The 56,216-nt window shown below is 67.6% G+C and carries 58 protein-coding genes and 1 pseudogene (2 of these 59 running past the window's edge); 32 read left to right on the forward strand and 27 right to left on the reverse strand.

Annotation, left to right across the window (positions count from 1 at the left end):
* Both AC6CID_RS07745 and AC6CID_RS07750 read right to left on the reverse strand, forming a co-directional pair.
* Positions 1–392 carry the 5' end (the start) of a site-specific integrase gene (locus tag AC6CID_RS07745; protein ID WP_498353795.1) on the reverse strand. Its footprint begins 622 nt before the window's first position, so the window shows 392 of its 1,014 coding nt (coding positions 1–392); its start codon is at positions 390–392; its stop codon lies beyond the left edge, outside the window.
* Positions 393–397: 5 nt separating this feature from the next.
* A complete protein-coding gene (locus tag AC6CID_RS07750) occupies positions 398–1,576 on the reverse strand; it encodes a tyrosine-type recombinase/integrase (RefSeq protein ID WP_498353796.1) in 1,179 nt (392 codons plus the stop codon).
* Positions 1,577–2,269: 693 nt separating this feature from the next.
* Here AC6CID_RS07750 and AC6CID_RS07755 point away from each other — a divergent pair.
* A complete protein-coding gene (locus AC6CID_RS07755; RefSeq protein ID WP_498353797.1) occupies positions 2,270–3,061 on the forward strand; it encodes a nucleotidyltransferase domain-containing protein in 792 nt (263 codons plus the stop codon).
* A gap of 21 nt (positions 3,062–3,082) precedes the next feature.
* Here the strand turns inward: AC6CID_RS07755 and AC6CID_RS07760 are convergent, their stop codons facing one another.
* The 3 genes from AC6CID_RS07760 to AC6CID_RS07770 are packed head-to-tail and all read right to left on the reverse strand — an operon-like array spanning position 3,083 to position 5,149.
* Positions 3,083–3,340 carry an Atu4866 domain-containing protein gene (locus tag AC6CID_RS07760; RefSeq protein WP_498353798.1) on the reverse strand — a complete coding sequence of 86 codons (258 nt, stop codon included), beginning with the start codon at positions 3,338–3,340 and terminating at the stop codon, positions 3,083–3,085.
* 23 nt (positions 3,341–3,363) lie between these two features.
* Positions 3,364–4,764, reverse strand: a complete 1,401-nt coding sequence (locus AC6CID_RS07765; RefSeq protein WP_498353799.1) for an amidohydrolase family protein — start codon at positions 4,762–4,764, stop codon at positions 3,364–3,366.
* A 22-nt stretch (positions 4,765–4,786) separates the two neighbouring features.
* Complete coding sequence (locus tag AC6CID_RS07770) at positions 4,787–5,149, reverse strand: Atu4866 domain-containing protein (RefSeq protein ID WP_498353800.1); 363 nt, start codon at positions 5,147–5,149, stop codon at positions 4,787–4,789.
* 44 nt (positions 5,150–5,193) lie between these two features.
* On the opposite strand from AC6CID_RS07770, the gene AC6CID_RS07775 reads away from it, so the two are divergent.
* From AC6CID_RS07775 to AC6CID_RS07785, 3 genes and pseudogenes are all read left to right on the forward strand, one after another.
* Positions 5,194–5,370: a hypothetical protein gene (locus AC6CID_RS07775; protein WP_235367013.1), complete on the forward strand. Its 177-nt coding sequence runs from the start codon at positions 5,194–5,196 to the stop codon at positions 5,368–5,370.
* Between the two features lie 126 nt (positions 5,371–5,496).
* Complete coding sequence (locus AC6CID_RS07780; protein ID WP_498353801.1) at positions 5,497–6,321, forward strand: MmyB family transcriptional regulator; 825 nt, start codon at positions 5,497–5,499, stop codon at positions 6,319–6,321.
* A gap of 80 nt (positions 6,322–6,401) precedes the next feature.
* Positions 6,402–6,539 (forward strand): annotated as a pseudogene (locus tag AC6CID_RS07785) (nitroreductase/quinone reductase family protein); the annotation flags it as partial.
* A 154-nt stretch (positions 6,540–6,693) separates the two neighbouring features.
* Here the strand turns inward: AC6CID_RS07785 and AC6CID_RS07790 are convergent.
* From AC6CID_RS07790 to AC6CID_RS07800, 3 genes are all read right to left on the reverse strand, one after another.
* Positions 6,694–7,353, reverse strand: a complete 660-nt coding sequence (locus AC6CID_RS07790) for a TerD family protein (protein ID WP_006550708.1) — start codon at positions 7,351–7,353, stop codon at positions 6,694–6,696.
* 121 nt (positions 7,354–7,474) lie between these two features.
* Positions 7,475–8,581 carry a DUF475 domain-containing protein gene (locus AC6CID_RS07795; protein ID WP_033097514.1) on the reverse strand — a complete coding sequence of 369 codons (1,107 nt, stop codon included), beginning with the start codon at positions 8,579–8,581 and terminating at the stop codon, positions 7,475–7,477.
* 104 nt (positions 8,582–8,685) lie between these two features.
* Positions 8,686–9,261: a TerD family protein gene (locus AC6CID_RS07800; protein ID WP_006550710.1), complete on the reverse strand. Its 576-nt coding sequence runs from the start codon at positions 9,259–9,261 to the stop codon at positions 8,686–8,688.
* Between the two features lie 292 nt (positions 9,262–9,553).
* Between AC6CID_RS07800 and AC6CID_RS07805 the strand changes: the two genes are divergently transcribed.
* The 7 genes from AC6CID_RS07805 to AC6CID_RS07835 all read left to right on the forward strand — a co-directional run bounded on the left by AC6CID_RS07805 (position 9,554) and on the right by AC6CID_RS07835 (position 17,850).
* Entirely contained in the window at positions 9,554–10,675 is a 1,122-nt protein-coding gene (locus AC6CID_RS07805; protein ID WP_498353846.1) for a hypothetical protein, read from the forward strand.
* 29 nt (positions 10,676–10,704) lie between these two features.
* Positions 10,705–11,862 carry an HpcH/HpaI aldolase/citrate lyase family protein gene (locus tag AC6CID_RS07810; RefSeq protein WP_064060030.1) on the forward strand — a complete coding sequence of 386 codons (1,158 nt, stop codon included), beginning with the start codon at positions 10,705–10,707 and terminating at the stop codon, positions 11,860–11,862.
* Positions 11,859–13,154, forward strand: coding sequence for a phosphoribosyltransferase family protein (locus tag AC6CID_RS07815; protein WP_064060031.1), 1,296 nt, complete (start codon positions 11,859–11,861; stop codon positions 13,152–13,154). Before AC6CID_RS07810 ends, AC6CID_RS07815 begins: the two co-directional genes overlap by 4 nt.
* On the forward strand, positions 13,151–14,257 hold the full coding sequence (locus tag AC6CID_RS07820) for a cysteine protease StiP family protein (RefSeq protein ID WP_006550714.1): 1,107 nt from the start codon (positions 13,151–13,153) through the stop codon (positions 14,255–14,257). Before AC6CID_RS07815 ends, AC6CID_RS07820 begins: the two co-directional genes overlap by 4 nt.
* 65 nt (positions 14,258–14,322) lie before the next feature.
* Positions 14,323–15,099, forward strand: a complete 777-nt coding sequence (locus AC6CID_RS07825) for an HAD family hydrolase (RefSeq protein ID WP_064060053.1) — start codon at positions 14,323–14,325, stop codon at positions 15,097–15,099.
* 42 nt (positions 15,100–15,141) lie between these two features.
* Positions 15,142–16,359, forward strand: coding sequence for a TerD family protein (locus AC6CID_RS07830; protein WP_064060032.1), 1,218 nt, complete (start codon positions 15,142–15,144; stop codon positions 16,357–16,359).
* Between the two features lie 3 nt (positions 16,360–16,362).
* Complete coding sequence (locus AC6CID_RS07835) at positions 16,363–17,850, forward strand: TerD family protein (RefSeq protein WP_064060033.1); 1,488 nt, start codon at positions 16,363–16,365, stop codon at positions 17,848–17,850.
* Positions 17,851–17,871: 21 nt separating this feature from the next.
* Here the strand turns inward: AC6CID_RS07835 and AC6CID_RS07840 are convergent, their stop codons facing one another.
* Entirely contained in the window at positions 17,872–18,396 is a 525-nt protein-coding gene (locus AC6CID_RS07840) for a pyridoxamine 5'-phosphate oxidase family protein (RefSeq protein WP_033097520.1), read from the reverse strand.
* 172 nt (positions 18,397–18,568) lie between these two features.
* Here AC6CID_RS07840 and AC6CID_RS07845 point away from each other — a divergent pair, with 172 nt between their 5' ends.
* From AC6CID_RS07845 to AC6CID_RS07885, 9 genes are all read left to right on the forward strand, one after another.
* A complete protein-coding gene (locus AC6CID_RS07845) occupies positions 18,569–19,696 on the forward strand; it encodes a DUF418 domain-containing protein (protein ID WP_482127476.1) in 1,128 nt (375 codons plus the stop codon).
* Positions 19,697–19,821: 125 nt separating this feature from the next.
* Positions 19,822–20,145, forward strand: a complete 324-nt coding sequence (locus tag AC6CID_RS07850; protein ID WP_006550720.1) for a putative quinol monooxygenase — start codon at positions 19,822–19,824, stop codon at positions 20,143–20,145.
* Between the two features lie 198 nt (positions 20,146–20,343).
* Positions 20,344–21,909, forward strand: coding sequence for a long-chain-fatty-acid--CoA ligase (locus AC6CID_RS07855; protein ID WP_498353802.1), 1,566 nt, complete (start codon positions 20,344–20,346; stop codon positions 21,907–21,909).
* A complete protein-coding gene (locus AC6CID_RS07860; RefSeq protein ID WP_006550722.1) occupies positions 21,906–22,970 on the forward strand; it encodes an MBL fold metallo-hydrolase in 1,065 nt (354 codons plus the stop codon). The genes AC6CID_RS07855 and AC6CID_RS07860 overlap by 4 nt, the downstream gene beginning before the upstream one ends.
* A 1-nt stretch (position 22,971) precedes the next feature.
* A complete protein-coding gene (locus AC6CID_RS07865) occupies positions 22,972–23,733 on the forward strand; it encodes a crotonase/enoyl-CoA hydratase family protein (RefSeq protein ID WP_006550723.1) in 762 nt (253 codons plus the stop codon).
* Between the two features lie 2 nt (positions 23,734–23,735).
* A complete protein-coding gene (locus AC6CID_RS07870; protein WP_019290613.1) occupies positions 23,736–24,530 on the forward strand; it encodes an enoyl-CoA hydratase/isomerase family protein in 795 nt (264 codons plus the stop codon).
* A 44-nt stretch (positions 24,531–24,574) separates the two neighbouring features.
* Positions 24,575–25,444: a LysR family transcriptional regulator gene (locus AC6CID_RS07875; RefSeq protein WP_006550724.1), complete on the forward strand. Its 870-nt coding sequence runs from the start codon at positions 24,575–24,577 to the stop codon at positions 25,442–25,444.
* Positions 25,445–25,448: 4 nt separating this feature from the next.
* The gene (locus AC6CID_RS07880; RefSeq protein WP_064060036.1) at positions 25,449–26,360 is read left to right on the forward strand and encodes a LysR family transcriptional regulator; all 912 of its coding nucleotides are present in this window, start codon (positions 25,449–25,451) and stop codon (positions 26,358–26,360) included.
* A 56-nt stretch (positions 26,361–26,416) separates the two neighbouring features.
* Positions 26,417–27,517 carry a class I SAM-dependent methyltransferase gene (locus AC6CID_RS07885; RefSeq protein ID WP_200359022.1) on the forward strand — a complete coding sequence of 367 codons (1,101 nt, stop codon included), beginning with the start codon at positions 26,417–26,419 and terminating at the stop codon, positions 27,515–27,517.
* A gap of 77 nt (positions 27,518–27,594) precedes the next feature.
* Here the strand turns inward: AC6CID_RS07885 and AC6CID_RS07890 are convergent, their stop codons facing one another.
* From AC6CID_RS07890 to fabG, 3 genes are all read right to left on the reverse strand, one after another.
* Positions 27,595–28,455: an endonuclease domain-containing protein gene (locus AC6CID_RS07890; RefSeq protein WP_094979720.1), complete on the reverse strand. Its 861-nt coding sequence runs from the start codon at positions 28,453–28,455 to the stop codon at positions 27,595–27,597.
* Between the two features lie 173 nt (positions 28,456–28,628).
* Positions 28,629–29,840, reverse strand: coding sequence for an acetyl-CoA C-acetyltransferase (locus AC6CID_RS07895; protein ID WP_039584365.1), 1,212 nt, complete (start codon positions 29,838–29,840; stop codon positions 28,629–28,631).
* 40 nt (positions 29,841–29,880) lie between these two features.
* On the reverse strand, positions 29,881–30,621 hold the full coding sequence (gene fabG, locus AC6CID_RS07900; protein ID WP_498353803.1) for a 3-oxoacyl-ACP reductase FabG: 741 nt from the start codon (positions 30,619–30,621) through the stop codon (positions 29,881–29,883).
* Between the two features lie 165 nt (positions 30,622–30,786).
* Here fabG and AC6CID_RS07905 point away from each other — a divergent pair, with 165 nt between their 5' ends.
* Positions 30,787–31,971, forward strand: coding sequence for an acyl-CoA dehydrogenase family protein (locus AC6CID_RS07905; RefSeq protein WP_498353804.1), 1,185 nt, complete (start codon positions 30,787–30,789; stop codon positions 31,969–31,971).
* Between the two features lie 126 nt (positions 31,972–32,097).
* Here the strand turns inward: AC6CID_RS07905 and AC6CID_RS07910 are convergent, their stop codons facing one another.
* The 4 genes from AC6CID_RS07910 to AC6CID_RS07925 form a co-directional block, all read right to left on the reverse strand.
* Positions 32,098–33,753: an AMP-binding protein gene (locus AC6CID_RS07910; protein WP_064060055.1), complete on the reverse strand. Its 1,656-nt coding sequence runs from the start codon at positions 33,751–33,753 to the stop codon at positions 32,098–32,100.
* Positions 33,754–33,767: 14 nt separating this feature from the next.
* A complete protein-coding gene (locus tag AC6CID_RS07915) occupies positions 33,768–34,532 on the reverse strand; it encodes an SDR family NAD(P)-dependent oxidoreductase (RefSeq protein ID WP_024102416.1) in 765 nt (254 codons plus the stop codon).
* A gap of 40 nt (positions 34,533–34,572) precedes the next feature.
* Positions 34,573–35,703, reverse strand: a complete 1,131-nt coding sequence (locus AC6CID_RS07920) for a thiolase family protein (RefSeq protein WP_033097525.1) — start codon at positions 35,701–35,703, stop codon at positions 34,573–34,575.
* Between the two features lie 166 nt (positions 35,704–35,869).
* Entirely contained in the window at positions 35,870–37,216 is a 1,347-nt protein-coding gene (locus tag AC6CID_RS07925) for an MFS transporter (RefSeq protein ID WP_064060038.1), read from the reverse strand.
* A gap of 304 nt (positions 37,217–37,520) precedes the next feature.
* Between AC6CID_RS07925 and AC6CID_RS07930 the strand changes: the two genes are divergently transcribed.
* The 9 genes from AC6CID_RS07930 (at position 37,521) to AC6CID_RS07970 (ending at position 44,592) form a co-directional block, all read left to right on the forward strand.
* The gene (locus AC6CID_RS07930; protein ID WP_033097526.1) at positions 37,521–38,765 is read left to right on the forward strand and encodes a CoA transferase; all 1,245 of its coding nucleotides are present in this window, start codon (positions 37,521–37,523) and stop codon (positions 38,763–38,765) included.
* A complete protein-coding gene (locus AC6CID_RS07935) occupies positions 38,762–39,955 on the forward strand; it encodes an acyl-CoA dehydrogenase family protein (RefSeq protein ID WP_064060039.1) in 1,194 nt (397 codons plus the stop codon). Before AC6CID_RS07930 ends, AC6CID_RS07935 begins: the two co-directional genes overlap by 4 nt.
* Positions 39,956–39,997: 42 nt before the next feature.
* Complete coding sequence (locus AC6CID_RS07940; RefSeq protein WP_019290603.1) at positions 39,998–41,155, forward strand: acyl-CoA dehydrogenase family protein; 1,158 nt, start codon at positions 39,998–40,000, stop codon at positions 41,153–41,155.
* Between the two features lie 83 nt (positions 41,156–41,238).
* Positions 41,239–41,859 (forward strand): AIM24 family protein, encoded by a 621-nt coding sequence (locus tag AC6CID_RS07945; protein ID WP_064060041.1) that lies wholly within the window; start codon positions 41,239–41,241, stop codon positions 41,857–41,859.
* A 6-nt stretch (positions 41,860–41,865) separates the two neighbouring features.
* Positions 41,866–42,570 carry an AIM24 family protein gene (locus AC6CID_RS07950; RefSeq protein ID WP_498353805.1) on the forward strand — a complete coding sequence of 235 codons (705 nt, stop codon included), beginning with the start codon at positions 41,866–41,868 and terminating at the stop codon, positions 42,568–42,570.
* On the forward strand, positions 42,567–43,316 hold the full coding sequence (locus AC6CID_RS07955) for an AIM24 family protein (RefSeq protein ID WP_016693090.1): 750 nt from the start codon (positions 42,567–42,569) through the stop codon (positions 43,314–43,316). The genes AC6CID_RS07950 and AC6CID_RS07955 overlap by 4 nt, the downstream gene beginning before the upstream one ends.
* A 151-nt stretch (positions 43,317–43,467) precedes the next feature.
* Entirely contained in the window at positions 43,468–43,665 is a 198-nt protein-coding gene (locus AC6CID_RS07960; RefSeq protein WP_033097528.1) for a (2Fe-2S)-binding protein, read from the forward strand.
* A 48-nt stretch (positions 43,666–43,713) separates the two neighbouring features.
* Positions 43,714–44,190, forward strand: a complete 477-nt coding sequence (gene bfr / locus AC6CID_RS07965; RefSeq protein ID WP_016693088.1) for a bacterioferritin — start codon at positions 43,714–43,716, stop codon at positions 44,188–44,190.
* Positions 44,191–44,301: 111 nt separating this feature from the next.
* Positions 44,302–44,592 carry a GNAT family N-acetyltransferase gene (locus tag AC6CID_RS07970; RefSeq protein WP_024102424.1) on the forward strand — a complete coding sequence of 97 codons (291 nt, stop codon included), beginning with the start codon at positions 44,302–44,304 and terminating at the stop codon, positions 44,590–44,592.
* A 19-nt stretch (positions 44,593–44,611) separates the two neighbouring features.
* On the opposite strand, the gene dmpG is transcribed toward AC6CID_RS07970, so the two are convergent.
* The 4 genes from dmpG to AC6CID_RS07990 all read right to left on the reverse strand — a co-directional run bounded on the left by dmpG (position 44,612) and on the right by AC6CID_RS07990 (position 48,285).
* Entirely contained in the window at positions 44,612–45,667 is a 1,056-nt protein-coding gene (gene dmpG, locus AC6CID_RS07975) for a 4-hydroxy-2-oxovalerate aldolase (RefSeq protein WP_498353806.1), read from the reverse strand.
* A complete protein-coding gene (locus AC6CID_RS07980; RefSeq protein ID WP_220666285.1) occupies positions 45,664–46,596 on the reverse strand; it encodes an acetaldehyde dehydrogenase (acetylating) in 933 nt (310 codons plus the stop codon). The genes dmpG and AC6CID_RS07980 overlap by 4 nt, the downstream gene beginning before the upstream one ends.
* Entirely contained in the window at positions 46,593–47,438 is an 846-nt protein-coding gene (locus AC6CID_RS07985) for a 2-keto-4-pentenoate hydratase (RefSeq protein ID WP_059384406.1), read from the reverse strand. The genes AC6CID_RS07980 and AC6CID_RS07985 overlap by 4 nt, the downstream gene beginning before the upstream one ends.
* Positions 47,439–47,529: 91 nt before the next feature.
* Positions 47,530–48,285: an IclR family transcriptional regulator gene (locus AC6CID_RS07990; RefSeq protein WP_094980961.1), complete on the reverse strand. Its 756-nt coding sequence runs from the start codon at positions 48,283–48,285 to the stop codon at positions 47,530–47,532.
* 138 nt (positions 48,286–48,423) lie between these two features.
* Here AC6CID_RS07990 and AC6CID_RS07995 point away from each other — a divergent pair, with 138 nt between their 5' ends.
* Positions 48,424–48,960 (forward strand): DnaJ family domain-containing protein, encoded by a 537-nt coding sequence (locus tag AC6CID_RS07995; RefSeq protein ID WP_217579398.1) that lies wholly within the window; start codon positions 48,424–48,426, stop codon positions 48,958–48,960.
* On the opposite strand, the gene AC6CID_RS08000 is transcribed toward AC6CID_RS07995, so the two are convergent.
* Positions 48,947–49,600, reverse strand: a complete 654-nt coding sequence (locus AC6CID_RS08000) for a CoA transferase subunit B (RefSeq protein ID WP_498353807.1) — start codon at positions 49,598–49,600, stop codon at positions 48,947–48,949. The genes AC6CID_RS07995 and AC6CID_RS08000 overlap by 14 nt on opposite strands.
* A gap of 3 nt (positions 49,601–49,603) precedes the next feature.
* Entirely contained in the window at positions 49,604–50,365 is a 762-nt protein-coding gene (locus AC6CID_RS08005; RefSeq protein ID WP_071935901.1) for a CoA transferase subunit A, read from the reverse strand.
* A gap of 202 nt (positions 50,366–50,567) precedes the next feature.
* Between AC6CID_RS08005 and AC6CID_RS08010 the strand changes: the two genes are divergently transcribed.
* On the forward strand, positions 50,568–51,341 hold the full coding sequence (locus tag AC6CID_RS08010; RefSeq protein WP_019290591.1) for an IclR family transcriptional regulator: 774 nt from the start codon (positions 50,568–50,570) through the stop codon (positions 51,339–51,341).
* 7 nt (positions 51,342–51,348) lie between these two features.
* Here AC6CID_RS08010 and AC6CID_RS08015 read toward each other — a convergent pair whose 3' ends face one another.
* The 5 genes in view from AC6CID_RS08015 to AC6CID_RS08035 are tightly spaced (at most 8 nt apart) and all read right to left on the reverse strand, a layout consistent with a single transcriptional unit that may run on beyond the window.
* Positions 51,349–52,170 (reverse strand): HpcH/HpaI aldolase/citrate lyase family protein, encoded by an 822-nt coding sequence (locus AC6CID_RS08015; RefSeq protein WP_498353808.1) that lies wholly within the window; start codon positions 52,168–52,170, stop codon positions 51,349–51,351.
* Positions 52,167–52,661 (reverse strand): MaoC family dehydratase, encoded by a 495-nt coding sequence (locus AC6CID_RS08020; protein ID WP_019290589.1) that lies wholly within the window; start codon positions 52,659–52,661, stop codon positions 52,167–52,169. The genes AC6CID_RS08015 and AC6CID_RS08020 overlap by 4 nt, the downstream gene beginning before the upstream one ends.
* Positions 52,658–53,821 carry an acyl-CoA dehydrogenase family protein gene (locus AC6CID_RS08025; RefSeq protein WP_094979710.1) on the reverse strand — a complete coding sequence of 388 codons (1,164 nt, stop codon included), beginning with the start codon at positions 53,819–53,821 and terminating at the stop codon, positions 52,658–52,660. Before AC6CID_RS08025 ends, AC6CID_RS08020 begins: the two co-directional genes overlap by 4 nt.
* Positions 53,821–55,854: an acetyl/propionyl/methylcrotonyl-CoA carboxylase subunit alpha gene (locus AC6CID_RS08030; RefSeq protein WP_498353809.1), complete on the reverse strand. Its 2,034-nt coding sequence runs from the start codon at positions 55,852–55,854 to the stop codon at positions 53,821–53,823. The genes AC6CID_RS08025 and AC6CID_RS08030 overlap by 1 nt, the downstream gene beginning before the upstream one ends.
* Before the next feature lie 8 nt (positions 55,855–55,862).
* Positions 55,863–56,216, reverse strand: the final stretch of a protein-coding gene (locus tag AC6CID_RS08035; protein ID WP_019290586.1) for a carboxyl transferase domain-containing protein. 1,266 nt of this gene lie beyond the right edge of the window; only the last 354 of its 1,620 coding nucleotides appear in the window; the start codon falls outside the window, past its right edge; it ends in the stop codon at positions 55,863–55,865.

Genomic DNA, 56,216 nt, shown 5'->3' on the forward strand with positions numbered 1-56,216 from the left:
CGGCGGCCGAACAGCCCGCTCGGCCATCCGGTGGTGGGCAGCTCGGTGGCGCGCTGCACCAGCACGCGGCCGAGCCGGTCGAGACGCGAAGCGCGGGTGGTGTCGAGGTGCCGGCGCACCGTCTCGCTCCGCCCCGGCGGCGGGTAGCCGTGTCCGGTGTGGACGGCGTTGATCGCTGAGAGTCGGCGCCGCTGCGTCGCGGGCGCGGCCGGGTGCTCACCCAGGAACAGCGCCAGGGTCTCCGGTGCGGCAGGGATCGGCCGACGGTCGGCAGCGGTACACCAGTCGGCGAACAGTGCCCAGTCGTGCCGGTAGCGACTCGGGATGCGTAAGCCGAGGTCGGCATGGTGAACATCGTTGCGGCGATTAGCTTCTCGTTCGGTGCTGGTCATCGCGCTCAAAGTCCCAGGTGGGTGACGGCGTTGCCGATGAGGGGTGCGTGTTCGCGGGCGTAGGTTTCGAGCATGGCGGGGGTGCTGTGCCCGGTCTGGCGCATGATCGCATGCGCGGAGGCGCCGTTGCGGAAGGCCTGGGTGACGAACCCGGCCCGCAGTGAATGCCCACCGAGCTGCTGGACGATCTCGGGGTCGTAGCCGGCCTGGGCGGCGCGGCGCCGGATCGCCTTGTGCACCGCCGCTCCCGACAAGGGCGTGTCGGAGAGGTTGCCGTTCTTGCGGATCGACCGCAACAGCGGTGATGCCGGGACCATGCGGGGCCGCACGCCGCGGCACACGTGCGCCTCGAACGGCTCGGCGGTGCGCAGCAGGCGGATGACGGCGGGGCGGCCCCCGGCGTCGAAGGCGGCGACGACCTGCGTCCACCGCATCCACGCACACGGCGGACAACTCGTGTGGGAGTGGGTGAACGGCAGGGCCCGGATATTCCCCCGCCCCTCCTGATCGGTCTTGGACTTGCGCAGACGGATGTGCAGGCCGTCGAGCCGATGCAAGGACACGTCGCTGCAGGTGAGGGCGACGAGTTCGCTGCGGCGGAACGCCCCGGCGAAGCCGAGCAGCAGGATCGCACTGTCGCGGCGTTCGAGGACCTCGTCCGCCCACCCCTCGCAACGTGCCCGTGCTGTGTCGACGATGGTGACGATGTCGGCGGTGAGCAGCGGCGCCCGCGGACTGCGAGGCCGCTCCCCTGCCGCGGCGTAGTCGCGGCGGATCCCGGACAAGGTCGCGGTGACCAACTCGTCCGCCCCGGGGGCGGGATGACCGGCGCGGCGGTGGTGGAAGCCGATCCCGGCGACCCAGCGGGCCAACGTCGAGGGTGAGTAGGCCCGCTCCCCCACTTCCGTGACCGTGGCGGCCGCGTCGTGGAGGTAGGCGGCGACGGTGAGCGGATGCGCCGGCAACGCCGCGTGCCCTTCGCGCGCGCACCAGGCGGTGAAGCGGTGCCAGTCGGCGGCGTAGTTACGCCGGGTCGACTCCGACCGCGACCGCGCCGCCGTCCCGGCCACCTGCGTGAGGGTCTCGGGCGGTAACACCGGCACGGACGGCGCAGCTGGGTCCGACGAGGTCGGGACAGGCGCGGAAACGTCGTCCGGACGGCGGCTGATCAGGTCATCGGGCACGAAATGGGAGCCTACCGTCCCGTTCGGACAGGTTCTCACCGGAAAACGCGCTCAGCAGGGGTTTCGATCGAGATGGTGCGCTAATGTCAATTAGCGCACCACCACACGTGTTTGACATAAGCAGCCAAACTCCAGCGCTCATCCCCGACCCAGTCCTTCCCTCCGGAAGTAGAGCGTCTCAACTCTTCAGCCCCATCCGAACCGATCGGGCCACATCAGATACACCAAGTCATAGCCTTATGATTAAACCGATTTTCCCACAATAGTTTTCGGCACACGTGCCCTGTCATTCCTTACCAAAACGTGCGACCGAGATCAGACTGTCGATGTACTGTGCCAGATACCAAGAACTTGTTGTGTCAACCAGTAATTTTGGTCGCCTCTCGGTTGCGGATCGAGGCGCTTCGGTGGCATGCTCGCGCGGCCTGTCGACACGAACCACGGTTACCGGGGTAATCCACGATCCATGGCGGTAATGAGCCGATGGAGTCTGCATACCGGTGGTGAGGTCGAGCACGGGCCGTGGATCGATCACATCGCTTCCGACCTGGCCTGCACAGGTCTGCGGACGTGGGCCATCACGGAGGAGACCGGAAAGCTCAGTGACCATACTTGGGTGGCCTGCATCGTGCGCCTCACTACGTAGAGGCATGCATCGTGTGCACGGCACGGTGTGCCGCGCATGATGGGGTGGTGCCGAATATCGATGTAGAGCCATACCTCGAAGCCGTCGTGGACACTGCCCGGGAGGTGCTCGGTGCGGAGTTCGTCGGGGCGTACGCGGCCGGGTCGCTCGCCCTGAACGCCTTCCATCCCGGCCGCAGCGACATCGACATCGCCCTGCTCTGTCGCGACCCCCTGAGCAAAACGGTGAAGCGGGAGTTGATCGCTCGGCTGCGGCACAGCGCCCTGCCATGTCCGGCCCGAGGCCTGGAACTGGTGGTCTACACCATGGCTACGGCGCAGTCGGGCACCGGAGAACCGGGCTTCGAGCTCGAGTTGAACGACGGGCCGGACATGGCCTTCCGGCAGACACTTCAGCCCACAGACCGCTCGGCAGCCGACGGGACGTTCTGGTACGGACTGGACCGCAGCATCCTGCACCAGAGCGGCCGGGTGTTGGCGGGACCGCCGGCCCCGGAGACATTCGCCGAGCTGGCACCGGAGGAACTACAGAGCCTATTGGTCGACTCGCTGCGCTGGTGGATGGCGCTGCCCGGCCCAGCCGATGACCGGCCCGCACCCGGAGCCGACGACGCGGTCCTCGGAGCCTGTCGCGCGCTGGTTCGACATCGCTACGGGAAGTGGCTGTCCAAAATCGATGCCGGCCGACGGTTACTCGGGACCGGCTACCAGCCGGTCGAGGCGATCGAACAGTCCATCGCAGCACGCTCCGGTGAGCTTCCGCCTTCAGGTCGGCAAGCACGGACTTTTCAGGAAGGCGTGCTGCACGAGCTCCTGACTGCGACCGAACGGCCCGCATGACCATCGTCCGGATCGGCACTCCTATTGCCGCGCTCTCAGGTGCCGATACATGACCATTCCCGCGTGGTACAGCACGTCGTCGCGGAACTCACCGTCGGCGGAAAAGCCGGCGTCGTCACGGTAGTAGATCATCGTTCCTTCGATCCGGTAGTCACCGGTGTAGGCAGCTTCCCGGCTGCCGCGGGCCTCGACGTATCGCCTCTCCGGCAGGAGACGCTGGCGGATGTTACCGTCGGCGGTCGCCCACAGTCCGACGAACGGGTGCTCGGCTTGTTTCATGTCCTTCACTTCCCTGGAGGTCGTCACAGTGTCGCCGCCACCCGCCCGATGATGGCGTTGCGGGAACGGATCACGGCGTCGCGTAGGGCGTCGATGTCCTCGTCGACCAGCGAACCCGCCCACTTGCGCGGGTTGCCGGCGACGAGGACCGTGTCGATGTTGCGTGCGTCGGAGCCGAGCACGAGGGTGCCGACGGCGTCGTTGAGCGGCATGTTGTTGATGTCGTCGGCGCGGACGATGAGCAGGTCGGCCTCCTTGCCCGGTGTCAGCGAACCGGTGACGTGCCCGAGCGCGTTGGCCTGCGCGCCTCGCAGGGTGGCGAAGTCGAGGACGTCGCGGGTGGTGATCCGGTTGCGGGTCTCCTCCGTTCCGTATGCAGCATTGGTGGCGCGCATGCGTTGGATGGCATGCAGGGTCCGCATCTGGGTGAACATGTCGCTCGCGAGCGCGACCTCCACGTCGATGCTCAGACCCGGCCGGATCCCGACGGCGAGAGCCTCGTCCACAGCGGGCACCGCCGATTCGAGGCCGATCTGGGCGTCGGAGGTCGGGGCAAGGGAAACCGTGACACCGGCATCCCCCATCGCCGTCCACGCCTCGGGGGTCAGGCCGGTCGCGTGGATCAAGGTGAGGGTCGGATCGAGGATCCCCATCCGTGCCCAGCGCAGGATCGCCTCCGACGACGGTATCCCGAAAACCGCGTCGATGCTCGTCCACACACCGAGATCACGTGCGAAAGCAGCGAGTTCGGGCCCGTAGGCGATCGCAGGTCCGGCGATCTCGTCGGTCGCCAGGGCGGCCAGCCGCACCGTGACGAGACCGTCTGCGGCGCCGTGGAAGTCGCTCACCAACCGGTTCATATCCTTGGGCCATTGACGATCCCACTCACCGAAGTGAGGACCCATCGAGGCATGCACGCCCCGAATTCCGGTGTCGATGAGCGCATTCAGTGCAGCATCGGAGTGCGCGGAAGTGCGGGAGTTGTGCGAGAAGTCGAGCATGGTGGTGATGCCCGAGTCGAGCGCGGTCAGCGCGGCGAGACGGGTACCGATGTACATGTCCTCCGGTGCGTAGTTCGGGGCGACGCCGGCCAGGGTCGACATGACATATTCGCCGAGGTCGGAAACGTCGGGAATGCTCCGGCGCAGTTGCGCTTCCCAGGCGTGACGGTGGGTGTCGACGAAACCGGGGCCGACGATCGCACCGCGGGTGTCGACCACGAGTGCCGAGGCTGCTGCGGCACCGTGCCCGGGATCGGAGCGTAGGTCGGCGCCGATCGCGATGATCTGCGGGCCGACGAGCAGGACGTCGCCGGCGTCGAGGTCCGGGATCGAGGGGTCCATGGTGACGACGGCGCCACCGGTCAGCAGGATCGGACGGTCGCTGTCGTGGGCCGCGGTGAAATCGGCGAGAGTTGTCTTCATTGTGGTGGCTTTCCGATGAGTGTCAGGCGCGGCGGAAGGTGTAACCGGCGTGCTGCAGGGTGCCGTCGACGAATTCGCCGAAGGCCCAGAATCCGAGGTCGTCGCGGTAGTCGATGCGGTCGCCGGTGATCCGATAGGAGCCCTGATATGCATGCGGGCGTCCACCGCGGGTCTCGTCGTAGCGACCGTCCGCGGTCAGGTGCTGGTGCACGAAATCCGTTTCGCCGATACAAGTTCCGAGATGACGGTCCGATGCCACGTCCGTGGCGGCCGGGGTCTCCGTCGGGTCGTCGGCGTGGACCGATCGACCGCCCCAGAGGGTTATCTCACCGTCGACGACGACCGTATGCGCGGCGTCGGCATCATCGATGAATCGTTGCAGCACATCTGTTTCCGAGTCGTCGCGAGAAACGGGCAGGATTGCGAAGGTTGCCGGACACGAGCGCCACCGAGCAGGACGTCGCCGCGGTCGAAATCGCCGATCAGGGCGTCGCCGGTGATGATCCGGGCATTGCCGAACAGGAGCGGACGATGCCCGCCGGCGTTCTCGCGGATGAGTTCGAACAATTCGGGAGTGAAGGGGATGGTCATGTGTACTCCAGATGAGGATCGGGGTGCCGGGAGATCCGGCGAGTTCCACTGTCGGGGCGGATGGGCGGCCGGAACAGGCCGGTGTGTGCCTGGGTGCACCAGGGCCTGTCTGTACCGCATCCGGGGAGCTAGCGTCGTCTCATGGTCTCCACCGAACTCGGAACCTTCCTCAAGGCGCGACGCGGACACGTGCAGCCGTCGGATGTCGGTATCACGGCGCAGTCGGGGCGGCGGGTCTCCGGTCTGCGTCGCGAGGAAGTTGCCATGCTCGCCGGTGTCAGCGTCGACTACTACACGCGACTCGAACAGGGTCGCGAACGGAACCCGTCTCCGGCGGTTCTCAACGCCCTCGCCGGCGCACTGGCTCTCGACACCGACCTGCGCGAGCACCTGTTCCGTCTCGCCGGACTGGCTCCGACACCGCCCACTCCGGTGCGGAAGACCGTGGACGATTCACTGCGGGAGCTTCTCTCATCCTGGTCGCACACACCCGCGCTCATCATCGACCGCCGGTTGGATGCTCTCGCGTACAACGAGCTCGCCGGTGCGCTCTACAGCGGCTTCGAGCGCATCGACAATCTCGTGCGCATGACCTTCCTCGATCCCTTCGGGCGCCGCTTCTTCACCGATTGGGAGCGCGCCACGACGTCGTGCGTCGCGAATCTCCGGCTCGCTCTGGGCCACACCGGCTCGGTCGACGACGTTCGTGCCCTCGTTCTCGAGGTGCACGATGCGAGCGCGGAGTTCCGCGAACTGTGGAATCGGCACGATGTGCGGGGCAAAACACACGAGGCCAAGGAGTTCCGGCATCCTGCCGTCGGCGATCTCGTCCTCGAATACAACGCATTCGACGTTCGCAGCGCACCTGGACATCAGTTGATCGTGTACCGGGCCTCTGCCGGCTCGCCCAGTGACGACAAACTTCGGCTATTGGGATCCTTGGCGGCGACCACCGACCGCTCGTGATTCCTCGTTCCGGACCCCGTGGTCCTCTGCATGATTATGGTGGTTCGTAGCCGACTGCAGTAGCCAGGAGGATTTCTCCCATGAGTTCGTCCGACGACTGGAATGCGCAGGTGATCGCCGAGTTCCGGGCCGACGGAGGCCGGGTCGGCGGCAACTTCGAGGGTGCGCCCATGGCGCTCGTGCATCATCGTGGCCGCAAGACCGGTCGAGCAGAGGTCGAGGAGAAGACGCGCGGGAAACGCACCATTGCGGTCCTCGCTCTCCGACGACGCTGACCTGCTTGCACCCCTGGAACCACCGAGATCCCGCCGACATGCGCCGGCGGGATCTCCCGTGACCGGCCACCAGGCCGGAAAGAATTCGCACTAGGGGCTACTTACGCCCCGCCTGCCACTGCATGCCCCACCCGAACGCGCGGTCGAGGTCGGACTGGCTGCCGTCGATGTACTGCACGAGACGCTCGACGGTGATGCCCTGCCCGGTGTTCTGCAGCATCGCGATCGCGCAGATGCGCGCGCCGTTGTTCGGCGAGTCCAGGCGCACCTCGATCTGCGGACCCGACGGCGGGGTCAGCGTCACGACGCCGTCCACGGCAGCCCAGTTCGGCGCTCCTTCGTAGATCATCGCGAAGATCAGCACACGCTTGAACAGTTCGGGGCGCTCGAGGTTGACGTGCATGTTCTCGCCGCCGGTGTTCGAGCCGGTGCGGTCGTCGCCGTCGAGGTGGATGTACGGCGGGGTGTTCAGCGCGCCGAAGCTGTTCCCGAGCGCCTGAATGACTCCCTTGGAACCATCGGCGAGTTCGAACAGGCAGCCGAGGTCGAGGTCCACGCCGCCGCTCGCGCCCGTGAGCTTCGCGAGGAAGCCCTTCTTCTGCTCACCACGCGACCAGTTGAGGTTCACCCGCGTGACGCCCTGCCCGGACCCGGCCTTCGACAGGCTCACGGTCGGGGATTCCTTGGTGAGGTTGATCTTGCTCAGGTTGACGCCGCCGGCGTTCTGTTCGGGCTTCTTGTTGTAGTCGATGGCCATGTCGAGCCTTTCGTCGGAGTGCTGCGCGGATGCGCACGGGGTACGGAAAAGCGATGGGAGCCCTCGATCCGAGATGTCGGATCGAGGGCTCCCATCGGCATGTGGTTCGAACTGTCGAGGATCAGGGGATGCTGGTCTTCACAGCATCTTCGCCTTCTCTCGCCGCGATCTTGCGGTTGCGGTAGATGCTCGAGGCGAATGCCGCACCGATCAGGGCGACACCGACGAGGCCGGTGATGACCTCCGGCACGTGGGTGCCGATCGAGTACAGCAGGATCAGTGCCAGCGCACCGATGGCCCAGTGAGCACCGTGCTCGAGGTACACGTAGTCGGACAGCGTGCCCTTGCGCACCAGGAAGATGGTGATCGAGCGGACGAACATCGCGCCGATGAAGCCGAGGCCCAGGGCGATGATGATCGGGTCGGACGTGATGGCGAAGGCTCCGATGACACCGTCGAACGAGAACGACGCGTCGAGCACCTCGAGGTAGAGGAACAGGAAGAAGCCGGCCTTACCGGTGGCCTTCGCGAGGCCGCTCGGTCCGCCGCTGGGCTCTTCGCCTTCCTCGGGGATGTGGAACATCTCGCCGAGTCCGTTGACCGCGATGTAGGTGATCATGCCGAGCGCGCCGGCGATCATGACGGTCGAGACCTTGTCCTCGGGTGCGATCACGGTGGCCGTGATGAGCAGCAGCGCGGTGGCGACGACGACCTCGAGCTGCTCGAGCTTGCCGGCCTTCGCGAGGGGACGCTCGAGCCATTCGAGCCACTTGATCTCGCGATCTTCGAGGATGAAGTGCAGGAAGAGCATCAGCAGGAACATGCCGCCGAACGCCGCGATCTGCGGATGCGCATCGGTGATCAGGGTCTCGTAGCTGGGGCTGCCGTCCGGGAAGTAGGCGGCTCCGTCCGGCGGCGGATTCAACGCGAGGTCGAGTGCCGCGATGGGGCCGAGTCCGGACGCCACCCACACGATCGCGAGGGGGAACACCAGACGCATACCGAAGACGGCGATGAGGATGCCGACGGTGAGGAAGATCTTCTGCCAGAACTCGCTCATCCGCCGCAGCACGGTCGCGTTGATGACCGCGTTGTCGAACGACAGCGAGACCTCGAGGATGCCGAGGATCACGCAGAGGAACAGAGCCTGCGGGCCGCCGTAGAGGAAGGCGACCACGAGGGAGACGACGGTGACCGCGAAGGATGCACCGAATATTCGCAGAACCACGAAGCGTGGCCTTTCTAATCGGAATCAGGGCGTTGCAGGGTGGTTACTGCACGTCGGCTCCGGCTTCGGTACTGCGACCGAAGCCGGAACCCGGAAGAAACGAACTAGACGTTGACGCCGTAGTCGCGGGCGATACCCGCGAGACCGGACGCGTAGCCCTGGCCGATGGCGCGGAACTTCCACTCCGCACCGTTGCGGTACAGCTCGCCGAAGACCATGGCGGTCTCGGTCGAGGCGTCCTCGGACAGGTCGTAACGAGCGAGTTCGTTGCCGTTCGCGCGGTCGACGACGCGGATGTAAGCGTTGCGGACCTGGCCGAACGACTGGCTGCGGGAATCGGCATCGTAGATCGAGACCGGGAAGAAGATGCTCTCGATGTTCGCCGGGGTGGCGGCGAGGTCGACGTTGATGACCTCGTCGTCGCCTTCGCCCTCACCCGTGCGGTTGTCACCGGCGTGCTCGATGGCACCGTCGGGCGACTTGAGGTTGTTGAAGAAGACGAAGTGCTGGTCGGAGACGACCTTCTTGTCGGCCCCGGTAGCGATGGCACTGGCATCGAGGTCGAAGTCGGTGCCGGTGGTGGTGCGAACGTCCCAGCCCAGGCCGACGGCCACTGCCGTCAGGTTCGGAGCTTCCTTGGTGAGGGAGACGTTTCCGCCCTTGGTCAAGCTGACGCCCATGCGGGGTCCTTTCGATCGTTCCAACGGTCGACGTACCGGTATAGGGCACGCCCGGTGTGCGTTTCTCCCCACACTAGTTGTTGCCGTGGGGTACGCCCATATCCACTATGCCCGGTCCCGCGCCTCACTTCGTGACCCGCACGAACCACAGTTCCGACCGGCGGAAAGGTGACGGATCGGCCCGGTGGACGTGCGCCCAGTACCATTCGGTTCTGTGGCGAGCCGATGGACGCGCCGCCTGTTCGGCGGGGGAAACACGGAAGATCCCGCGGCTCGTCGTGCACACGATGCGATGGTCGCGGCGTTCCTCGACATGGACAAGCGCCAGTCCGTCATCGAGGCCGGTGTGGCCGCGTCCTACGAGCTCGAACCCGAACGGCACCTGCTCCGTCAGTGGGATCCCATCCGTCAGGCGTGTTATCGCGCCGGTGAGACGTATCTTCAACTGGCAGTTACGGATCCGGAACAACCGCTCGAACCTGCTCCGGCCTACGAGCAGGCACTGCGGCAGATAACCGAAGCAACACGAACACTTGATGAATTCTTCGGAAACAACCGGGGACACCTCGAGCACATGACGACCGTGGCGAACACGGTGCCCGAGCTGGCACACCGGATGCGTACCGAAGCGCGCAACACCCTCGCCGCGACGCAGACCCCGGATTTTGTTTCCTTTGCGAACTATCCGTCGGTCCGATCCGCCACCGAAACGCTCGAGAAGGCCCTGAACAGCCTCGATGCAGCGCACAGCGTGGGCGCGACCCGCACAGCGGCCCTCCGAGTCCAAGAGGCGACCACTGCTCTGCTCGACGCCCTCGCCGCAGCACCGGGGCGCCGCGACGAAGCCGTTCGCACCCTCGCCTCGGTCACCACCAGGATCGGAGCGGTCCGGACCCGTGCGGAAGGTCTCGCCCCGGCCTTCTCCGCGCTGTTGCGCGAGTTCAATGCGGCCAGCTCCGCCGACCTGTCCGGGAACGAGAAACAGGCCGCCGAACTGCTCGCTCGCGCCGAGGACCAGCTCGGACGCGCACGGGCGGCGGCGAAGGACGGCCGCCCCGAGGAAGCGCTCGAGCTGGTCGCGGCGATCCGCGCCGAGCTGTCACGCGCCGAGGAACTCGTCGACGCCGTGACCGCACGACTCGCCACGCTGCGCTCCGTCCGGCAGAATCCGGGGGCCAAGGTCGACGAGGTACGGTTCCGCCTCCGTGACGCACAACACCTGGCCGTGCAACGCGGTCTCACCGCAGAATGGGGTTCCGTTCTCGACTCGCAGTTGAGCCGGATCGACAGGGCCGTCGACGCACTCACCGGTGTGCACCCCGACTACTGGGCCTACGTCAGAGATTTGGATGCGGTGTCTACCTTCATCGCAGGAGTGGTCGATCGGATGAGAGGACGGACCGAGAACGCATGAGGGGGGCCACGCTTACCGAAGTGCGCGCCATGCAGCACTTTCGGCATCTCGACGGCGCGACGATGGAGGAGTTGTTCCTGCACCGTCCCGAGCCGTTCGGGCACAGCGACGATCGCGACCGCCTGGCGACCGCTCTCGGCGCCACGCTCTACGTACCCGCGACGCGCGGAGATCTCGTCACGACCATCTCGAAACGTGCGGCCGAGGGTGTGACGTCGATGGTGCTCGACCTCGAGGACGCCGTCGCCGACGACGAGGTCGAGCAGGGCCTGCAGAACGCCGTCGCGACACTCGATGCGCTCGCCGAACGCGGACCGACGCCGATGATGTTGTTCGTCCGTGTCCGCACCGCCGACGGTGTCGGGCGGATCGCGTCTATGCTCGGCGCCGGCAAGGCCGTGCTGACCGGATTCGTGGTGCCCAAGTTCACCGCACACACCGGCCCCGTCTTCCTCGAGGCGGTGGCCGCGGCGTCGGACCTCCTCGGCCGTCACCTCTACGCGATGCCCGTCATCGAGTCGGCCGAGGTCGTCCACCGCGAGACCCGCGACGGCGAATTGCGTGCGATCTCAAGCATCCTCGCCGAACATCGCCACCGCATCCTCGCCGTCCGGATCGGCGCGACCGACATGTGCGCGACCTTCGGTATCCGGCGCGACCGCGACCTGACGATCTACGACGTCCGGGTCGTCGTCGACGTGATCGCCGACATCGTCAACCACCTCGGGCGAACCGACGGAACGGGTTTCGTCATCACCGGGCCCGTCTGGGAGTACTTTGCCGACCACGAACGCATGTTCCGACCGATGCTGCGCTCGACACCCTTCGAGGAACAGGATGCCGTGCTGTTCCGTCAGCAGCTCGTCAGCCGCGACCTCGACGGTCTGCTGCGCGAGATCGCCCTCGACCGCGCCAACGGCATCCAGGGCAAGACCGTCATCCATCCGTCGCATGTCGCTGCGGTGCATGCCCTGTCGGCCGTGACCCACGAGGAGTTCCACGATGCGACCGACATCCTCGATCGCGACACCGGTGGTGTGCAGGCCTCGGGATACGGGAACAAGATGAACGAACGACGACCCCACCGTACGTGGGCCGAGCAGACCCGGTTGCGCGCGTCGGTGTTCGGTGTCACCCGCAAGGGGATCACCTTCGTCGATCTGCTGACGGCGTTGGTGGACCGATGACCGATATTCTCGACATCCCCTGGGCCACCGCAGAGCTCGGTTTCGCTCTCGAACATGCGGAGTCGTCATGTGGCTTCACGGTTCCCGAGCTCGTCAGGCCCGGGCTGCGACGCAATCCACGGCGTGCGCACCTGCTCGTCTCCACGGTTCTCGGCAAGCACATCCCCACCGAACCGGCCGCGGTGCGCGGCGCCGGTCACCGGCTCGGCCGGCTCGTCACCGACCTCCTCGGCGATGCGGCATCCGACGCCGTCGTCATGGGATTCGCCGAGACCGCAACGGGTCTCGGTCACTGTGTGGCCGACGCCCTCGACGCCGCATGCTGTCTGCATTCGACGCGACGCCAGGTTCCCGGAGCGGAGGTGCTCACCGGATTCGAGGAGGGGCACTCGCACGCGACCTTCCACCTGCTGCAGCCGACCTCCGGCGCACTGTTCGCCAACGCCGCGCCGCTCGTGCTCGTCGACGACGAGATCTCCACGGGAGCAACGGCCCTCGACGCCATCCGCGCGCTGCACCGCGATCATCCGCGTAATCGTTACGTCCTCGCCTCCCTCGTCGACATGCGGTCGGAACAGGATCGCCGCCGGACGGCAGAGGTCGCCGCGGAACTCGGCACGAGCATCGAGCACGTGAGCCTGGCCGCCGGACGATCCGTCGTCCCCGACGATCTCGTCGCGCGGGTCGCGGCGTTACCCGACCCTCTCCTCAATCCGGTGGGGGAGCAACGCGGCGACGTCCGGTTCCTCCACGCGGCGTGGCCGTCCCATGTGCCCGACGGCGGGCGGCACGGGATGTTGCGCACCGACGCGGCGGCCTTCGACGCGGCTCTGTCGACGCTCGCCGACACGATCGCGGACGTACGCGACGCCCGGCGACCCGCCGTCGTCGTCGGACACGAGGAATTGATGTATCTGCCGCTGCGACTCGCCGAGGCACTCGTCGACCGCGGCACTCCCGCGCTGTTCCAGACCACGACCCGCTCCCCCGTCCACGTGATGGACGTCGACGGATATCCGCTGCGCCGCGGATTCCGTTTCACCGCACCCGAACACATCGACAGCGAGTTCGAGAACGAGGTGCCGCGCTTCCTCTACAACGCGCAGTGGTCTACGTCCACCGAGGTCCGCGCCGAGCTGATCCTCGTCATCGATTCGCCCGCCGACACCGACCGCCTGCGCGCACCGGGAGGTGTTCTCGACGTGCTCACTGCTGCCGGTGAGGACGTCCTCGTCGTGATCGTGCCCGCCACCGATCCGACGGTGCTGCGCACCCACAGGGAGACCGTATGACCGTGCCACTGACCGGACCCGAGTTCGGCTCCTACGCGCCCGACGAGGTGACGTGGCTGCTCAAGGATCTCTCCCACGCCGACCTCGAGGGCGACATCGCCGAACGGGAGGCGCGGATCCAGGCGGGTCTCGCGCACTACGCGGAGTCCCTGCCGATCGAGTACCAACCCGACGCCGCCTACCGCGAACTGTTCGACAAGGCACTGGCCGGCACTGCGGGCCGGTTGGCGCACGCGGTGGGCACGGTCACCGAACTGCTTCTCTCCGAACGCGGAACCGACCTGACCCTCGTGTCGCTCGCGCGGGCGGGCACCCCGATCGGCATCCTGATCCGTCGATGGGCGCTGCACCACCACGGTCTGACGCTGCCGCACTACGCCGTGTCGATCGTCCGGGGTCGCGGCATCGACTCCGCCGCTCTCGACCACATCACCGCGCGGCACGCTCCCGCGTCGGTCGTCTTCGTCGACGGCTGGACGGGCAAAGGCGCGATCGCGCGTGAACTGTCCGCTGCGCTCGCCGAATACACCGCGCGAGGCGGTCCCGTCCTGTCCGACGATCTCGCGGTACTCGCCGACCCCGGCCACTGCGTCCGCACCTACGGCACGCGCGACGACTTTCTCATCGCCTCCGCCTGCCTGAACTCCACCGTCTCCGGACTGGTCTCACGAACTGTCCTCAACGACAGCCTGATCGGCCCCGGGGAGTTCCACGGCGCCAAGTTCTACGCCGAGTTGGCCGCGGACGACGTGTCGAATCATCTGCTGGACGCCGTCGCCGCGGAGTTCGACACGTGCGGCGACGTCGCATCGGCCGCGCAGGCAGTGCTCGAATCCGACCGCACCCCCACCTGGGCCGGCTGGGAGTCCGTCGAGCGGGTGCGGGCGCAGTACGGCATCTCGAGCGTCAACTTCGTCAAACCCGGTGTCGGAGAGACCACCCGCGTGCTGTTGCGCCGCGTTCCCTGGAAGGTTCTGGTGCGCGACATCACCGCCGACGAGCACGCCCATATCCGGATGCTCGCGGCCGCTCGCGACGTTCCCGTCGAGGAGGTTCCCGACCTGGCCTACTCCTGCATGGGACTGATCAAGGACCTGCCGTGACCAGCACTGCGACCGCACTGGTCGCCACCGATCTCGACCGCACCCTCATCTATTCGCGCGCCGCGATGACCGGCGACCAGTTCGACACGCAGGATCTACTCTGTGTCGAGTACTACGAGAGCGCACCGCTGTCGTACGTCACCGACATTGCTGCGCAACAGCTTCGGACGCTCGCCGGCGAGGTCGCGATGGTGCCGACGACCACGCGCACACCCGAACAGTTCCGCCGCATCGACCTCCCCGGCGGTCCGTGGCGTTATGCAATCGCGAGCAACGGTGGGTCGATCCTCGAGGACGGGCATCTCGACCCGCACTGGCGCAGGACCGTGGAAGCAGCGGTACGCGCGGGGGGTGCGAGCCTCGACGAGATGACGACCGAACTGCGCCGCCGAATCTCCGAGGACTGGGTGTCGAAGTTCCGCATCGCCGACGAGTTGTTCTGCTACCTCGTCGTCGACGTCGCAGCGCAACCGGCGGGATTTCTCGACGACTGGCACGAGTGGTGTTCGACGCGCGGCTGGAACGCGTCGCAGCAGGGCCGGAAGATCTACACGATGCCGAACAGCGTGTGCAAGAGCCGCGCGGTGGCAGAGGTGCACCGCCGGCTCCGAGCCCGCGGGGTGCTTACCGACGACGCCCCGGTCTTCGCCGCGGGTGACGGTGCGCTCGATGCGGAGATGCTGAAGGCCGCCGACGCCGCGATCCGGCCTCGCCACGGCGAACTCGAACTGATGGACTGGCGCCACCCGACCGTCTCGGTGACCGACGCCGCGGGCGTCACCGCCGGGGAGGAGATCCTCGCCTGGTTCGCCCGATCCGCTCGTCTTCCGGTCGCTTCGTAGAGTAGAAGGTGCCCGGTCACCGACACAGTGAGGACACATCTCTTGCCGACTCCGCTCTCCAAGGGTCAGAACGGACCGCTCACCGCGTCCGACGTCGTCGTCTCGCTCGAGCTGACCACGCCCGCCGATCTGTCCGCACTGCTCGTCAAGGCCGACGGCAAGGTGCGCTCCGACGCCGACTTCGTGTTCTTCAACCAGCCCACCGGGCCGGGTGTGCGTCTCGTATCCGGCGCGCCCGGGCAGGCGGCCTCGCTCGCCGTGTCGCTCGCGCAGGTTCCCGCCGACATCGATCAGGTGCGCGCCGTGATCACCCTCGACGACGCGTCGAGTAGCTTCGGCCGGTTCGCACCGCCCACCGCGCGCGTGTCCGACAGTGCGGGAACGGTGTTGTACGAGTACCGGATCGACGGACTGAGCACCGAGTCCATCGTGATCGCGCTGGAGTTGTACCGGCGCCAGGGCGCGTGGAAGGTCCGCGCCGTGGGCCAGGGATATGCGGGCGGTTTCGCGGCGTTGGTGACCGATCACGGGGTCAGCGTCGACGACGCACCCGCCCAGCCTGCTGCCGCACCTCAGCCCGTCGCTCCCACGCCGGCTCCGGCCCCGCCCGTGCAGCAGACACCGCCTCCGGCACAGCAGACACCTCCGGCACAGCCTGCGGAGGTCAGCCTCACGAAGAACCGCCCGGTAAGCCTGGTGAAGGGCCAGAAGGTCACCCTCCGCAAGGACGGCGGCGTCGCGCTGACCTTCCTGCGCATGGGGCTCGGCTGGGATCCAGTGGAGAAGCGTGGCCTGTTCGGCAACCGTTCCGCCGACATCGACCTCGACGCCTCGGCCGTGATGTTCGCCGACAACCAGATCGCCGACGTCGTGTACTACGGCCAGCTGCAGTCGAAGGACGGCTCGATCCAGCACCAGGGCGACAACCTCACCGGTGCCGGTGAGGGCGACGACGAGGTGATGCTCGTCGACCTCACGCGGGTCCCCGCCCATGTCACGACGGTGATGTTCATCGTGACCTCCTACAAGGGCCACACCTTCGAGCAGGTGCAGAACGCGTTCTGCCGTCTCGTCGACGGCACGATCGACACCGAGCTGGCCCGCTACACGCTGCAGGGCGGCATGCCGTTCACGGGCATGGTCATGGCGAAGGTCTACCGCCAGGGCAGCGAATGGAAGCTGCAGGCCATCGGCGAGGGCATGCAGGCGAAGCATCCCGGTGAGGCCGCGCCGCAACTGGGCCGGTTCCTGGCCGTCTGACCGGTGGGCGAACTCTTCACAGCGGGGCGCAACGCCCCGCTGCCGACCCGCACGGCCCGTTTCACGGCGACCGCATCCGTCCCTCTGGACGTGTGCGCGTTCGTCGTGGACGACGGCCTGCAGGTGGCGTCCTCCGACGACGTCGTGTTCTACAACCAACCGACGACGGCGGGCGTTCGGCTCGAGGGCAAGGTGATCGTCGTCGACGTCGACGCGGTCCGTCCCGGCGCACGCGTGCTGTGTGCGGTCGGCTGCGAGCGACCCGCAGCGGTGTCGACCTCGCTGTGCGACGCGGCGGGCACCGTCCTCGCGTCGTTTCACGTGGAACCGGCGGTCGGTACCGAGACGGCGCTGCTGTGCTGGGAGATCTACCGTCGTCACGACGAATGGAAGATCCGCGCCCTCGGCCAGGGATACGCCGGTGGACTCGCCAAGATGTTCACCGCGCACGGGGTGGAGGTCGAGTCACCCTCCGACGCGGAGAAGGTGGCCGCTCCCGGGCCCGGCCCGGTCATCGGCCTCTCACCTCTCGAGGTGCTGTGGCAGATCTTCGAGGACGCCGCCCGATCGGCCGCCGCGTACACGTCGAGTGCGGAGTTCGCCCAGCACCGTTTCGACGACGAACTCTCGACAGCGGTGGCCGATCCCGCCCGGCGCATGGAGCCCGAGGCCGACCGTGCCCGGGCGCGTGCGCAGCAGCGCTACGACGAGCTCGTCGGTGTCGCCGAGGCCCGCTACCGCGACGACAGCGCGGTGCTCGCCGCCGAACTGCTCACCGTCGACGCGACGTTGCCGCCCGCACTCGCATCCTGGATCTCCCCGGCCTGGATGCACATGCACCTGCCGAGCGACGGCGTGCGGGTGGGTGAGGTGACGGCGCCCGATCTGGGTCCGCTGCGCATCCCCCTGTGCCTGCCGGCACCGCTCACGCGACCGTTGTGGATCGACGGCGACCCCGCCGACCTCGGTCCCGTCGTGTCGTCCGTGGTCGTGCGGCTGCTCACGGCCCGGCCCGACACCCTGCTGCACCTCGTCGATCCCGGGCGGACGCTGCCCGCACTCGAACCCCTCACCGCAGCCCGACTTGCCGGACCGCCCGTCCACGACCGGTCGCGGGTCCCCGCCAGACTCCGGGGGCTGGCCGACGCGGCGGACCTCGACGCGCTCGCCCGGCAGGTCGACGCGGAGACCGCCTCACCCGTGTTGCTGGTCCTCGCCGGGTTCCCCTACGGCTACGACCACGACGACCTGCTCGAGATCGTCCGGATCGCGCGTACCGGCAGTGCCGGCCGGGTCTCGGTCGTCCTCGCGGGTGATCCCCCGGACGATCGGGTCGCGGAGATCCTGTGGGACGAGGCGCAGAAGCTTCCAGTCGACGGGGAGCTGGCCGATCCGTGGACGGGAGGCCGATGGACGTTCGTTCCCGACAGCCTGCCCACCGAGACCGAGCATCTGCGCGGCGCGCTGGGTGGTAGTTCGCTTCCGGACTGATCGTCCCCTCGCACAGAGGGATCAGCGCCGATCGACGAGTGTCGTGACATCGGGCGCGTACACGGTCATCCAGTGCGGGTTCAGGCGGTAGTAGACCACCTCCTCGCTCCAGTCGAACGCGTCCCCGCCGTAGAACGACTGAAGGTAGGCGAGCAGTTCGGGCCAGTCGTCGGCCGGCTCACCGCCGCGCGGGTTGAGAATCTCCACGTGGCCGTGTGTGAACACGCCGAGGTCCTCCCCGCGCATGTGCGCCGCGCTGGCCGCGGGACGCGCGGCGAGATGCCGGGCCTTGGCTGCAGTGGGGGCGGTGCCGAAGTACCACTTGCCGTGCAGGAAATGTCCGTCCACAGCACTGATGCGCGGTTCCCCGCCGGCGGTGACCGTCGCCAGCGAGAGGACGCACATGCCCGTGAGCACCTCGACGAGCTGCTCGGCCGTGAGGGTCCGCGACGCGTCGACGATCGACCTCAGGTGGGATGTGGACCGGGACAGCGACGTGTCGAGGAGCACCTGGAGGTCGGCGAGCTCGGTGGGGGTTTCGTGCATGGCTCCATGTTCACATCACCGAGGCTCACGGGACCCGACAGTTCCTGCTCTGTTCTCCTCGCCGATGTCTGCTCTCGGGGAGATCACCGAACGCGGGTCACCCGCATGGAGGACCCGTCATCCCCCGGTCGGCCGACGCGCGCCGACCCCGCCGCATCGCATGGTGAGGATCATGACGGTCACCGGTTCGACGACGCGACAGCAACGTATCCTCGCCCTCGACGTGGCCCGGGGGATCGCCATCCTCGGCACCTTCGCCGCCAATGTCTGGATCTTCACCGACCCCGCCGGGATCGTCGGATATCTCGCCTCGATCGGCACCGATCCGTGGCCGCAACGCATCCTCGTGCAACTCGCGCAGGGAAAGTTCCTCGGGTTGCTCACCCTGATGTTCGGGATCGGCCTGGCCGTGCAGGCGGCGTCCGCTCAGCGAGCGGGGCGGCCGTGGCCCGGCGGTTACCGGGTACGCGCCGCCCTGCTCTTCGTCGACGGGGTGGTGCACTACCTGCTCGTCGCCGAGTTCGACATCCTCATGGGGTATGCGCTGACGTCCATGCTCGTGTGCGGGCTCGTGATCTCCTCCCGTCGTGTGCGGCTGTGGGTCGCGGGTACGGCCGTCGCTGTTCACGCGCTGGCCGTGACCGCGCTCGTCGTGGCGCTCGCCAGTTCACCGCCGAATGCGGAGACCCCCGAGCTGACCACCGCCACCTGGTGGGACATGATCGTCTTCCGCGTGGACAACGCCGCTGCGTTCCGCGCCGAGGTGATCTTCGTGATCCCGATGACGGTCGCGCTGTTCCTGACCGGCGCCGCACTGTATTCCTCCGGGCTGTTCGACAGCAGAGGTGCGGTGCTGCGCCGGCGGCTGATGGTGGTCGGGGCGATCGCAGCACCGCTCGACCTCGCCGTGGGTCTGTTCGGCGGTGCCGCAGGTGTATTCGCAGCGCGCTACGGCATCGCCCCGTTCGTCGCGCTCGGCCTGCTGGCGTGGATCGCCCACTTCTACATCGGCAGGTCCACCACCGGCACGGTCGGCACCGCCTGTGAACGCATCGGGCGGACCGCGCTGAGTTGCTACATCCTGCAGAACATCGTCGCGTCGGTGCTCTGTTACGACTGGGGATTCGGTCTGGCGAAGACCGTGGACCCCGCCATGCGGGTCCCGTTCACGATCGCGGTGTACATCGCGGTGGGAGCGGTGATGGTCGTCGGATCCCGTTGGTGGCTCGGCCGATTCCGCCAGGGACCGGTCGAATGGGTGTGGCGGGTGTCCTACGAGCGGCTGACGGAACGTCGCTGACGTGTCGGGTTGCCTCGTGGGGGTCTGCCGCTCGGTCACGGATTCGACGCCCTCACCGGTGAGTACGGCGATATGTTCGACGAAGGGACGATCCGTCCCTCCAACATCTACCGACCGGAGGCAAGATGATCTTCATCGTGGTCCGTTTCAAGGTGAAGCCCGAGTACCAGGACAGCTGGCTCGAGACCACCGCGGAGTTCACCGAGGCGACTCGCAGCGAACCCGGGAACCTGTGGTTCGACTGGTCCCGCAGCGTGGACGATCCGTCCGAGTTCGTTCTCGTCGAGGCGTTCCGCGACGGGGACGCCGGATCCGAGCACGTGAAGTCCGATCACTTCCGCAGGGGGCTCGACGCAATGCGGCCGGCGCTGGTCGAGACCCCGCGCATCCTCAACACGGAGATTCCGGGCACCGAGTGGGGCCGGATGGGTGAACTGCAGATCGACTGATCGATCGCCTCGAGACCGACGTCGTGTGCGAGACCCGTCGGGGATTTCGCACACGACGTCGGTCTCGATACGCGCCCATAGGTTTGCCCTAACGTTGCGTACGGCTGCGGGTCTTTGTGGCAGCAGTCACGATCGTGATCGACTGGAACGGCGTGGACGGCATGTCCGCGCGTCGGCCGTGTCGATCAGGAGCGTGATGTGAGCGAGTTGCACCTTCCCAACCGAATCCGGCAGCTGGCAGTCGAACATCCGGATCGTGCGGCGGTCAGCTCCGGCGGAACCACACTCACCTACTCCGAGTTCGACGCGCTCACCAACCGGGTCGCCTCGGCGCTCGCGACCGTTCCGGCGACGTCCGAGCGCATCGGCGCACTGCTGCGCATGGGCCTACCCGGCGCGTCCTCGTTCGTCGGCTGCGCCAAGGCCGGACTGGTCTTCACCCCGCTCAACTGGCGCCTGAACCCGGGCGAGATCGCCGACATCGCCGACGACGCGCAGCTCGACGTCCTGATCGTCGAGGACGAGTTCGCCGCATCGGCCCGCGCTGCCGCCACAGTCCTGCCCGCCGTACAGATCGTCGTGGTCGGCGACGCCTCCACCGTTCCCGGTGCACGGTCGTGGGACGACTTCGTCGCCTCCGGTGACGACATCGACCCCGGCTTCGGCGACGACCCGCGGACCGAGGTGCTGCAGCTCTACACCTCGGGCACCACGGGTCGACCCAAAGGTGTTGTGGCGACGCATCACAACCTGTTCAACGAACCGCAGAACTTCGCGCTGTACGAGTTCACCGAGGACTCGGTGTCCCTCGACGCGCTGCCCCTGTTCCACATCGCCGGCGCCGGCTGGATGAGCACGACCCTGTCGGCGGGATTGCACCTGGTGTTGCTCGGTGAGATGCGCCCGAACCTGGTGGCGGCCGCCATCTCCGAGCACGGCATCACCCACGCATTCCTCGTGCCGTCGGTGATCAACATGCTCGTGGAGATGACCGACCTGTCGGACTACGACCTGTCGGCGCTGCGTCTGGTCGCCTACGGCGCCTCTCCCATCACGCCCACGCAACTCGCCCGCGCCATGGACACCCTCGGCTGCCGCTTCGTGCAGCGTTACGGGATGACCGAGACGATGGGCGCCCTCACAGCGCTACGTGCCGAGGACCACGACCCGCACGGTCCGCGCTCCTACCTCCTACGTTCGGCCGGCACCGGGCTGCCGGGGATCGAGGTCCAGATCCGTGACCTCGCCACCGGCGAACCGCTCCCCCGCGGCGAAACCGGTGAGATCGTGAGCCGGTCGCGCAACAACACACAGGGTTACTGGCGACGCGAGGCCGAGAACGCCGCCCTGTTCACCGAGGACGGTTTTCTGCGCACCGGCGATGCCGGGCACATCGACGAGGACGGCTACCTGTTCGTCACCGACCGCGTGAAGGACATGATCATCTCCGGGGGTGAGAACGTCTACCCGATCGAGGTCGAATCGGTCATCTCCGAACATCCTTCCGTCGCCGAGGTCGCAGTGGTGGGAGTTCCGGACGACCGGTGGGGCGAGGCCGTGACCGCCGTCGTGCGGGTCGCGCCCGGAGCCGAGACACCGACCGAGGCCGAACTCCTCGAGTTCACCGTCGAACGTCTGGCTTCCTACAAGAAGCCCCGGCACATCCACTTCGTCGACGAGTTGCCTCGCAACGCCAGCGGCAAGATCCTGAAGCGCACACTGCGCGACGAGTTCGCTCCTGCACGGGAAGGAACGACGTCATGATCGTCACCGAGGATCTCGGTACCGTCCAGCGTGAAGCGTGGGCGGCCGGCGTACTGCCACCGGTCGAAGAGGTGCGGCCAGGACTGTGGTCGATTCCGGTTCCGATGCCGAAGAACCCGCTGCGGTACGTGCTGTCCTATGCGCTCGCCTTCGACGACGGCCTCGCCCTGATCGACCTCGGTATGGACACCGAGGAGTCGTGGGACACTCTCGTGGCCGGTGTCGCCGCGACCGGCCATCACATCACCGAGGTGCGCTACGCGGCGATCACTCACCTGCATCCCGACCATTTCGGTCTGGCACCCCGGTTGAAGGAAACGACCGGCGCTGTGATCGCGATGCACGCCGCCGACGCCGCCGCCCTCGGGCACTTCACCCCGGAGGACGCCGCCGCCGACAAGGAAGCATGGCGCGTAGACCTCACCGGACTCGGCGCACCGCCCGAGGTCGTCGAGGCCGCCCGCTTCGAACTCGTCCGCTTCCCCCGGGGCGAGAGCGCGGATGTCGTTCTCGCTCATGGTGATCGACTCGATCTGCCCGGGTGGAACATCGAAGCGGTGTGGACGCCCGGCCACACGCCCGGTCACCTCGCCTTCGTCGACCGCGACCGCGACTTGCTGTTCAGCGGCGACCACATGCTTCCGCGCATCAGCCCCAACATCTCCTCCGGCCCCGGCGAACTGGGCGACCCGTTGCACCGCTATCTGCTGTCGCTGCATGCGACGACGGCTCTGCCGGACTGCGAGGTGCTGCCCGCCCACGAGTACCGGTTCCGCGGAGTCACCGAACGCGCACGCCAACTCATGGACCACCACGAGGTCCGTCTCGACGAGATCCGCGATGCCGTCGCGTCCAGGCCCGAGTCGACGGCGTGGGAGATCACGACCCGCGTCACGTGGTCGCGTCCTATCGATGTGATGGATCCCCGGCTGCAGCGACTCGCCGTCCGCGAAACCCAGGCCCATCTGCTCGTTCTCGCCGATAGAGGCGACATCCGTTCCGACGGTGGAACTCCCGCCCACTGGACTCTCTCCACTCCGACCCATACGAAGGAAAACTGACATGAGCGTTGTCCTCACCGAATTCGCCGACGGCGTCGCGGTGTTCACCCTCAACCGCCCCGAGGCCAAGAACGCCGTGAACCTGGAGGTCTCGGAGGCGTTGGCCGCGGCCATCGACGAGTTCGAGGCACGCCCCGACCTGACCATCGGCATCCTCACCGGTGCCGGCGGAACGTTCTGCGCCGGAATGGATCTGAAGGCGTTCGCACGCGGGGAGCGCCCGTCGATCCCCGGCCGCGGTTTCGGTGGCCTCACCGAGGCACCGCCGAGCAAGCCGCTCATCGCCGCCGTCGAGGGCTGGGCCCTGGCCGGTGGATGCGAGCTCGCCCTGTCCGCCGACCTGATCGTCGCGTCGCGCGAAGCGAAGTTCGGTATCCCCGAGGTCAAGCGCGGACTCGCGGCGGCGGCCGGCGGCCTGCTGCGCCTGCCGAAGATCCTCCCCTACCCGCTCGCGATGGAACTGGCCATCACCGGTGACCCACTCACCGCCGAGGTCGCCCACCAGCACGGCCTGGTCAACCGCGTCACCGAGCCCGGTGAAGCACTCACCGTGGCAAAGGAACTCGCCGCCCGCGTCGCGGCGAACGGCCCCCTCGCCGTCAAGGCCACCAAGCAGGTCGTCGCGATGGCCGCCAACTACACCGACCCCGACGCCTTCGTCGCGCAGCGCAAGTTCATCGACCCGGTCTTCGCGTCGGCCGACGCCAAGGAAGGCGCCCGGGCGTTCGCCGAGAAGCGCGCACCGGTCTGGAAGGGCGAGTAGGAATGTCGGACGTTCTGGTCGCGCAGGACGGCTCGGTCGCCACGATCACGCTGAGTCGACCGGAGCGCAAGAACGCGATGACGGTCGAGGCGTGGCGGTCGTTGCGTGAGACGTTCGGTGCGCTCCAGCACGACGATTCCGTCCGCGCCGTGATCCTCACCGGCGCCGGTGGTGACTTCTGCACCGGTGCCGACATGGAACGGCGCGACTCCACCCATCCCCTCGACCGTATGCGGGAGATCAACGAGACGGCGCTCGCCGTCGCGGAGTTCTCGAAGCCGTTGATCGCGCAGGTCGAGGGGTATGCGGTGGGCGCGGGATGGAACATGGCGTTGCTGTGCGACGTGGTCGTCGCCTCCCGCACCGCGAAGTTCGGTCAGATCTTCGCGCGGCGCGGACTGTCGATCGACTTCGGCGGGTCGTGGATCCTGCCGCGCCTCGTGGGACTGCACCAGGCGAAGCGTCTGGTCATGCTCGCCGACATCGTGTGCGCCGAGGAAGCATACGACCTGGGCCTGGTGACCGAGCTCGTCGAGCCCGACGCCCTCGCCGGTCGCGCCGCCGAACTGGCCGCGCGGCTGGCCGCCGCCCCGCCGGTCGCGGTGAGCATGTCGGCGCGGATGCTCGAGCAGGGTTCGTCGCTCACGCTCCGCGAAGCACTCGAGAACGAGGCCCGCTCGCAGGCGATCAACCACGCCACCGACGCCCCCGATGCGATGCGTGCATTCGTCGACAAACGCGAGCCGTCGTTCACCGGCGGATGGCGGGTACCGCGCCCGGTAGACACCCCTTCCTGACGGTTGCGTCCGGGACGGTTCCGAGCGTCACCTACGATAATCGGGTGGACTTGCACCTCGTGACCTATTTCGTGGCGGTCGTCGACCACGGCGGGATCACGAAAGCTGCTCAGGCACTTTACATTTCGCAGCCGTCGTTGTCGCAGGCCATCCGCACCCTCGAACGCCGCCTCGACACGACCCTGTTCGACCGCACCGGCCGACGGCTCACCCTCACCGAGGACGGTCGTGTCCTCGAGGGCGCCGCACGCCGCATCCTGGCCGACGTCGAGCGGGCGAAACAGAAGGTCGCGGCGGTGCGCGATCTCCAGGCCGGTCGTGTCGAGATCGTCACCTTCGCGACGTTCTCGATCCACCCCGTCATCGAGTTCGTCCAGCGCTTCCGTCGGCGCTACCCCAACCTGACCGTGCGGGTGAACGACGCCGAAGGCCCTCCCGGAGTCCACGCGGCGCTGCGCCGCGGCGAGGCGGAGATCGGCATCACCGACCTGTCCGTCGATCACGCCGGCATGATCACCGTTCCGGTCCTCGAGCAGGAGATGGTGCTCGCCGTGCACCCCGACCTCGCCGCCGACGTGCCCGACCCCGTCACCCGGGCCCAGGTCCGCGACTTCCCGCTGGTCCTCGACCTCGGCTCCCGCGCGAGCGCCGCACGCACCGGTGAACTGCTCGGCGATCAGAACGTCGTCGTCGACTGCGCCAACCAGGCAGCCCTGTGGCAGTTCGTCGAGCGTGGCACCGCCGGGACGATCGTGCCGCGTCGCGTCGCCGAGAAGCAGATCCCCGGTGCGGTCGTCCGGCCCCTGGACCCACCGTTCCGGCGTCCCGTCGGGTTGGTGATGCGACCCGGCGATCTGTCCCCCGCTGCCGCCGCATTCGTGGCGACCACCACCGGCACCCCCTGGGAAGCGTGACGACATGGAGTTCCGTCAGGTCGAATACTTCCTCGCCGTCGTGGAGAACGACGGCATCAACGGCGCGGCCGCCGAGCTCGGCGTCGCCCAGCCCACCGTCTCCCAGGCACTGCGCAGCCTCGAACGCGAGCTGGGGGTGCAGTTGTTCCACCGCATCGGGCGCGGCATGGTGCTCACCGCGGCGGGCAAGGCACTGATCGGCCCGAGCCGGCAGATCCTCCGCGATGTGAACGCGGTCGAGGAGCTGCTCACCGTGTCGACGACCGAGGTGACGGGCCGACTGGATCTGATGGTCTTCCCCGCTCTCGCAACCGGCCCGATCGTCGACCTGGTCTCCGAGTTCCGCCGTCTCCATCCCAAAGTCACCGCGCGCCTCGGTGATCTGCGTGCGGAGGAGTTCACCGCGTCGGTCATCCACGACGGCTACTGCGAGTTCGTCGTCACCCATCTGCCCGTCGAGGACGAGGTGGGTCTCGAGATCATCGAGCTCGGACAGACCGAGTACTGGCTCGCCTATCCCCCCGGCACCGACCTGCCACCCGGGCCGCTGTCCTTGGCCGAGCTCCCTGACATCCCGATGGTGTTCGTGCCGCGCGGTGGTGGCTCCGTGAGCGACGCGATCGACTACGCAATGCGGCAGGCCGAGGTGCGCCGTCCCATCTCCGTGCTCACCGATCATCGCGAGGCCCGCCTGCCGATGGTGCTCGCCGGTCTGGGTGGGTCGTTCGTCGAACGGTCGCTCGCCGAGTCGGCGCAGGACGTCGCGGTGGTCCGTCCGTGCGAGCCGACCTTCGCGCAGTCGTACGGACTGGTGTTCGACCCGGCCTCGCTGTCGAAGGCCGGTCGCGCCTTCGTCGACTTCGTGCGGTCGTCCGAGGAGTCCGGCGCGGAGGAGCAACTCCCGACGGAACGGTGACATCCGGGGATCCGGGGGCGACGATGGTGGGGACGACATCCACTTCTCCTCGGGAGATGATCCGTATGTCCACCTCGACGACTTCCTCCGTCCACCTCGATTCCGTCGACGCGTACGCGCAGCGCGTCCTCGATTCCGTCCTCGGCACCATGGACACCCTCACGATCCTGATCGGCGACCGTCTCGGCTGGTACCGAAGCCTCGCCGACGACGGACCTGCGACGGCCGGCGAACTGGCCGAACGCACCGGAACCCACCCGCGGTACACCCGCGAGTGGCTCGAGCAGCAGGCTCTGACCGGTCTGCTCGACGTCGACGACGGCGATCCCCCACGCTTCACGCTGTCTGCGGTCGGTCGCGAGGTACTCACCGATCCGCACAGCCTGGCGTACATGGCGCCGCTCGCCCGGATGATCGTCGGCGCGACGATGCAGCTTCCCGGTCTGCTCGAGGCGTACCGCAACGGTGGCGGCGTGAGTTGGAGCCAGTTCGGCCGCGACGTGTGCGAGTCGCAGGCCGACGCGAACAGGCCGCTGTTCGAGAAGGCGCTGCCCGATGCTCTGCGGTCGGTACCGGAGGTCGACCGGGTGCTCGGGCAGCCGGGCGCGCAGATCGCCGACATCGGCTGCGGCGGGGGATGGTCGACGATCACGATCGCGCGCACCTATCCGGATGCGAAGGTTCACGGCTTCGACATCGACGCCCCGTCGGTGGAGATGGCCCGGTCGAACCTCGCGGAGAATGCCGATGTGGCGCAACGCGTCACGTTCACGCAGTGCGACGCGTCCGAACTGCCCGATGGAAACTTCCAGGCGGCCTTCGCATTCGAGTGCGTCCACGACATGCCCCGACCGGTCGAAGTGTTGGCTGCCGTACGGCGGTCGCTCGCACCCGGCGGGTTCATGATCGTCATGGACGAAGCGGTCGCCGACACCTTCACCGCGCCCGGCGACGACGTCGAACGGCTCATGTACGGCTACAGCCTCACCATCTGCCTCCCTGACGGTATGAGCCACACCCCGAGCGCCGCGACGGGCACCGTCATGCGTCCCGCGACCCTGCGCCGCTATGCCCTCGATGCCGGTTTCACCGAGGTCGACGTGCTCCCCATCGAGGACTTCGGCTTCTTCCGCTTCTACCTCCTCCGCACCGAATAGCGTTGCCCGTCGAAAGTTCGGGGAGGTTGTGTTCGCGTTTCTCGAAAAACACGCACACAACCTCCCCGAAGTTCTGCTCAGACGGGCGCACCGGCCGCTCCCAGAGCACGCCGCACCCGTTCGACGAAGACTTCGGGCCGCCGGTAGAGGAGGTCGGCGCCGACCCGGATGACCGTCCACCCCAGTTCGGGCAGCACCGCGTACCGATCGATGTCGCGGGTGCGCTGAGTGGGGTCGGTCCAGTGCTGCACGCCGTCGTACTCCACGAGCACCCGCCACTGCTTCCATCCCATGTCGGCTCGCGCCACGAACACGTCGCCGTCGAAGATCTCGATCTGGGTCTCCGGCGGTGGGAGACCGGCACGGACGAGGAGCAGACGCGTGTGGGTCTCGGGCGGTGACGCAGCCCCACCGTCGACGAGGGCGAGCACCCGCGGCACGGCACCGATACCGTGTGCGCCTTTGCTCCTCGTCGCGAGTTCCTCGATCTCAGGCACCTTCAGGCCGGTCGCGTTGCAGAGCGCGTCGATCGTTTCGACGGCCCGATCGAACGGCATTCGTCGGGCGAGATCGAAGGCCGTCTGCGCCGGTGTGGTCGCGAACATCCCGTCGACCACGCAGGTGTCGAGCTTCGGGGCGCGTCGGACCGAGATGCCCGGCGCCGACCGGACGTGATCGGAGCGGACGAGTTCGGCCGCCGCATCCGGGTCGAGCCATCGAGTGCCGTGCACGGCAGCGGCGGACACTCCCGCGAGGACGCCGCGGCCCTGCGACCACAACCATGCCGCCTTCGCACGCAGCAGCGGGGTGGCCGGGATCCCTCGTCGGATGTAGACGTCGCGGTGGAGGTGGACGAAGTCGCGTGCGAGCCGATGCCGCGTGACGACGCCGGCAGCGAGTGCCGCGCGTCCCGAGAACGGTTCGTCGAAGTCGATCACGCGCCGAGCATGCCGGGCGCGACGCGCCTCCTGACGCCGCGTCGAGGCCCGGTTGTGGACAATCCGGCGTCATCCCCAGCCCGGTCACCTGCGACGAAAGAAGTTCGGGGAGGTTGTGTCCGGGCTTTTCGAGAAAAACCGAACACAACCTCCCCGAACCGGGAGCTGTCTGCTTACGCGACGCGCTCGAAGATCGCTGCCAAGCCCTGGCCGCCGCCGATGCACATGGTCTCGAGGCCGTAGCGGGCCTCGCGACGGTACAGCTCGCGGGCGAGGGTGGCGAGCATGCGTCCGCCGGTCGCGCCGACCGGGTGGCCGAGCGAGATGCCGGAGCCGTGAACGTTGGTGCGCTCGAAGTCGGCCTTGCCGAACTTCCATTCGCGGGTCACCGCGAGGGCCTGCGCGGCGAACGCCTCGTTGAGCTCGATGATGTCGACGTCGGCGAGGGTGATGCCCGCCTTGGCGAGGGCGACCTCGGTGGCCGGCACGGGGCCGATACCCATGACCTTGGGTTGGACACCGGCGACGCCCCACGAGACGAACCGCACCAGCGGGGTCAGGCCCAGCTCGGCGGCCTTCTCCGGGGTGGTGACGATGGCCATGGACGCGGCGTCGTTCTGGCCGCTGGCGTTGCCGGCGGTGACGGTGGCCTCGGGGTCCTGCTTGCCCATGATCGGCTTCAGCTTGGCGAGGGTCTCCAGGCTGATGTCGGGACGCGGGTGCTCGTCGGTGTCGATGACCTCGTCGCCCTTACGGCTGCTCACCGTGACTGGGATGATCTCCTCGGCGAGGATCCCGTTCTTCTGGGCGTGGACTGCACGCAGGTGCGAGTTCAGGGCCAACTCGTCCTGCTCGTCGCGGGAGATCGAGTACTCGCGACGCAGGTTCTCCGCGGTCTCGATCATGCCGCCGGGCACCGGGTAGAAACGGCCACCGGCGGTCGAGCGGGCTCGGACCAGCCCGTCGTGCATCTGCACACCGGTGCGGGCGCCGCCCCAGCGGATATCGGTGGAGTAGAACGCCGCGTTGCTCATCGACTCGGTGCCACCGGCGACAACGAGATCGTGGTCGCCGTTACCGACCTGGAAGGCGGCCTGGATGACGGCCTGCAGGCCCGAACCGCAGCGACGGTCGATGTGCATGCCGGGCACCGTGATCGGCAGACCGGCGTCGAGAGCGACGACGCGGCCGATGGCCGGGGCCTCACTGTTGCCGTTGCAGTGGCCGAGGATGACGTCCTGAACCTGTTCGGGCGCAACACCGGTGCGCTCGAGTAGACCCTTCAGGGCCGCGACACCGAGATCGACTGCGGTGAGGGACTTGAACATTCCGCCGTAGCGGCCGATCGGGGTACGGACCGGCTCGCAGATGACAACTTCACGCATGATGACCTTTCGGGAAGAGAGGGAGGTGACGGATGGACCGTCACATGAAGCGGCCGCCGGTGACCTCGAGGACGGTGCCGGTCATGTAGGAGGACATGTCGGACGCGAGGAACAGTGCGACGGAGGCGATCTCGTCGACCTCGCCGGGGCGGCCCATGGGGATCTCGGCCATCTTCCGGTCCCATGCCTTCTGCGGCATGGCCTCGGTCATCGCCGAACGGATCAGGCCGGGCTGGATCGCGTTGACGCGGACGCCGTGGTGCGCCATCTCCTTGGCGGCGGCCTTGGTGAGGCCGACGATGCCCGCCTTGGCGGCGGAGTAGTTGGTCTGGCCGACCATGCCGACCTTGCCGGACAGCGAGGAGATGTTGACGATCGCGCCGCGCTTGGCCTCACGCATGATCGCGGCGGCCTTGCGGGTGCCGTGCCAGGTGCCCTTGAGGTGCACCGAGATGACGAGGTCGAAGTCCTCTTCGGTCATCGTGCGCATCGTCGCGTCGCGGGTGATACCTGCGTTGTTGACCACCACGTCGAGCGAACCGAAACCGTCGACGGCCTCGGCGAGGAGGGTGTCCCAGTCGGCAGACTCGACGACGTTGGCGCGCACGGCCCGGGCCACGTCGCGCCCTCCGAGCTTCTCGGAGGCGGCGGTGGCGGCATCGAGATCGAGGTCGCCGATCACGACGCGGGCGCCGGCGTCGACGAACTCCTGCGCGATGGCGAAGCCGATTCCCTGAGCGCCACCGGTGATCACGGCAGTGCGGTTCTCCAACAGAGACATCTATGATTCCTTTCGGCGGGGCTCGGACGGCCCCCAGACAAGTCGATGCTCCGAATATAACGGCGAACCGGCCGGTAGAACGGCTCTCATCCATCGACAATGCCTATACGGGAATGGCGCCATTCGTATTGGACACCTCCCCGCGGCCGCACGAAGGTTGTAGACATGACACTCTCCATCCCGGCCCCCGAGGTCGACGAGGACGACTTCCGCGAGATCCTCGCGCAGACCCGCGCGTTCGTGCGCAACGTGGTCGTGCCGCGCGAGCAGGAGATCGCCGAGACCAATGCGATTCCCGAGGACATCCGCCAGGCCGCGAAGGACATGGGCCTGTTCGGATACGCCATCCCGCAGGAGTGGGGCGGCCTCGGCCTGAATCTGCAGCAGGACGCGGAACTCGCGATGGAGCTGGGTTACACGACCCTGTCGCTGCGCTCGATGTTCGGCACCAACAACGGCATCGCCGGCCAGGTGCTCGTCAACTTCGGCACCGACGAGCAGAAGCAGCAGTGGCTCGAGGGCATCGCCTCCGGCGAGGTCGTCGCATCCTTCGCCCTCACCGAGCCGGGCGCCGGCTCGAACCCGTCGGGTCTGCGTACCAAGGCCATGCGCGCCGGTGACGACTGGGTGATCACCGGCGAGAAGCGCTTCATCACCAACGCGCCGCTGGCGAACCTGTTCGTCGTGTTCGCCCGCACCCGTCCGGCAGACGGGAACGGCACCGGAATCGCGGTCTTCCTCGTCCCCGCCGACACCCCCGGCCTGACGGTGGGCAACAAGGACGCCAAGATGGGCCAGGAGGGCGCCTGGACCGCCGACGTGCACTTCGACGACGTGCGTGTGCCGAACTCCGCGCTCGTCGGCGGCAGCGAGGACGTCGGCTACAAGGCCGCCATGGTCTCGCTCGCCCGCGGTCGCGTGCACATCGCCGCACTGTCGGTCGGCCAGGCCCAGCGCGCACTCGACGAGTCTGTCGCCTACGCCGCGACCGCCACGCAGGGCGGCAACCCCATCGGAAACTTCCAGCTCGTACAGGCGATGATCGCCGACCAGCAGACCGGTGTGATGGCCGGCCGCGCCCTCGTCCGCGACGCCGCGAAGGCGTGGGTCGAGGAGACCGACCGCCGCATCGCACCGTCGGTCGCGAAGCTGTTCTGCACCGAGATGGTCGGCAAGGTCGCCGATCTCGCCGTCCAGATCCACGGTGGCACCGGCTATATGCGCGAGGTGCCGGTCGAGCGGATCTACCGCGACGTGCGTCTGCTGCGCCTGTACGAGGGCACCAGCGAGATCCAGCGTCTGATCATCGGCGGCGGACTCGTCAAGCAGGAGCAACAGAAGAACTCCTGACCTTCGGGGCGCGGTTCCGGAACAGGTACGTCCGGAACCGCGCCCGAACCGATTCTTGCGAATCACCTTCCACCGCATACGAAGAAAACCCCGGCATCGGATGCCGGGGGTTTCTCGTGTGCGGGGTCAGGAGACCGTCAGTCGCGATCGCAGATCGGTCTTGAGGATCTTGCCCGCGGCGGAGGTCGGCAATGCGTCGACCACCACCACTTCACGGATCTTCTTGTACGGCAGGACCTGTTCGGCGACGTACGCCTTCAGCTCCTCCGCGGCGGGCTCCTCGCCGTCGACGGGGACGACGAAGGCTACCGGCTCCTGACCGATCGCGCCTGCCTCCCGCCCGACGACCGCCGCAGTGGACACCTTCGGGTGGGTCACCAGGATCTCTTCGAGCTCACGCGGATACACGTTGTAGCCCTTGTAGATCAACATGTCCTTCGCCCGGTCGGCGATGTACACGAATCCGTCGGCATCGCGGTAGGCGATGTCGCCGGTGGCGAGCCAGCCGTCGACGTACTGTTCCGCGGTGATCTCGGGGTGTCCGAGATATCCGTCGGTGACCTGCGGTCCGCGGATCCACAGTTCGCCGAGCTCTCCGTCGGGGAGGACGACGGTCGGATCGATCTGCGAGCGGATCTCGAGTTCGGTGTCGAAGACCGGGAGGCCGACGCTTCCGAGGCGGTACTCCGAGTCGACGACGAGCGGCATCGCCGTGACGACGCAGGTGCCCTCGGTGAGCCCGTAACCCTCCGCGATACGTGCGTTGGGGAACGCACGCTCGAGGTTCCCGAGGGTCACGTGGTCGATCGGAGCGGCACCGGACGACACGACCCGCACGGTGGACAGGTCGCGGGTCTCGACGTCGGGATGCGTAGCGAGGGCGTGCCACATCGCCGGGCTGCCGGTGATGTAGCCGGCCTCGTACCGTTCGATCAGCTCGAGCATCCGGGCCGGATCGAAGCGACCCGCGAGGACCTGGGTCAGGCCGCACGCGAGAAGGAACGACGTGTTGATCAGCGCGTGCGCGTGGAACAGCGGCGACACCACGATCGTCGAACCCTGACCCGGGACCGCACCGGCGATTTTCAGGTCGCCGATCGGTTCGAGCGAGATGCGTCCGTCGACATCGGCGACCAGCTGGTGCCCGGCGCGCCACGCACACATCTGCGTGACGTTGCCGACAACGTTGCGGTGCAGGACGCGCACGCCCTTCGAAATGCCGGTCGTGCCACCGGTGTACGCGATGTGCGCGATATCGTCCGGACTGGTGACGACCGGTTCGAAGGTCTGCGGGCGTCCTTCGAGCGCATCGCCGAAGCGCACGGCACCCGGCGCGGTGACCGCTTCGTCGGAGACGACCGCGATCAACCGGATACTCGTTCCGGACGCAGCCCGGAACAGGGTGTCGGCCTGTGCGGAACCGGTGACCGCCGCGGCTGCGGAAGTCTCCTCGATCTGCCGGCGCAGACCCGGTTCGGGCTGCAGCGGATTCACGAGCGTGACCGCCGCTCCGACGCGGAGCGCACCGTAGTAGGCGATGTGGAACTCGACGCAGTTACCGAGGTGCAGGAGCACCACGTCGCGGGCCCGCACCCCGGCCTCGTGCAGCACGCCGGCGAACTGCGCCGAGCGTGCGTCGAGGTCGTTGTAGGTGAGCACCCGGTCGCCGTCGATCACCGCGGGACGGTCGCCGTAGACGGCGGCGAGGCTCGGTGCCCACACCGCCATCGTCGTCGCCGGGTACGACAGCCTGCGCTGTGCGAGGTCGGAAGCCGAGGTCATGGTCGACGCCCGGTTCACCGCGGTGCCATACGGATGGCGCCGTCGAGGCGAATGGTCTCGCCGTTGATGTAGCCGTTCTCGAGGATGTTCGTGGCCAGCTGCCCGAACTCGTCGGGCCGGCCCAGACGCGACGGGTTGGGCACGGTCGCTTCGAGCGACTTGCGGACGTCCTCGCGCAGGCGGGCGAGCAGCGGGGTGTCCATGATGCCGGGGGCGATGGTGTTGACGCGGATGCCCTTGCTGGCGAGGTCGCGTGCGGCGACGATCGTCATGCCGACGATGCCGGCCTTGGACGCCGAGTAGTTGATCTGGCCGATCTGGCCCTCGAAGGCCGCGACGGAGGCCGTCATGACGACGGCGCCACGCTCGTCCTCGATGAGGTCGAGTTCGGCCATGCGCTCGGCGCCGAGGCGCAGCGCGTTGAACGAGCCGATGAGGTTGAGGCGGATCACGAACTCGAAGTCCTCGAGCGAACCGGCCTTGCCCTCCTTGTCGAGGATGCGCATCTTGCGTCCGGCGCCGGCGCAGTGCACGACACCGCGCAGGCCGCCGCGCTCGTGCGCGACGTCGAGAGCCGCAGCGAACTGCTCCGAATCGGTCACGTCGCCGGGGGCGAAGACGGCGCCGTCGCCGAGCTCCTTGGCGATCTCCTCACCGTTCGAGCCGGGGAGGTCGATGAGGGTGACGTTGCCGCCGGCGGCCAGGACGCGACGTGCCGTGGCGAGACCGAGACCGGACGCTCCGCCGGTGACGGCAACGGACAGACCCTTGAGTTCCATAGTGTTTCCTTCGGATTCGTAGCAGCTGGGTGACGTGAGATCAGAGCAGTTCGAGGATGGTGGCGTTGGCCATGCCGCCGGCCTCGCACATCGACTGCAGGCCGTAGCGGATGCCGTTGTCGCGCATGTGGTGCACGAGGCGGGTCATGAGAATCGCGCCGGAGCCGCCGAGGGGGTGGCCGACACCGATCGCGCCGCCGAGCGGGTTGAGGCGGTCGGGCTTCGCGCCGGTCTCGACCTGCCATGCCAGCGGCACCGGTGCGAAGGCCTCGTTGATCTCGAAGGCGCCGATGTCGTCGATGGACAGACCGGAACGCTCGATGGCCTTCTCGGTGGCGGGGATGGGGCCGGTGAGCATGACGACCGGGTCGTCGGCGGCGACGACGGCGGTGTGGATGCGTGCGAGCGGGGTCCAGCCCTGCGCCGCGGCGTATTCGCTGGTGGTGATGAGCAGGGCGCCGGCACCGTCGGAGATCTGCGAGGAGTTGCCGGCGTGGATCACGCCGTCCTCCTTGAAGACGGTCTCGAGCTTGGCAAGCGACTCGACGGTGCCGCCGCGGCGGATGCCCTCGTCGGTGGCGAACTCGCCGACCACGGCGATCTGGCCGGTGAAGGCGCCCGCGTCGGTGGCGGCTGCGGACAGTTCGTGCGAGCGCAGCGAGAATTCGTCGAGCTGCGTGCGGGAGAAACCCCACTTCTCGGCGATCATCTCGGCGCCGATGCCCTGGCTGAAGCCGCCGACCTCGAAGCGGTCGAGCACGTTCTGCGGGAAGTGCTGACCGTCCTTGCTGGCGCTGCCCATCGGCACACGGCTCATGGACTCGACACCACCGGCGATCACGACGTCGTTCTGGCCGGAGATGACGGTCGCGGCGGCGAAGGACACGGCCTGCTGGCTCGATCCGCACGCCCGGTTGATGGTGGTGGCGGGTACGGTGACCGGCCATCCGGCCGCGAACACGGCGCTGCGCGAGACGATTCCGGCCTGGTCGCCGACCTGGCTCACACAACCCCACTGGACGTCGTCGATCGTGGCGGGATCGAGGCCGGTCCGCTCCGCCAGTGCGGTCAGCACGTGGGCGGACAGGTTGACGGGGTGGATCTCGGACAGTGCACCACCTCGACGTCCGATGGGGGAACGGACGGCGTCGACGATCACGGCATCGCGCATGCGAATCGGTCCTTTGCTGTTGCGGGACACGGTTGCCGGGCAACCGTGGTGGGAAAAGACGACCGGCCGGGTGGTGGTCCTCACATTCGAGGAGACCATGCACCCGGCCGGTAGGGGTAAGTCTTTCGGCGGAAGCTTCCGTTAGGCGGAAGCTATGCCGAACAGGTCAGGCGGCTGCCCGGATGATCTTGCGGTCGCGCTCCGGGTCGGCCAGGAAGAGCACCAGGATCGCGGCGAGCGCACCGAGTGCACCGATGACCTGGAAGGCCGTTGCATAGCCCTCCGCCGCGGTGGCGGCGTTGTCGACGAGGACACCCGTGCCGTAGGGGGCAACGAGACCGCCGACCGCCATCAGCGCGAGGAAGACACCCATCGTGCCGGCGGTCTGCTGCGGCGGGCACAACTCGGAGATCGCGGCGTTGATCAGCGGGAACGCGATGGCGCCGAAGCCGTAGCCGATGGAGACGACCGCGACGGCCAGAGCCGGCGTACCGATGGACGGGAGGAAGACCAGGATGGCACCGCAGATGAGCACACCGACGGCGGGCACGATGATGCGGACGACCCGCGAGCGGTAACCCTTGGCGCTGAGGCGGTCGGTGACCGTGCCCGAGCTGATCATGAGGAACAGACCGATGATGGACGGCAGGGCGAACATCGAGCCGGCCTGCAGAGCGCTGTAGCCGAGACCGACCTCGAAGTAGGACGGCAGCCAGGTCAGGACGACGGTGGTGAGCGCGTAGACGACCATGATCAGGATCGCGCAGCTGATGAAGGTGCGAGTGAGGAAGATCTTGCGCCACGGCACGGACGGTTCGGTCTGCGCGGGGGAAGCGGCGGTCTCGGCGCCCTTGACGGCCCGGGTCGTGTAGGGGCCTTCCTTCCAGCCGAGGAGCCAGCAGCCCATCCAGATCGCACCGAGGATCGACAGCGAGATCAGCGCGGCACGCCATCCCCATTCGACGGTGATGAAGGTCAGGACGGGAGCGAGGGCGATCTTGGCGACCGAGGCGGAACCGGCCAGGAAGGCGCCGGGCAGGCCACGCTTGGCCGGCGGGTGCCACGAGTACGCGGCGGTGTGCATGAGCGCCGAGCTCGGTCCTTCGGCGAGACCGAGCAGCATGCGGGTGACGACCAGCATCGCGAAACTCGCACTGACGACCAGCGGCAGCATGACGAGCGACCAGGTCAGGCCGAGGGCCAGCAGGGCCCAGCGGAGGGTCATGTACTTGTTCAACGGCCCGGCGAAGAAACCGCCGACGGTGAATGTGACGAAGAACAGCGACCCGACCAGGCCGATCTGGGAGGAGCTCATGCCGAGCTCACGCGCCAGAGGCTGGGCGATGATGCCGAGGACGGCCTTGTCGGCGTAGTTGACGACGTAGAGGAAGATGACCAGGCCGGTCATGCTCCACGCGCGGCCGGGGGTCACGAGAGGTGTCGAGCCGGTCGTCGGCCGACCGGGCCCGCCGGCGGCTGCCGACTTGTCGTGCACGATTTCGCCTGTGGTCACTGGGAGTCCCTTCAGAACTCGAGCGGGATGGCCGACTTACGAACGATCGGTATGTCGCTGTCGGAAGAACGTCACGCCTGGCGTCTGCATGCATTGAACGTGAGCCATGTCACCTGAAGCAAAGAGCGGGAGGCGAACGAATCGATCACTGAAACCTATGACTCATCACACGGCGGATTCAGGCCGCATCGAGTATTGGTCTGCGCTAACCGAGCGATAGCCGATCGGTGCTGTTCCGGGCGGCAAAACCTGGGCATGCTGACTGTGCCCGAAACAATCTGCGACGAGGACGAGCGAGCCCAGCATGAACTCCACCGCTTCCACCGACGAACTGCCCTCGTCCACTGCACCCCTCGCGGGAGTGCGCGTGGTCGAGGTGTCCAGCTTCGTGGCCGCACCCCTGTGCGGCATGACCCTGGCCGCGCTCGGCGCCGACGTGATCCGGGTCGACCCGATCGGCGGCGCTGCCGACTACCGCCGCTGGCCGGTCACCGACGGCAACGAGTCGATCTACTGGGCCGGCCTGAACAAGGGCAAGCGATCGCTCGCAGCGGATTTCCGTAGCCCGGAGGCACAGAACCTGATCCGCGACCTGATCATCGATGCCGGCGTGCTGGTCACCAACGCCGCCGGTCGCTCGTGGCTCGACTACGACGAACTCGCCGCGATCCGCCCCGACCTGATCCACGTGCAGGTCCTCGGTCGCGCCGACGGCACCGGCGCCGTCGACTACACCGTCAACGCCGCCGCCGGTTTCCCGCAGGTCACCGGTGCCGAGAACGTCTCGACTCCGGTCAACCACGTGCTGCCCGCCTGGGACGTCTCGTGCGGCCTGTACGCGGCCCTGTCGGTTGCCTCGGCCGTCTACCGTCGCGAGATCACCGGCGCCGGAACGAGAGTCGTTCTCCCGCTCGAGGACGTCGCGTTCGCGACCGTCGGCAATCTCGGCTACATCGCCGAGGCCCAGCTCGGCCGCCCCGTCCGGGAGAAGGTCGGCAACTCCGTCTACGGCACCTACGGCGCCGACTTCGCCACCAGCGACGGCGCACGCTTCATGCTCGTCGCGCTCACGCCGCGCCACTTCCGCGATCTCACCGAGCTCACCGGCACCGCCGAGGCCGTGGCCGCACTCGAATCCGCCCTGGGCGTCGACTTCCGCGACGAGGGCACCCGGTTCGAGCACCGCCACGTGCTCAACAGCCTGTTCGGCGCCTGGTTCTCGCGCCACACCGCCGACGAGGTCGAGACGGCGCTGGGCGGCACCTCGGTCCTGCACGAGCGCTACCGCACGTTCGCCGAACTCGCCGCCGACCCGCGCGTGACCGACAACCCGATGTTCCACAAGCTCGACCAGCCGCGCATCGGCAGCTACCACGCCCCGAGCACCCCGATGTCCTTCGACGGCCGGTATCCCGAGGTCCGCCCCGCGCCGGCCAACGGCGACGACACCGCCGAGGTGCTCACCGAACATCTCGGGCTGACCGACGACGAGATCGACGCCCTCGCAGCATCCGGCACCATCCGCATCTCCCAGAAAGAGCACGCATGACCCGCCTCGCCCAGACCCTCGGTCTGACGGAATTCCAGTCCGAGATCCTCGACACGGTCCGCGCCTTCGTCGATCGCGAGATCATCCCGAACGCTCAGGAACTCGAGCACTCGGACACCTACCCGCAGGCCATCGTCGACCAGATGCGCGAGATGGGCCTGTTCGGGCTGATGATCCCCGAGGAGTACGGCGGGCTCGGCGAGTCGCTGCTGACCTACGCGCTGTGCGTCGAGGAACTCGCCCGCGGCTGGATGAGCGTCTCCGGCGTCATCAACACGCACTTCATCGTCGCGTACATGATCCGCCAGCACGGCACCGAAGAGCAGAAGCAGTACTACCTGCCCCGCATGGCCACCGGTGAGGTCCGCGGCGCGTTCTCGATGTCCGAGCCCGAACTCGGCTCCGACGTCGCCGCCATCCGCACCAAGGCCAAGCGCGACGCCGACGGCAACTACGTCATCAACGGCCAGAAGATGTGGCTGACCAACGGTGGTAGCTCCACTCTCGTCGCCGCGCTGGTCAAGACCGAGGAAGGCTCCGACAAACCCCACAAGAACCTGACCACCTTCCTGGTCGAGAAGCCTGCCGGCTTCGGTGAGGTCGTCCCGGGCCTCACCATCCCCGGCAAGATCGACAAGATGGGGTACAAGGGCATCGACACCACCGAGCTCGTCTTCGACAACTACAAGGCCTCGGCCGATTCGATCCTCGGTGGGGAGCCCGGCAAGGGCTTCTTCCAGATGATGGACGGTGTCGAGGTCGGCCGTGTCAACGTCTCGGCCCGCGCGTGCGGTGTCGCGATCCGCGCCTTCGAGCTCGCCGCCCGCTACGCCCAGCAGCGCACCACCTTCGGCAAGCCCATCGCCCAGCACCAGGCGATCTCGTTCTCCCTCGCGGAGATGGCCACCAAGGTCGAGGCCGCCCACCTGATGATGGTCAACGCCGCGCGTCTGAAGGACTCGGGTGAGCGCAACGACGTCGCCGCCGGCATGGCCAAGTACCTCACCAGCGAATACTGCTCCGAGGTCACCCAGGCCGGCTTTCGCATCCACGGCGGCTACGGCTACTCGAAGGAGTACGAGATCGAGCGCCTCATGCGCGAGGCTCCCTTCCTGCTCATCGGCGAGGGCACCAGTGAGATCCAGAAGACGATCATCAGCAAGGGTGTGCTGCGCAGCTACGCGCTGTAAGGTGCTCCCCCACAATCACATCCATCCCTGGAAGGACAACGCGTGAAGCGCACGCTGTACAACGAGGATCACGAGGCGTTCCGGCAGACCGTCCGCGACTTCATCGCGAAGGAGGTCGTGCCCGTCTACCCCGAGTGGGAAGAGACCGGCCATCCTCCGCGCGAGTTCTACAGCCGCATGGGCGAACTCGGGCTCCTCGGCATCCAGGTTCCCGAGGAGTACGGCGGAGGCGGCGAGACGTCGCTGAAGTTCAACGTGATCCTCGCCGAGGAGGCGTCGGCGGCCGGTGTGTCGTTCGGTTCGTCGTCGGTGCACTCGAACCTGATCCTGCCGTACATCATGCAGAACGCCACCGAGGAGCAGAAGCAGCGCTGGCTCCCCGGGTTCGCCTCGGGTGAGCTGATGTTCGCCATCGCGATGACCGAGCCGGGCACCGGTTCCGACCTCGCCAACATCGCGACCACCGCGAAGCTCTCGGAGGACGGCAGCCACTACGTCCTCAACGGCGCGAAGACGTTCATCACCGGCGGTGCTCTCGCCGACCGCATTCTCGTCGTGGGCCGCACCTCGCCGTACAACCCCGAGGACCGTCGCGGTGGCCTGTCGATCCTGGTGGTGGACACCAAGAGTGAGGGCTTCGCGGTCGGACGCAAGCTCCACAAGATCGGTCTCAAGACCTCGGACACCGCCGAGCTGTCGTTCGACGACGTGAAGGTGCCGGTCGCCGATCTGCTCGGCAAGGAGGGCGAGGCGTTCTCGTACCTGACGCAGAACCTCGCGCAGGAGCGTCTCACCATCGCGTTCGGTGCTGCCGCCACCGCGGCCGCGGCGATCCAGCACGCCATCGCATACACCAAGGACCGCAAGGTCTTCGGCAAGCCGGTCGCGTCCTTCCAGAACACCAAGTTCGTGCTCGCCGAGTGCTCGACCGAACTGCAGGCCATGCAGATCATGGTCGACAACGCGATCGAGCTCAACGACCGCGACGAACTGACGGTGCCCGACGCCGCCCGCGCGAAGCTGTTCGCGACGGAGGCCGCCGGCCGCATCATCGACAAGTGCCTGCAGCTGCACGGCGGCTACGGCTACATCACCGAGTATCCCATCGCCCGCCTCTACGCCGACACCCGCGTGACCCGCATCTACGGCGGCACCAACGAGGTCATGAAGACGATCATCGCCAAGGATCTGGGACTGTAGGTCTTCTGTAGTTCTTCGGTGGAGTGGGCCCCGCTACCGGGGGTTCACTCCACCGAAGTCGTTTCCGACTATCGTTTCCCGCCATGCGGCTAGTCGTGAAGACCAAGAGGGTGATCGAAGCCCACCTGAACAATTCGTCCGTCCGAGCCCTGTCGGGGTCGATGGTGGCGTACGAGGGCCAGGTCGGTTTCAAGTCCGCCGGTTTCGGTGGTGGCGAGGGTGTTCTCTCCGGGCTGCGGCAGCGCGCGACGGGTGAGGGGCTCTCGCTCATGGAGTGCAGCGGCACGGGCATCGTCTACTTCGCGCACCAGGCGCAGGACGTCACGGTGCTGGAGCTGAACAACGAGACGCTGCAGGTCGAGTCCGAGCAGTTGCTGGCGCTGAGCGGGAATCTGAACACGAACGTGACGTTCGCGGGTCTGCGCGGCGGCATGAGCGGCCAGGGTCTGTTCACCACGACGGTGACGGGGACCGGGCAGGTCGCGCTGCTCTCCGCCGGGGGCCCCCTCATCCATCTCGAGGTGTCGCCGCAGCATCCCCTCGTCGTCGATCCCGACGCCTTCGTGTGCGCGAAGGGGCAGCTCACGCAGTCGTTCGTCACCGACGTGTCGTGGCGCTCGGCCATCGGTCAGGGCAGCGGCGAGGCGTTCTCCCTCGAGTGGGTCGGCGTGGGCGTGGTCTCCATCCAGCCGGCGGAACGGTAGGAACAGATGAGCTTCACGAAGATCAACGGCAAGGTCGTGCGCGTCGACCTGCGGCAGTCCGGTCCCGTCGTGGCCCGCCGCGGCGCGATGCTGTTCTACACCGGCAACGTCCGGTTCTCCCCCCACGGTGTTCCCGGTGGCGTCGGGGGCGCTCCGGGTCTTGGTGGTCTCGCCGGTATGGCGGGACGCATGCTGCAGGGTGAGCACGAGGCCACGATGCTCGCGCAGGGCGACGGTGTCGTGCACTACGGCTTCCGTGGTCTCGAGACGCACATCGTCGACATGTCCGCGGGCGGTGAGCTGCGGGCGGAAGCGTCGCGCCTGCTCGCCCACACCACCGGTCTGCAGTCCACGGTCGTCTGGGTGGCCGCCGCCTCCGGTGGGGGCGGTGGCGGCGGGGGTCTGCTCGGGGCGCTGCGCGGCGCCGCCACCGGAGCGATGACCGGCACCGGCATGTTCACCACCCAGCTGATCGGCCAGGGCGCGGCGGTGCTGCTCGCCCACGGCGGCGTGTTCGAGCTTCAGGTGGGTGGTCCGACGCCCGTGGTCGTCGACCCGCAGGCGTTCGTGGCGTCCTACGGCCCGGTCCGCACCGAACTGAAGTCGTCGATGAGCTGGCGGAACGTCGGTCGCACCGGTGGGGAGGCCATGCAACTCGAATGCAGCGGACAGGGCATCGTCTACGTGCAGGCATCGGAGGAGAAGCTGTGAGTACCGTTCTGAACCCGTCGAGCTTCGGCGGCAGCGACAACGTGCCGGGCAACCCCTACGCCTACTGCATCGACCTGCAGACGCCCTGGTTCCTGTCGAAGGGCGCGATGATCGCGTACTACGGTCAGGTGCAGTTCTCGGCACTCACCCACGGGCTGCAAGGACACCTGCTGCACATGGTGGCCCAGCAATTCTCCGCTCCGCTCTATCTCGGCGACTACGTCGTGGCCGAAGGCTTCGGGAAGCTGATCATCGGCGACCGCGGATACGACATCAACTCGTACGACCTCGACGACGGCAACCTCACGATCCGGCAGGCCAATCTGCTGGCCTTCGAACCGGGCCTGTCGCTCAACCAGTCGATCGTCCCGGGTTTCCTCACCCTCATCGGTACGGGCCGTTTCCTCGCGTCGTCGAACGGGCCGGTGATGTTCGCCGAGCCGCCGCTGCGGGTCGACCCGGAGGCGCTCGTCGGGTGGGCCGACTGTCCGTCCCCCAGCCATCACTACGACGAATCGTGGATCACCGGATTCGTCTCGGCCGGGGCGCGGCGTTTCGGTGTGCAGTCCGGTGAGGAACGGCAGTTCGATTTCACCGGTGCCGGCACCGTCCTGATCCAGTCGAGCGAGAAGGTCCTCGACGATTCGTCGCTGGTGCGCACGATCGAGAACCAGATCCCAGGCCTCACCTCGCCCGGTCTGCACCGGATCAACCAGGTGGTCTCGCAACACCTGCAACAGCAGTAGCTGCAGTATCACACCCTGGGATGGACCTGGGCATAACACGGATCCGACCCCCCCTTCTTGTGACTACGATCACAAGCTAGGCTAGCCTAAGCCGATGTAAGGTTTGGACAACCTAAGTGAGTGTTCCCTCAGTCGCAGAAAGGTGGCTCTGATGATCGTCTGCAGTTGCCACGCTCTTACCCACCACCACATCGAGGCAGAGGTGGCTGCGGGAGCACGCTGTACCCGCGAGGTGAGCGCCAAGTGCCGCGCCGGCACCGATTGTGGCAGCTGCGTCCGGAACATCTCCGCGATCATCCGGCAGGCCCGCCGGCGGAATGAGACCATCGAACTCGAGACCGCCGTGTAGCCAGCCCCTACCCGGCGGTAAACCTGATGGTTCACCCCGGGAGGTGCCATGAAGGGCGACAAGAAGGTCATCGAGTTGCTCAACGAACAACTCACCGCCGAGCTCACCGCGATCAATCAGTACTTCCTGCATTCGAAGATGCAGGACAACCGCGGATGGGCGAAACTCGCGAAGCACACTCGCGACGAGTCGTTCGACGAGATGCGTCACGCCGAGAGACTCACCGATCGGATCCTCTATCTCGACGGACTCCCCAACTACCAGCGCCTCGGGGCGTTGCGTCTGGGTCAGACCGTCAAGGAAATGCTCGAGGCCGACCTGCAGGTGGAGATCGAGGCCCGCGACCGGCTCCGGAAGGGAGCCGAGTACATGCGCTCGGTCAGCGACATCACCTCGGCCAACATCTTCGAGGAGATCCTCGCCGACGAGGAAGAACACATCGACTATCTCGAAACCCAGCTCGATCTGATCGAGCAGCTCGGCGAACCGCTGTACCTCGCCCAGCACATCTCTCCGCCGGAATAACCCGGCACAGCAGAACGGGCCGCGGCATTGCGCCGCGGCCCGTTCTCTATGCTGTGGACACACCAGCTTGGCTGTGGGACACACCAGCTTGTCGACGGTGAGAGGAAGACCATGAGCGATTCGTCCGTGACCGTGGTGCACAACGCCGAGAAACAGAGGTACGAAGTCCGGGACGACGACGCCGTCGTCGGATACACCCAGTACCACCCCGACGACGACGGCCGCCTCGTCTTCGACCACACCGAGATCGACAAGGGTTACTCCGGTCAGGGACTCGGAGGCAAGCTCGTCGGTTTCGCCCTCGACGACGTCCGCGAACGCGGCAAGCGCATCGTCGCGATCTGCTCGTACGTCGACAAGTTCATCGAGAAGCACCCGGACTACCGGGATCTGACCGACTAGACATGCACGCGGGCGCTGGTCAGTTCCCCGCGCGGTTGCGCAGGTCGAGTGCGACGTCGGTGATCATGTCCTCCTGCCCACCGACGAGGCCGCGACGGCCGATCTCGACGAGGATGTCGCGGGTGTCGAGACCGTAGATGCTCGCGGCGGTCTCGGCGTGACGCAGGAAGCTCGAGTACACGCCGGCGTAGCCGAGGGTGAGGGTCTCGCGGTCGACCTGCACCGGACGGTCCTGCAGCGGGCGCACGAGATCGTCGGCGGCGTCCTGCAGCCCGAACAGATCGCACGAGTGCTTCCAGCCGAGCAGGTCGGCGACGGCGACGAAGGGCTCGATCGGGCAGTTGCCGGCACCGGCACCGTGTCCGGCCAGCGACGCGTCGACGCGGATGACGCCTTCCTCGACGGCACACACGGAGTTGGCGACCGACAGCGACAGGTTCTGGTGCGCGTGGATGCCGATCTGCGTGGTCTCGTTCAGGACCTCACGGTAGGCACGCACACGCTCGCGAACACCGTCCATCGTGAGGCGTCCGCCGGAGTCGGTGACGTAGACACAGTCGGCGCCGTAGGACTCCATGAGCTTCGCCTGGCGGGCGAGCTCCTCGGACGGGGCCATGTGCGACATCATCAGGAAGCCGGACACGTCCATGCCCAGTTCCTTCGCCGCGGCGATGTGCTGCGCGGAGACGTCGGCCTCGGTGCAGTGCGTCGCGATGCGCACCGACCGCACGCCGATCTCGTAGGCACGCTTCAGCTCGTGGACGGTTCCGATACCGGGCAGGAGCAGCGTGGTGAGCGTGGCCGAATTGATCGCTCCGGCAGCGGCTTCGAGCCACTCCCAGTCGGTGTTGCTGCCGGGACCGTAGGTCAGCGAGTGACCGGCGAGACCGTCGCCGTGGGAGACCTCGATGGCATCCACACCAGCACGGTCGAGCGCACCGGCGATCTTCGCGACGTCCTGTGGCGTGATGCGGTGGCGGATGGCGTGCATGCCGTCGCGCAGGGTCACGTCCTGGATGTACAGAGCCGTTCCGTCGCTTGCGAATTCGCGAGTCGCCGTCGTTGCCGCGGTCATGCCGTCACCTGATCCTTCGTGCGTGCCGCCACGGCGCGTGCGACCTGCAGCGCCGCGGAGGTCATGATGTCGAGATTGCCCGCGTACTCGGGCAGGTAGTGCGCTGCGCCCTTGACCTCGAGGAACACCGCGACCTTCCACAGAGGGCCGGTGTGGTCGGTGAGCGTCTCCATGGGCTCGGTGACCTCGGTGAACTGCACCTCCTGCTTGAGGGTGTAACCGGGCACGTATTCCTGGACCTTCGCGACCATCGCCTCGACGGACGCGACGATCTCGTCCTTGCGGTCCTCACCGACGAGAGCAAGCACGGTGTCGCGCATGATCATCGGCGGCTCGGCCGGATTGAGGATGATGATCGCCTTGCCGCGCGTGGCGCCACCGATCTTCTCGATGGCCTGCGAGGTGGTCTCGGTGAACTCGTCGATGTTGGCGCGGGTACCGGGGCCGGCCGACTTCGAGGAGATCGAGGCGACGATCTCGGCCCAGTGCACCTTGGTGACCTGCGAGATGGCCGCGACGATCGGGATGGTGGCCTGACCACCGCAGGTGACCATATTGACGTTCGGGGCGTCGAGGTGTTCGGTGAGGTTCACCGGCGGCACCGTGTACGGGCCGATCGCGGCCGGCGTCAGGTCGATGAGCATCTTCCCGTGCGGGCGCAGGACCTTCTCGTTGTACTCGTGGGCCTTCGCCGAGGTTGCGTCGAAGACGATCTCGATCTCGTCGAAGCGCGGGTGCTCGACGAGTCCTTCGACACCGGTCGAGATGGCGTCGATGCCGAGGCGCTTCGCCCGTGCGAGGCCGTCGGATTCGGGGTCGATGCCGACGAGGGCGACGGTTTCGAGTTCGGCGTCGGCCAGTCGCTTGATCTTGATGAGCAGGTCGGTGCCGATGTTGCCCGACCCGATGATGGCAACCTTGGTGGTCATGAGTTCTCCTGTGCGGTGGAGCTTTCGGAAGAGAAACGCGCGGTGACGGTGCCGAGCGAGGAGATCTCGGCGCGGACCGTGACGCCGGGCGGCGCCGGAACCATCGGGCCGAGTGCCCCCGACAGCACGACCTGCCCTGCGCGCAGGGGCTGCCCGAACTCGCGTGCCGTGCGCGCGAGCCACAGCAGGGCGTTCAGCGGATCGCCGAGGCAGGCTGCGCCGTTGCCCTCGGAGACGAGCTCGTCGTCGACGTACATCCGCATGGTGGCGTCGATCGGCTCGAACTCGTCGAGGGTGAGCGTCTGCGAACCGAGCACGTACAGGCCGCTGGATGCGTTGTCCGCGACCGTATCCGTGATCTTGATGTCCCAGCCGGCGACGCGGCTGTCGACGATCTCGAGAGCGGCAACCGCGTGGCCGACGGCGGCGCGGACGGTCGCGAGATCGAGATCGTCCGAGTCGAGGTCGGCGGAGAGGACGAAGGCGATCTCGGCCTCGGCCTTCGGCTGCAGCAGGCGCTCACTGGGCACCTCGTCGAGAGCGGTGACGTCCATGTCCTCGAAGAGGACACCGAAGTCGGGGCGGTCGACACCGAGCTGCTGCTGCACCGCCGGGGAGGTCAGGCCGATCTTGCGTCCGACGATGCGGGCACCTTCGGCGAGCCGGCGGTCGGTGAGCTGCTGCTGCACCGCATACGCCAGGTCGATGTCGGTCTCCCCGAGCAGGTCGCGGACCGGACCGCACGGTGCGGAGCTGCGTGTGGCCTCGATGAGACGGTCGGCCGCCGCACCGGCGATGCGGGTGCGATCCGCCGCTGATGTGGTGTTGGAGCTGGTAGTCATCACGTCCTCGTCGTTCGATGGATTACGACCATCGTGGCGGCGAGGTCCGCCCCCGTACAGGGGGTCGTTCCGGTGAGTGGAACGTGCGCGCTCAGAGGTTGCGAATGGCCTCGCGGCGGGCGTGGGTGGCGGCGATACCCGCGGCGGCGGCCTTTACCGCTCCCTCGTGCTTCTCCGGACGGAACCGGGTGACGGGACCGGTGACGCTCACCGCCGCGATGGGACGCTCGTCCGCGTCGAGGATCGGAGCGGCGACACAGGCCAGGCCGACCGCGGACTCCTCGAACTCGAAGGCCACCCCGCGCTCGAGCACGGTCGCGAGATTCGCCCCGAGCCGCCCGGGGGTCGTGATGGTGCGGGGAGTCTTGCGCGCCAATCCGACCTCGACCACCTCGGCCAGCAGCTCCGGTGGGGAGAACGCGAGAAGAGCCTTGCCGATCCCGGTGCAGTACATGGGCATTCGCCCACCGATCCGGGACGGCGTGGACGCGGGGCGATGTCCGCCGATCTTCGAGACATAGACGACCTCGACACCCTCGGGGACGCCGAGGTGCACGGTCTCGTGGGTGCGCTCGTAGAGGTCCTCCATGAACGGGATGGCGACCTCGACCAGGCCCCGCTCGAGGGAGGCGCGCAGGCCCAGTTCGAAGAGCTGCCCGCTCAGGCGGTAACCGGCCGGGTCCTTGTCGAGCAACCGGACGGCGACGAGGTCGCCGACGACGCGGTGCAGCGTCCCCTTCGGCAGACCGGTGCGTCGACCCAGTTCGGCGAGGGTGAGGACGTGGTCGTCGGCGGTGAACGCCCACAGCACGGTGACGACCTTGCCGAGCACCGTGTTGGTGTCCACCCCGTCGCCCGGCGGGCGGGCATGCACCGGCGACTCGCGCTGTCCTTCCACGTGGCTCAGGTTAGGACACCAGCACCGTGTGGCGGTCGGGACCCACAGCCGCCCGGACCCGGTGCCCGCCCCTGGCATCCTGGATGTGTGACCGAGCGCAAGCGGTGGGATCTGACGTTCGAGACGTGGATCGAACGGCAGATCCGCGTGGCGCAGGACCGGGGCGATTTCGACGATCTGCCCGGTTACGGCAAACCCATCCCCGACCACGGCGACGACGAGCTGTGGTGGGTGAAGAGTTATCTGGCGCGCGAAGGTCTTTCAACGGAGGCTCTGCTGCCGCCCGAATTGCAGTTGCGGCGCGAGATCGAGCGGCTGCCCGGCACGGTCGGGTCGGCTCCCAGCGAGAAGGTGGTGCGCGAGATCGTCTCCGATCTCAACCGGCGGATCGCCGACTGCCTGCGGTTCCCGAGCGGACTGCCCGTGCCGATCCACAAGGTCGACGCCGAGGAGATGGTGGAGGTGTGGACCGTCGAGCGGGCGCGTCGTCGTGAGGAGGCCCGCACGGCTCTGAACTCGACGCGACCCCGGCTCGAAACGGAGTCCGAGGCCGGGGCCGTGCGCAGGGGGTGGATCTTCCGGTGGTTCCGCAGGCGGAACCGGCACGTCGTCAGGGAAGGGTGAGCGGTGCTCCGGTCGCGGCGCGCACCTGATCCTCGGTGACGCCGGGGGCACACTCGGTCAGGACGAGGCCGTCGGCGGCCACGTCGATCACCGCGAGATTGGTGATGATGCGCTGGACCACGCCCTCACCGGTGAGCGGCAGCGAGCACTCCGAGACGATCTTCGGGTTGCCCTGCTTGTCCGTGTGCTCCATGAGCACGATGACCGTGCGGGCGCCGTGGACGAGGTCCATCGCCCCGCCCATGCCCTTGACCATCTTTCCGGGCACCATCCAGTTGGCCAGATCGCCGGTGGCCGAGACCTCCATGCCGCCGAGCACGGCGGTGTCGATGTGGCCGCCGCGGATCATGCCGAAGCTCAGCGCCGAGTCGAAGAAGGCAGCGCCGGGGTTGACCGTCACGGTCTCCTTGCCGGCGTTGATCAGGTCGGGATCGACCGAGTCCTCGGTGGGGTACGGCCCGGTGCCGAGGATGCCGTTCTCACTGTGCAAGGTGACGTGCACACCCTCGGGCAGGTAGTTGGGGATCAGGGTCGGCAGGCCGATACCGAGGTTGATGTACTCCCCCGGCGCGAGTTCCTGCGCGGCGCGCGCGGCCATCTGTGTGCGCGTCCAACCGAGTGTCTCGACAGCTGTGGTCATGTTCTACGCTCCCTTCGCGGCGCTGACGGTGCGCTTTTCGATCTGCTTGTCCTGGACACCGGTGTGCACGACCCGGTTCACGAAGATTCCCGGCAGGTGCACCTCGCCCGGATCGATCTCGCCCGGCTCGACGAGTTCCTCGACCTGGGCGATGCACACGCGGCCGGCCATCGCGGCGAGCGGGTTGAAGTTCATCGCGGCCTTGTTGAACACCAGGTTGCCCTCGGTGTCGCCCTTGAGGGCGTGCACGAGCGAGAAGTCGGCGGTGATGGACTCCTCGAGCACGTACCGCTTGCCGCGGAACTCGCGGATCTCCTTCGCCGGCGACGCCACGGCGACCGAACCGTCGGCGTGGTACTTCCACGGCAGTCCGCCCTGCGAGATGGGCGTGCCGACGCCGGCGGGGGTGAAGAAGGCGGGGATGCCTGCGCCACCGGCGCGGAGCTTCTCGGCGAGGGTGCCCTGCGGGGTCAGCTCGACCTCGAGCTCACCCGAGAGGTACTGCCGGGCGAATTCCTTGTTCTCCCCGACATACGACGCGGTGACCCGGCGGATGCGCTTGCTGCCCAGCAGGATTCCGAGACCGTGGCCGTCGACACCGCAGTTGTTGGAGAACACCTCGAGGTCGGTGGCCCCGGCGTCGGCGATGGCCCGGATCAGGATGTCGGGGATACCGCACAGTCCGAATCCGCCCACCGCGAGCGTCGCACCGTCACGGATGTCGGCGACGGCCTCCGCCGCCGTCTCGAACACTTTCGTTGCCAACTCTCACCTCTCGGGTTTCCGGGGGAGCCGCCGGGCTCCGCTGGACGAATCACGTCCACTGGATGAACGCAGTCGCATGCTTGGTTTCTACTAAAGAGTCTGCAGGTGGAGAACACAAGTACCTGCCGGAATCTCTCTGAAATTGATCGTTCATCGAACAGAGACGCTATATGCGTTCACTGAGTGGACGTATAATCGAGGCATGTCGTCCGATGCACGGGGTCAACTGGTCGCGCGGATCGCCGCCCTGCTGCGCACCGTCTCGTCGCACGAACCGGAAGGGGTGACGACCTCGGAGGTCGCCCGCACCACCGATCTCGCCCGGCCCACGGTGCACCGGCTGCTCAGCTCGCTCGCCGACGAGGGGCTCGTCGACCGGGATCCGGCGTCGGGACGCTGGGCCCTCGGACCCGAGCTCTACCTGCTGGGATCGCTCGCCTCCGTGCGCTACGACATCACCGATCTCGCGGGCGACGTGCTGCGCGATCTGGCGCGCGCGACCGGCGAGAGCGCCTTCCTCTCCGCGCGGCGGGGCGACGAGACGGTCTGTCTGGCGATGGAGGAGGGCAGCTTCCCGCTGCGTTCGCACGTGCTCCACATCGGGATCCGGTTCCCGCTCGGGGTGGCGTCGGCGGGGCTGGCGATCCTCGCGCACATGCCCGATCAGGAGATCGAGGCGCATCTGTCGCGGGTGGATCTCACGCAGGATTGGGGACCGGACCACGCGCGACCCGCACTGGAGAAACGGATCGAGACGACACGGCTGACCGGCTACGCCGTCAATCCGGCACTGATCGTCGAGGGCAGTTGGGGAATGGGCGCCGCGGTGTTCGATCACCGCGGCGCCCCGACCTGGGCGTTGAGTCTGACCGGCGTGGAGAGCCGGTTCCGGCCCGATCGTGTGCCCGAACTCGGTGAGGCGCTGCTCGACAGCGCCCACCGTCTCACTCAGTTGTTGCGTCACCGTCCCCGGTGACACGCGGTCATGCCGAGGCGGCGGCCGACGCGCGCTGCAGCACGCGCTCGGCGTGACGCAGCACCGGGGCGTCGACCATCTTCCCTTCGAAATCGAAGACGCCGCGCTCCGATTCGGCGGCCTCGAGAACGCGCCGCGCCCACGCCTCCTCCTCGGGGGTGGGCGCGTATGCCCGGCGGACGACGTCGACCTGGCTGGGATGGATCGACACCTTGATGTCGAATCCGACCGCCACGGCGTCGAGCGCCTCCTCGTACAGGCCGTCGGTGTCCTTGATGTTCAGGTACACCGAGTCGAGCGCCCAGCGGGCGTGACCCTTCGCGGCGAGCAGGGTCACCGACCGGGCGTGTTGCGCGACCGCGCGGTACGTCCCGTCGGCGTGACGGCTCGCGTTGCCACCGAGTCCGGCGACGAGATCCTCGGCACCCCACATAATTCCGAGGGTGTTCTCGGCGACGGCGATGTCCTCCACCGCGAGCACCCCGAGGGGCGACTCGATGAGCGCGACCACCTCGAGCGGTGCGAGCGAGCGCACCTCGTCGCCGCTCTCGCACTTGGGCAGCATGACCCGCGTGTACGACGTGCGGCGCAGTGCCTCGAGATCGGCCTCGTGGTCGGCCGTGCCCACCGGGTTGACCCGCACCACGGTGCGTTCGGGGTCGAGCGGAGTGGCGATCAGCGCCTCACGGGCCGCCGGCTTGTCGGCCGGCGCGACGGCATCCTCGAGGTCGATGATCACCACGTCGGAACGTTCGGCGGCCTTGGCGTAGCGCTCCGGACGATCGGCGGGACAGAAAAGCCATGCGGGGCCGGGGAGTTCCCAGGTCATGTCGTGGGCCTCTTCTGGACCAGGGTCTTGCGCACGGCGACGGCGACGACATCGCCGTGCTGGTTGCGACCGGTGTGTTCGAGGGTGACGATGCCCTCCCCCGGCCGGCTCTTCGACTCGCGCTTGTCGACGATCTTCGTCTCGGCGTAGAGCGTGTCGCCGTGGAACAACGGCTTGGGGAAGGAGATCTCGGAGAACCCGAGATTCGCGACGATCGTGCCCTGCGTGAGCTGGGCGACCGACAGTCCCACGAGCGTCGAGAGCGTGAACATCGAATTGACCAGACGCTCACCGAAACTCGTCTCGGCAGCGTATGCGGCGTCGAGGTGTAGCGCCTGCGTGTTCATCGTCTGCGTCGTGAACAGCGTGTTGTCGGCCTCGGTGATCGTCCGGCCGGGGCGGTGCTCGTAGATCGCGCCGAGTTCGAACTCCTCGAACCACAGGCCACGCTGGACGATCCGCTTCTCCACGGTGGTGTCGGTCTCGCTCACAGTCCCAGCTCCCGTCCGATGAGCATGAGCTGCACCTCGGTGGTGCCCTCACCGATCTCGAGGATCTTGCTGTCGCGGTAGTGGCGCGCCACGGCGTACTCGTTCATGAAGCCGTAGCCACCGTGGATCTGCGTCGCGTCGCGCGCGTTGTCCATCGCGGCCTCGGACGCGACGAGCTTGGCGACCGCGGCCTGCTTCTTGAACGGCTTGCCGGCGAGCATCGCGGCGGCGGCGTCGTAGTAGGCGGTGCGTGCGGCGTGCGCACGTGCCTCCATGCGGGCGATCTTGAAGGCGATGGCCTGGTTGTTGCCGATCGGGCTGCCGAACGCCTCGCGCTCCTTGGCGTACTTCACCGATTCGTCGACGCAGCCCTGCGCGGCGCCGGTCGACAGCGCGGCGATGGCGATGCGGCCCTCGTCGAGGATGCGCAGGAAGTTGGCGTAGCCGCGGCCCCGCTCGCCGAGGAGGTTCTCCTCGGGCACCCGCACGTCGGCGAAGGTGAGCGGATGCGTGTCGGAGGCGTTCCAGCCGACCTTGTTGTAGGCGGGTTCGGCGGTGAAGCCCGGCGTGGAGGTCGGCACGAGGATCGTGGAGATCTCCTTCTTGCCGTTCTCCCGCACATCGGTGACGGCGGTGACGGTCACGAGCGAGGTGATGTCGGTGCCGGAGTTGGTGATGAACTGCTTGTTGCCGTTGATGATCCACTCGCCGTTCTCGAGCTTGGCGGTGGTCTTGGTGCCTCCGGCGTCGCTGCCCGCACCCGGTTCGGTGAGCCCGAAGGCCGCGAGGTTACGGCCGCTCGCGAGCTGCGGCAGCCACTCCTGCTTCTGCTTCTCGTTGCCGAAGCGGTAGATCGGCATCGCGCCGAGCGAGACACCGGCCTCGAGGGTGATGGCGACGGACTGGTCGACCTTGCCGAGTTCCTCGAGCGCGAGGCACAGCGCGAAGTAGTCGCCGCCCATGCCGCCGTACTCCTCGGGGAACGGCAGGCCGAACAGGCCCATCTCGGCCATGCCGTGCACGACCTCGTAGGGGAACGAGTGCTCGGCGTCGTGCTTGGCGGCGACCGGCGCGACCACCGTGCGGGCGAAGTCGGCGACCGTCTTGCGCAGCTGCTCGTACTCGTCGGGAAGTTGGCCCGTGGCCAGGTATTCCGTCATCACTTTGTCTCTTCCGTGTCGGCGTGCGGGGTGATTCGCACGAGAAGTTGATCGACCTTGACCTGCTCACCGGCTGCCGCGAACAGTTCGACGGTGCCGTCGATGGGGGCGGTGAGCGAATGTTCCATCTTCATGGCCTCGACGACGACGAGCGTCTGCCCGGCCGTGACGGTGTCGCCGGGGGCGACGGACACCGCGATGACGGCGCCGGGCATCGGGCTCGTGATGTCGGCGTCGCCGGCGTGGGCGTCGTCGCCGCGCACCGACGCCTCGCGCACCTCGCGGACGGCGACGCTGCCGTGGCCGTCGGAAAGCCAGACCGCACCGTCGGATTCGCCGACGCGGTAGCTGTGACGCCGGCCGTCGAGCACGACCGCCAGAGCGGAGCCGTGCAGCACGGCGCTGAACCGGTAGGTCTCGCCGTCCTCGACCTCAGCGACACCGGCCGCCGGAGTTCCGGTCAGGCGCACATGTGCGGTGCGGTCGCCGGAGGTGAGCCGCGACGTGACGGGCCGGTGGGCACCGACGCGCCATCCGTCGGGCACCGCCCACGGATCGGTGATCTCGCCCGCCCAGCGGTCGAGCCACCGCAGGATGGCCGCGGCGACGAGCGTGGAATCGGATGTCGTGGGGGCGGTGTAGTCGCCGAGTCGACGGTCGAGCAGGCCGGTGTCGAGCGCGCCGGCGATCACGTCGTCGTCGGCGAGCAGGAACCGCACGAAGTCGACGTTGGTGACGACGCCGAGCACGGCGGTCTGTGCGAGCGCCCGGTCGAGGCGGCGCAGCGCTCCGGCGCGGTCGTCGGCGTGGGCGATGACCTTGGCGAGCATCGGGTCGTAGTCGCTGCCGACCACGGTGCCGGCGCGGATGCCGGAGTCGACGCGCACGCGGGGACCGGTGACGTTCCCCGTCGCTGCGCTCGCCCCGAAAGGCTCGACGACATCGACGATCTCACCGCCGGTCGGAAGGAAGCCACGAGCCGGATCCTCGGCGTAGACGCGGGCCTCGATCGCGTGGCCGGTGAGGGTGATGTCGTCCTGGGTGAAGCCGAGCGGCTCACCCGCGGCGATGCGCACCTGCCACTCGACGAGGTCGAGGCCGGTGACCATCTCGGTGACCGGATGCTCGACCTGCAGCCGGGTGTTCATCTCCATGAAGAAGAACTCGTCGGGCTTGTCGGCGGAGACGATGAACTCGACGGTGCCGGCGCCGGTGTAGTCGACGCTGCGCGCGGTGTTGCACGCGGCCTCACCGATGCGGGCGCGGGTGGCCTCGTCGAGCAGCGGCGAGGGCGCTTCCTCGATGACCTTCTGGTGCCGTCGCTGCAGGCTGCACTCGCGCTCCCCGAGGTGCACGACGTTGCCGTGCGCGTCGGCGAGGACCTGGACCTCGATGTGCCGGGGGCGCTGCACGAACCGCTCGAGGAAGAGGGTGTCGTCACCGAACGCCGACGCCGCTTCGCGACGGGCGGATTCGAGCGCGGCGGGCAGATCCTTCGGGTCCTCGACGAGGCGCATGCCCTTGCCGCCACCGCCGGCGGACGGCTTGACGAGCACGGGATAGCCGACTTCCTCGGCGCCCGCGATCAGTTCGTCGTCGCTCAGTCCGGGCCGGGAGATGCCGGGCACGACGGGAACGCCGAACTCCGACACCGCGGCCTTGGCGGTGATCTTGTCGCCCATGGTCTCGATGGCGTGGGCGGACGGGCCGAGGAAGGCGATACCGGCAGTGGCGCACGCGGCGGCAAAAGCCGAATTCTCCGAAAGGAATCCGTAGCCGGGATGGATGCCCTGTGCACCGGTGGCGAGCGCCGCGTCGATGACCTTGTCGATCACCAGATAGCTCTCGCGCGCCGCGGCGGGTCCGAGCAGCACCGCGGTGTCGGCCTCCTGCACGTGCCGGGCGTCGCGGTCGGCCTCGCTGAACACGGCGACCGAGCGGATGCCCATCGCCTTCAGGGTGCGGATGACGCGCACCGCGATCTCACCGCGGTTGGCGACCAACACCGTGTCGATCCGAGTCGTATCAGTCATGGGTGCACTCACATCCGGAAGACGCCGTAGGAGACCGGCTCGAGCGGGGCGTTGGCGCACACCGACAGTGCCAGTCCGAGAACTTTTCTGGTGTCTGCGGGATCGATGATGCCGTCGTCCCACAGGCGCGCGGTCGAGTAGTAGGGATTGCCCTGTTCCTCGTACTGGGCGCGGATCGGAGCCTTGAACTCCTCCTCCTGCTCGGCCGTCCAGGGATTGCCCGAGGCATCGAGCTGGTCGGAGCGCACCGTGGCCAGCACCGAGGCGGCCTGCTCGCCACCCATGACGGAGATGCGGGCATTGGGCCACATCCACAGGAAGCGAGGCGAATACGCGCGACCGCACATCGAGTAGTTGCCGGC

The sequence above is a fragment of the Rhodococcus sp. GQ147 genome, from assembly GCF_059759155.1.

Bases quoted from the DNA above. Each gene is read 5' to 3' on its own strand.
- AC6CID_RS07895 (WP_039584365.1), bottom strand. From the start codon at position 29,840: ATGCGTGAAGTTGTCATCTGCGAGCCGGTCCGTACCCCGATCGGCCGC.
- AC6CID_RS08025 (WP_094979710.1), bottom strand. From the start codon at position 53,821: ATGACGGAATACCTGGCCACGGGCCAACTTCCCGACGAGTACGAGCAG.
- AC6CID_RS07845 (WP_482127476.1), top strand. From the start codon at position 18,569: ATGACGGTCACCGGTTCGACGACGCGACAGCAACGTATCCTCGCCCTC.
- AC6CID_RS07825 (WP_064060053.1), top strand. From the start codon at position 14,323: ATGACCGGCGACCAGTTCGACACGCAGGATCTACTCTGTGTCGAGTAC.
- AC6CID_RS07865 (WP_006550723.1), top strand. From the start codon at position 22,972: ATGAGCGTTGTCCTCACCGAATTCGCCGACGGCGTCGCGGTGTTCACC.
- bfr (WP_016693088.1), top strand. From the start codon at position 43,714: ATGAAGGGCGACAAGAAGGTCATCGAGTTGCTCAACGAACAACTCACC.
- AC6CID_RS07915 (WP_024102416.1), bottom strand. From the start codon at position 34,532: ATGGAACTCAAGGGTCTGTCCGTTGCCGTCACCGGCGGAGCGTCCGGT.
- AC6CID_RS07760 (WP_498353798.1), bottom strand. From the start codon at position 3,340: ATGAAACAAGCCGAGCACCCGTTCGTCGGACTGTGGGCGACCGCCGAC.
- AC6CID_RS07885 (WP_200359022.1), top strand. From the start codon at position 26,417: ATGATCCGTATGTCCACCTCGACGACTTCCTCCGTCCACCTCGATTCC.
- AC6CID_RS08000 (WP_498353807.1), bottom strand. From the start codon at position 49,600: ATGACCACAGCTGTCGAGACACTCGGTTGGACGCGCACACAGATGGCC.
- AC6CID_RS07815 (WP_064060031.1), top strand. From the start codon at position 11,859: ATGACCGATATTCTCGACATCCCCTGGGCCACCGCAGAGCTCGGTTTC.
- AC6CID_RS07820 (WP_006550714.1), top strand. From the start codon at position 13,151: ATGACCGTGCCACTGACCGGACCCGAGTTCGGCTCCTACGCGCCCGAC.
- AC6CID_RS07840 (WP_033097520.1), bottom strand. From the start codon at position 18,396: ATGCACGAAACCCCCACCGAGCTCGCCGACCTCCAGGTGCTCCTCGAC.
- AC6CID_RS07945 (WP_064060041.1), top strand. From the start codon at position 41,239: ATGCGGCTAGTCGTGAAGACCAAGAGGGTGATCGAAGCCCACCTGAAC.
- AC6CID_RS07765 (WP_498353799.1), bottom strand. From the start codon at position 4,764: ATGAAGACAACTCTCGCCGATTTCACCGCGGCCCACGACAGCGACCGT.
- AC6CID_RS07805 (WP_498353846.1), top strand. From the start codon at position 9,554: ATGGTCGCGGCGTTCCTCGACATGGACAAGCGCCAGTCCGTCATCGAG.
- fabG (WP_498353803.1), bottom strand. From the start codon at position 30,621: ATGTCTCTGTTGGAGAACCGCACTGCCGTGATCACCGGTGGCGCTCAG.
- AC6CID_RS07980 (WP_220666285.1), bottom strand. From the start codon at position 46,596: ATGACCACCAAGGTTGCCATCATCGGGTCGGGCAACATCGGCACCGAC.
- AC6CID_RS07970 (WP_024102424.1), top strand. From the start codon at position 44,302: ATGAGCGATTCGTCCGTGACCGTGGTGCACAACGCCGAGAAACAGAGG.
- dmpG (WP_498353806.1), bottom strand. From the start codon at position 45,667: ATGACCGCGGCAACGACGGCGACTCGCGAATTCGCAAGCGACGGAACG.
- AC6CID_RS08030 (WP_498353809.1), bottom strand. From the start codon at position 55,854: ATGACTGATACGACTCGGATCGACACGGTGTTGGTCGCCAACCGCGGT.
- AC6CID_RS07910 (WP_064060055.1), bottom strand. From the start codon at position 33,753: ATGACCTCGGCTTCCGACCTCGCACAGCGCAGGCTGTCGTACCCGGCG.
- AC6CID_RS07930 (WP_033097526.1), top strand. From the start codon at position 37,521: ATGAACTCCACCGCTTCCACCGACGAACTGCCCTCGTCCACTGCACCC.
- AC6CID_RS07780 (WP_498353801.1), top strand. From the start codon at position 5,497: ATGGTCTCCACCGAACTCGGAACCTTCCTCAAGGCGCGACGCGGACAC.
- AC6CID_RS07950 (WP_498353805.1), top strand. From the start codon at position 41,866: ATGAGCTTCACGAAGATCAACGGCAAGGTCGTGCGCGTCGACCTGCGG.
- AC6CID_RS07810 (WP_064060030.1), top strand. From the start codon at position 10,705: ATGCAGCACTTTCGGCATCTCGACGGCGCGACGATGGAGGAGTTGTTC.
- AC6CID_RS07905 (WP_498353804.1), top strand. From the start codon at position 30,787: ATGACACTCTCCATCCCGGCCCCCGAGGTCGACGAGGACGACTTCCGC.
- AC6CID_RS07935 (WP_064060039.1), top strand. From the start codon at position 38,762: ATGACCCGCCTCGCCCAGACCCTCGGTCTGACGGAATTCCAGTCCGAG.
- AC6CID_RS07920 (WP_033097525.1), bottom strand. From the start codon at position 35,703: ATGCGCGATGCCGTGATCGTCGACGCCGTCCGTTCCCCCATCGGACGT.
- AC6CID_RS07850 (WP_006550720.1), top strand. From the start codon at position 19,822: ATGATCTTCATCGTGGTCCGTTTCAAGGTGAAGCCCGAGTACCAGGAC.
- AC6CID_RS07870 (WP_019290613.1), top strand. From the start codon at position 23,736: ATGTCGGACGTTCTGGTCGCGCAGGACGGCTCGGTCGCCACGATCACG.
- AC6CID_RS07860 (WP_006550722.1), top strand. From the start codon at position 21,906: ATGATCGTCACCGAGGATCTCGGTACCGTCCAGCGTGAAGCGTGGGCG.
- AC6CID_RS08015 (WP_498353808.1), bottom strand. From the start codon at position 52,170: ATGACCTGGGAACTCCCCGGCCCCGCATGGCTTTTCTGTCCCGCCGAT.
- AC6CID_RS07985 (WP_059384406.1), bottom strand. From the start codon at position 47,438: ATGACTACCAGCTCCAACACCACATCAGCGGCGGATCGCACCCGCATC.
- AC6CID_RS07790 (WP_006550708.1), bottom strand. From the start codon at position 7,353: ATGGCCATCGACTACAACAAGAAGCCCGAACAGAACGCCGGCGGCGTC.
- AC6CID_RS07800 (WP_006550710.1), bottom strand. From the start codon at position 9,261: ATGGGCGTCAGCTTGACCAAGGGCGGAAACGTCTCCCTCACCAAGGAA.
- AC6CID_RS07880 (WP_064060036.1), top strand. From the start codon at position 25,449: ATGGAGTTCCGTCAGGTCGAATACTTCCTCGCCGTCGTGGAGAACGAC.
- AC6CID_RS07960 (WP_033097528.1), top strand. From the start codon at position 43,468: ATGATCGTCTGCAGTTGCCACGCTCTTACCCACCACCACATCGAGGCA.
- AC6CID_RS08010 (WP_019290591.1), top strand. From the start codon at position 50,568: ATGTCGTCCGATGCACGGGGTCAACTGGTCGCGCGGATCGCCGCCCTG.